The 55,476-nt window shown below is 71.7% G+C and carries 54 protein-coding genes (1 of these 54 only partly in view); 26 read left to right on the top strand and 28 right to left on the bottom strand.

Translation table 11 applies throughout. The features are described from left to right. Positions 1-281 carry the final stretch of a phosphotransferase family protein gene (locus KUF83_RS04765; protein ID WP_217453262.1) on the top strand. It extends 721 nt beyond the left edge of the window, so only the last 281 of its 1,002 coding nucleotides appear in the window; its start codon lies off the left edge, out of view; its stop codon occupies positions 279-281. Between the two features lie 2 nt (positions 282-283). On the opposite strand, the gene KUF83_RS04760 is transcribed toward KUF83_RS04765, so the two are convergent. From KUF83_RS04760 to KUF83_RS04745, 4 genes are read right to left on the bottom strand one after another with little or no spacing between them, the layout of a single operon-like run. After that, entirely contained in the window at positions 284-1,642 is a 1,359-nt protein-coding gene (locus KUF83_RS04760; protein ID WP_217453261.1) for a GH1 family beta-glucosidase, read from the bottom strand. Between the two features lie 47 nt (positions 1,643-1,689). Beyond that, entirely contained in the window at positions 1,690-2,550 is an 861-nt protein-coding gene (locus tag KUF83_RS04755; protein ID WP_217453327.1) for a carbohydrate ABC transporter permease, read from the bottom strand. Between the two features lie 7 nt (positions 2,551-2,557). Beyond that, positions 2,558-3,547 (bottom strand): carbohydrate ABC transporter permease, encoded by a 990-nt coding sequence (locus tag KUF83_RS04750; RefSeq protein WP_217453260.1) that lies wholly within the window; start codon positions 3,545-3,547, stop codon positions 2,558-2,560. 7 nt (positions 3,548-3,554) lie between these two features. After that, on the bottom strand, positions 3,555-4,871 hold the full coding sequence (locus KUF83_RS04745) for a sugar ABC transporter substrate-binding protein (RefSeq protein WP_217453259.1): 1,317 nt from the start codon (positions 4,869-4,871) through the stop codon (positions 3,555-3,557). A gap of 167 nt (positions 4,872-5,038) precedes the next feature. On the opposite strand from KUF83_RS04745, the gene KUF83_RS04740 reads away from it, so the two are divergent. After that, on the top strand, positions 5,039-6,331 hold the full coding sequence (locus tag KUF83_RS04740; RefSeq protein ID WP_217453258.1) for an ROK family transcriptional regulator: 1,293 nt from the start codon (positions 5,039-5,041) through the stop codon (positions 6,329-6,331). An 84-nt stretch (positions 6,332-6,415) separates the two neighbouring features. After that, complete coding sequence (locus KUF83_RS04735; RefSeq protein ID WP_217453257.1) at positions 6,416-6,679, top strand: hypothetical protein; 264 nt, start codon at positions 6,416-6,418, stop codon at positions 6,677-6,679. Positions 6,680-6,758: 79 nt separating this feature from the next. Here KUF83_RS04735 and KUF83_RS04730 read toward each other — a convergent pair whose 3' ends face one another. The 3 genes from KUF83_RS04730 to KUF83_RS04720 form a co-directional block, all read right to left on the bottom strand. Continuing rightward, positions 6,759-7,718 (bottom strand): SDR family NAD(P)-dependent oxidoreductase, encoded by a 960-nt coding sequence (locus KUF83_RS04730; RefSeq protein ID WP_217453256.1) that lies wholly within the window; start codon positions 7,716-7,718, stop codon positions 6,759-6,761. Positions 7,719-8,105: 387 nt separating this feature from the next. Beyond that, a complete protein-coding gene (locus KUF83_RS04725) occupies positions 8,106-8,771 on the bottom strand; it encodes an HAD family hydrolase (protein ID WP_217453255.1) in 666 nt (221 codons plus the stop codon). A gap of 52 nt (positions 8,772-8,823) precedes the next feature. Continuing rightward, entirely contained in the window at positions 8,824-9,861 is a 1,038-nt protein-coding gene (locus KUF83_RS04720) for a PHP domain-containing protein (RefSeq protein ID WP_217453326.1), read from the bottom strand. Positions 9,862-10,040: 179 nt separating this feature from the next. On the opposite strand from KUF83_RS04720, the gene KUF83_RS04715 reads away from it, so the two are divergent. The 4 genes from KUF83_RS04715 to KUF83_RS04700 all read left to right on the top strand — a co-directional run bounded on the left by KUF83_RS04715 (position 10,041) and on the right by KUF83_RS04700 (position 12,393). Continuing rightward, positions 10,041-10,277, top strand: a complete 237-nt coding sequence (locus tag KUF83_RS04715) for a hypothetical protein (RefSeq protein ID WP_217453254.1) — start codon at positions 10,041-10,043, stop codon at positions 10,275-10,277. A 641-nt stretch (positions 10,278-10,918) separates the two neighbouring features. Beyond that, a complete protein-coding gene (locus KUF83_RS04710; RefSeq protein WP_217453253.1) occupies positions 10,919-11,272 on the top strand; it encodes a hypothetical protein in 354 nt (117 codons plus the stop codon). Between the two features lie 3 nt (positions 11,273-11,275). Beyond that, positions 11,276-12,019 (top strand): hypothetical protein, encoded by a 744-nt coding sequence (locus tag KUF83_RS04705; protein WP_217453252.1) that lies wholly within the window; start codon positions 11,276-11,278, stop codon positions 12,017-12,019. Positions 12,020-12,021: 2 nt separating this feature from the next. Then, entirely contained in the window at positions 12,022-12,393 is a 372-nt protein-coding gene (locus KUF83_RS04700) for a peptidase inhibitor family I36 protein (protein ID WP_217453325.1), read from the top strand. A gap of 237 nt (positions 12,394-12,630) precedes the next feature. On the opposite strand, the gene KUF83_RS04695 is transcribed toward KUF83_RS04700, so the two are convergent. From KUF83_RS04695 to KUF83_RS04670, 6 genes are all read right to left on the bottom strand, one after another. After that, positions 12,631-13,902, bottom strand: a complete 1,272-nt coding sequence (locus tag KUF83_RS04695; RefSeq protein ID WP_217453251.1) for a ricin-type beta-trefoil lectin domain protein — start codon at positions 13,900-13,902, stop codon at positions 12,631-12,633. A 247-nt stretch (positions 13,903-14,149) separates the two neighbouring features. Continuing rightward, positions 14,150-14,764 (bottom strand): VanZ family protein, encoded by a 615-nt coding sequence (locus KUF83_RS04690; RefSeq protein ID WP_217453250.1) that lies wholly within the window; start codon positions 14,762-14,764, stop codon positions 14,150-14,152. Between the two features lie 316 nt (positions 14,765-15,080). Continuing rightward, positions 15,081-15,731 (bottom strand): DUF4230 domain-containing protein, encoded by a 651-nt coding sequence (locus tag KUF83_RS04685; protein WP_217453249.1) that lies wholly within the window; start codon positions 15,729-15,731, stop codon positions 15,081-15,083. A 172-nt stretch (positions 15,732-15,903) separates the two neighbouring features. Next, complete coding sequence (gene otr(A) / locus KUF83_RS04680) at positions 15,904-17,871, bottom strand: tetracycline resistance ribosomal protection protein Otr(A) (protein ID WP_217453248.1); 1,968 nt, start codon at positions 17,869-17,871, stop codon at positions 15,904-15,906. 189 nt (positions 17,872-18,060) lie between these two features. Then, on the bottom strand, positions 18,061-18,441 hold the full coding sequence (locus KUF83_RS04675) for an anti-sigma factor antagonist (RefSeq protein WP_308402915.1): 381 nt from the start codon (positions 18,439-18,441) through the stop codon (positions 18,061-18,063). Between the two features lie 211 nt (positions 18,442-18,652). Further along, positions 18,653-19,081, bottom strand: a complete 429-nt coding sequence (locus KUF83_RS04670) for a MarR family winged helix-turn-helix transcriptional regulator (RefSeq protein WP_217453246.1) — start codon at positions 19,079-19,081, stop codon at positions 18,653-18,655. A 105-nt stretch (positions 19,082-19,186) separates the two neighbouring features. Between KUF83_RS04670 and KUF83_RS04665 the strand changes: the two genes are divergently transcribed. After that, complete coding sequence (locus KUF83_RS04665) at positions 19,187-20,644, top strand: aldehyde dehydrogenase (RefSeq protein ID WP_217453245.1); 1,458 nt, start codon at positions 19,187-19,189, stop codon at positions 20,642-20,644. A gap of 41 nt (positions 20,645-20,685) precedes the next feature. Beyond that, positions 20,686-21,795: an NAD(P)-dependent alcohol dehydrogenase gene (locus KUF83_RS04660; protein WP_217453244.1), complete on the top strand. Its 1,110-nt coding sequence runs from the start codon at positions 20,686-20,688 to the stop codon at positions 21,793-21,795. 139 nt (positions 21,796-21,934) lie between these two features. Here the strand turns inward: KUF83_RS04660 and KUF83_RS04655 are convergent, their stop codons facing one another. Beyond that, positions 21,935-22,885, bottom strand: coding sequence for an NADP-dependent oxidoreductase (locus KUF83_RS04655; RefSeq protein WP_217453243.1), 951 nt, complete (start codon positions 22,883-22,885; stop codon positions 21,935-21,937). A gap of 70 nt (positions 22,886-22,955) precedes the next feature. Here KUF83_RS04655 and KUF83_RS04650 point away from each other — a divergent pair, with 70 nt between their 5' ends. After that, positions 22,956-23,987 carry a GlxA family transcriptional regulator gene (locus tag KUF83_RS04650; RefSeq protein WP_217453242.1) on the top strand — a complete coding sequence of 344 codons (1,032 nt, stop codon included), beginning with the start codon at positions 22,956-22,958 and terminating at the stop codon, positions 23,985-23,987. A gap of 45 nt (positions 23,988-24,032) precedes the next feature. Here the strand turns inward: KUF83_RS04650 and KUF83_RS04645 are convergent, their stop codons facing one another. Then, on the bottom strand, positions 24,033-24,599 hold the full coding sequence (locus KUF83_RS04645; protein WP_217453241.1) for a TetR/AcrR family transcriptional regulator: 567 nt from the start codon (positions 24,597-24,599) through the stop codon (positions 24,033-24,035). Further along, positions 24,596-24,958, bottom strand: a complete 363-nt coding sequence (locus KUF83_RS04640) for a DUF1304 domain-containing protein (RefSeq protein ID WP_217453240.1) — start codon at positions 24,956-24,958, stop codon at positions 24,596-24,598. Before KUF83_RS04640 ends, KUF83_RS04645 begins: the two co-directional genes overlap by 4 nt. A 110-nt stretch (positions 24,959-25,068) precedes the next feature. Between KUF83_RS04640 and KUF83_RS04635 the strand changes: the two genes are divergently transcribed. Beyond that, a complete protein-coding gene (locus KUF83_RS04635) occupies positions 25,069-25,563 on the top strand; it encodes a GNAT family N-acetyltransferase (protein WP_217453239.1) in 495 nt (164 codons plus the stop codon). Positions 25,564-25,566: 3 nt separating this feature from the next. Here KUF83_RS04635 and KUF83_RS04630 read toward each other — a convergent pair whose 3' ends face one another. Both KUF83_RS04630 and KUF83_RS04625 read right to left on the bottom strand, forming a co-directional pair. Next, positions 25,567-26,817, bottom strand: coding sequence for a helix-turn-helix domain-containing protein (locus KUF83_RS04630; protein ID WP_308402914.1), 1,251 nt, complete (start codon positions 26,815-26,817; stop codon positions 25,567-25,569). A 102-nt stretch (positions 26,818-26,919) separates the two neighbouring features. Beyond that, positions 26,920-28,344 carry an MFS transporter gene (locus KUF83_RS04625; RefSeq protein WP_217453238.1) on the bottom strand — a complete coding sequence of 475 codons (1,425 nt, stop codon included), beginning with the start codon at positions 28,342-28,344 and terminating at the stop codon, positions 26,920-26,922. A gap of 273 nt (positions 28,345-28,617) precedes the next feature. Here KUF83_RS04625 and KUF83_RS04620 point away from each other — a divergent pair, with 273 nt between their 5' ends. The 4 genes from KUF83_RS04620 to ccrA are packed head-to-tail and all read left to right on the top strand — an operon-like array spanning position 28,618 to position 36,839. Then, complete coding sequence (locus tag KUF83_RS04620; RefSeq protein ID WP_217453237.1) at positions 28,618-30,363, top strand: fatty acyl-AMP ligase; 1,746 nt, start codon at positions 28,618-28,620, stop codon at positions 30,361-30,363. Further along, a complete protein-coding gene (locus KUF83_RS04615) occupies positions 30,360-34,508 on the top strand; it encodes a type I polyketide synthase (RefSeq protein ID WP_217453236.1) in 4,149 nt (1,382 codons plus the stop codon). Before KUF83_RS04620 ends, KUF83_RS04615 begins: the two co-directional genes overlap by 4 nt. 13 nt (positions 34,509-34,521) lie before the next feature. After that, complete coding sequence (locus KUF83_RS04610) at positions 34,522-35,499, top strand: alpha/beta hydrolase family protein (RefSeq protein ID WP_217453235.1); 978 nt, start codon at positions 34,522-34,524, stop codon at positions 35,497-35,499. A gap of 35 nt (positions 35,500-35,534) precedes the next feature. Then, a complete protein-coding gene (ccrA, locus tag KUF83_RS04605) occupies positions 35,535-36,839 on the top strand; it encodes a crotonyl-CoA carboxylase/reductase (RefSeq protein WP_217453234.1) in 1,305 nt (434 codons plus the stop codon). A 69-nt stretch (positions 36,840-36,908) separates the two neighbouring features. On the opposite strand, the gene KUF83_RS04600 is transcribed toward ccrA, so the two are convergent. Then, positions 36,909-38,366: a cytochrome P450 gene (locus KUF83_RS04600; RefSeq protein WP_217453233.1), complete on the bottom strand. Its 1,458-nt coding sequence runs from the start codon at positions 38,364-38,366 to the stop codon at positions 36,909-36,911. 362 nt (positions 38,367-38,728) lie between these two features. On the opposite strand from KUF83_RS04600, the gene KUF83_RS04595 reads away from it, so the two are divergent. From KUF83_RS04595 to KUF83_RS04575, 5 genes are read left to right on the top strand one after another with little or no spacing between them, the layout of a single operon-like run. Beyond that, a complete protein-coding gene (locus KUF83_RS04595; protein WP_217453232.1) occupies positions 38,729-40,345 on the top strand; it encodes an ATP-binding protein in 1,617 nt (538 codons plus the stop codon). 5 nt (positions 40,346-40,350) lie between these two features. Next, positions 40,351-40,761 (top strand): roadblock/LC7 domain-containing protein, encoded by a 411-nt coding sequence (locus tag KUF83_RS04590; protein ID WP_055611716.1) that lies wholly within the window; start codon positions 40,351-40,353, stop codon positions 40,759-40,761. Beyond that, on the top strand, positions 40,758-41,129 hold the full coding sequence (locus tag KUF83_RS04585) for a DUF742 domain-containing protein (RefSeq protein ID WP_217453231.1): 372 nt from the start codon (positions 40,758-40,760) through the stop codon (positions 41,127-41,129). Before KUF83_RS04590 ends, KUF83_RS04585 begins: the two co-directional genes overlap by 4 nt. Next, on the top strand, positions 41,110-41,730 hold the full coding sequence (locus KUF83_RS04580) for an ATP/GTP-binding protein (protein WP_217453230.1): 621 nt from the start codon (positions 41,110-41,112) through the stop codon (positions 41,728-41,730). The genes KUF83_RS04585 and KUF83_RS04580 overlap by 20 nt, the downstream gene beginning before the upstream one ends. Beyond that, on the top strand, positions 41,727-42,980 hold the full coding sequence (locus KUF83_RS04575) for a cytochrome P450 (RefSeq protein ID WP_217453229.1): 1,254 nt from the start codon (positions 41,727-41,729) through the stop codon (positions 42,978-42,980). Before KUF83_RS04580 ends, KUF83_RS04575 begins: the two co-directional genes overlap by 4 nt. A gap of 332 nt (positions 42,981-43,312) precedes the next feature. Here the strand turns inward: KUF83_RS04575 and KUF83_RS04570 are convergent, their stop codons facing one another. Continuing rightward, positions 43,313-44,344, bottom strand: a complete 1,032-nt coding sequence (locus KUF83_RS04570) for a 7-epi-alpha-eudesmol synthase (protein ID WP_217453228.1) — start codon at positions 44,342-44,344, stop codon at positions 43,313-43,315. Positions 44,345-44,690: 346 nt separating this feature from the next. Here KUF83_RS04570 and KUF83_RS04565 point away from each other — a divergent pair, with 346 nt between their 5' ends. Together KUF83_RS04565 and KUF83_RS04560 are read left to right on the top strand one after the other, a co-directional pair. Continuing rightward, positions 44,691-45,146, top strand: a complete 456-nt coding sequence (locus KUF83_RS04565) for a pyridoxamine 5'-phosphate oxidase family protein (RefSeq protein ID WP_217453227.1) — start codon at positions 44,691-44,693, stop codon at positions 45,144-45,146. A 77-nt stretch (positions 45,147-45,223) separates the two neighbouring features. Next, a complete protein-coding gene (locus tag KUF83_RS04560; protein ID WP_217453226.1) occupies positions 45,224-45,616 on the top strand; it encodes a VOC family protein in 393 nt (130 codons plus the stop codon). Positions 45,617-45,658: 42 nt separating this feature from the next. Here the strand turns inward: KUF83_RS04560 and KUF83_RS04555 are convergent, their stop codons facing one another. The 3 genes from KUF83_RS04555 to KUF83_RS04545 form a co-directional block, all read right to left on the bottom strand. Further along, complete coding sequence (locus tag KUF83_RS04555) at positions 45,659-46,126, bottom strand: peroxiredoxin (RefSeq protein WP_308402913.1); 468 nt, start codon at positions 46,124-46,126, stop codon at positions 45,659-45,661. 63 nt (positions 46,127-46,189) lie between these two features. Then, the gene (locus tag KUF83_RS04550; protein ID WP_308402912.1) at positions 46,190-46,516 is read right to left on the bottom strand and encodes a DUF4235 domain-containing protein; all 327 of its coding nucleotides are present in this window, start codon (positions 46,514-46,516) and stop codon (positions 46,190-46,192) included. A gap of 192 nt (positions 46,517-46,708) precedes the next feature. After that, positions 46,709-47,725: a glutathione S-transferase family protein gene (locus KUF83_RS04545; RefSeq protein WP_217453225.1), complete on the bottom strand. Its 1,017-nt coding sequence runs from the start codon at positions 47,723-47,725 to the stop codon at positions 46,709-46,711. Between the two features lie 73 nt (positions 47,726-47,798). Between KUF83_RS04545 and KUF83_RS04540 the strand changes: the two genes are divergently transcribed. Next, entirely contained in the window at positions 47,799-48,797 is a 999-nt protein-coding gene (locus tag KUF83_RS04540; RefSeq protein ID WP_308402911.1) for a cation diffusion facilitator family transporter, read from the top strand. A gap of 162 nt (positions 48,798-48,959) precedes the next feature. Here the strand turns inward: KUF83_RS04540 and KUF83_RS04535 are convergent, their stop codons facing one another. Next, positions 48,960-49,409: a nitroreductase family deazaflavin-dependent oxidoreductase gene (locus KUF83_RS04535; protein ID WP_217453321.1), complete on the bottom strand. Its 450-nt coding sequence runs from the start codon at positions 49,407-49,409 to the stop codon at positions 48,960-48,962. 275 nt (positions 49,410-49,684) lie between these two features. Between KUF83_RS04535 and KUF83_RS04530 the strand changes: the two genes are divergently transcribed. Beyond that, complete coding sequence (locus tag KUF83_RS04530; protein WP_217453223.1) at positions 49,685-50,110, top strand: nuclear transport factor 2 family protein; 426 nt, start codon at positions 49,685-49,687, stop codon at positions 50,108-50,110. Between the two features lie 65 nt (positions 50,111-50,175). On the opposite strand, the gene KUF83_RS04525 is transcribed toward KUF83_RS04530, so the two are convergent. The 3 genes from KUF83_RS04525 to KUF83_RS04515 all read right to left on the bottom strand — a co-directional run bounded on the left by KUF83_RS04525 (position 50,176) and on the right by KUF83_RS04515 (position 53,253). Further along, positions 50,176-50,808 carry a LysE/ArgO family amino acid transporter gene (locus KUF83_RS04525; protein ID WP_217453222.1) on the bottom strand — a complete coding sequence of 211 codons (633 nt, stop codon included), beginning with the start codon at positions 50,806-50,808 and terminating at the stop codon, positions 50,176-50,178. A 280-nt stretch (positions 50,809-51,088) separates the two neighbouring features. After that, entirely contained in the window at positions 51,089-52,549 is a 1,461-nt protein-coding gene (locus KUF83_RS04520) for an aldehyde dehydrogenase family protein (protein WP_217453221.1), read from the bottom strand. A gap of 134 nt (positions 52,550-52,683) precedes the next feature. Next, a complete protein-coding gene (locus tag KUF83_RS04515; RefSeq protein ID WP_217453220.1) occupies positions 52,684-53,253 on the bottom strand; it encodes a TetR/AcrR family transcriptional regulator in 570 nt (189 codons plus the stop codon). 117 nt (positions 53,254-53,370) lie between these two features. On the opposite strand from KUF83_RS04515, the gene KUF83_RS04510 reads away from it, so the two are divergent. Together KUF83_RS04510 and KUF83_RS04505 are read left to right on the top strand one after the other, a co-directional pair. Then, positions 53,371-53,829 carry a nuclear transport factor 2 family protein gene (locus KUF83_RS04510; protein WP_217453219.1) on the top strand — a complete coding sequence of 153 codons (459 nt, stop codon included), beginning with the start codon at positions 53,371-53,373 and terminating at the stop codon, positions 53,827-53,829. Positions 53,830-53,838: 9 nt separating this feature from the next. Then, positions 53,839-54,366: a flavoprotein gene (locus tag KUF83_RS04505; protein ID WP_217453218.1), complete on the top strand. Its 528-nt coding sequence runs from the start codon at positions 53,839-53,841 to the stop codon at positions 54,364-54,366. Positions 54,367-54,379: 13 nt separating this feature from the next. On the opposite strand, the gene KUF83_RS04500 is transcribed toward KUF83_RS04505, so the two are convergent. Further along, positions 54,380-55,225: an endo alpha-1,4 polygalactosaminidase gene (locus KUF83_RS04500; protein ID WP_217453217.1), complete on the bottom strand. Its 846-nt coding sequence runs from the start codon at positions 55,223-55,225 to the stop codon at positions 54,380-54,382. Positions 55,226-55,476: the final 251 nt, after the last annotated feature.

Raw genomic sequence — 55,476 nt, 5'->3', positions numbered from 1 at the left:
AGCGCATGTTCTGGGGCGACCCCCTGGCGGACTTCGTGTCACTGGCACTGCTCGACGACATCGAGAAGGACCGGGACTTCCTGACGGAGTACCAGGAGGAGGGCGGACGGGCCGAGTTCACCGGCTCGGCCCGTCGTCGGCTGGCCCTCTACCGCAGCTACCTCTACCTGATCATGCTTGTGGAGACGGTCCCCCGTGCCATGGGGGAGCAGCATGACGCCTGGCTCCGGGACGCGGTGGCCCCGGAGCTCGTCGCCGCCCTGGACGAGGTCGCCCGCTGAGCTCAGGCGGCCCTGCGCTGCCTCCCGCGGTGCTCCCGGACGATCTCCGCGTACCGGCGCCCGCTTCCCTTCACCGTGCGGCGCTGCGTCCGGTAGTCGACATGGACGAGCCCGAACCGCTTGTCGTAGCCGTAGGCCCACTCGAAGTTGTCCAGCAGCGACCACGCGAAGTAGCCCGCCAGGGGAGCCCCCTTGCGGACGGCCGAGGCGCAGGCCGCCAGGTGCTGTTCCAGGTAGCGGGTGCGCTCGGGATCGTCGACCGTGCCGTCCGGGCGTACGACGTCGGGATAGGCGGAGCCGTTCTCGGTGACGTACAGCTTTCGGGCGCCGTAGTCGTGTGTGAGGCGCAGCAGCAGATCCTCGATGCCGGAGGCGTCGATCTCCCAGTCCATGCCTGTGCGAGGTACGCCGTCGCGGTGGACGGCCCGGGCGTACGGGGCCGGGCCCGCCGGGTCGTCGGCGACGGCGGACGGGAAGTAGTAGTTGAGCCCGAGCCAGTCCAGGGGCTGGGCCATGGTCGCCAGGTCACCCGCCCGCTCGGGCAGTTCGACGCCGTACACCTCACGCATGTCGGCCGGAAAGCCGCGGCCGTGGACCGGGTCGAGCCACCAGCGGTTGGTGTGGCCGTCCATGCGCCGGGCCGCCGCGATGTCCTCGGGGCGCTCGGTGGCGGACTCGACGCTGGAGAGGTTGTTGACGATGCCCACCTGGGCGCCGGGGGCCGCGGCGCGGATCGCCTGGACGGCGAGGCCGTGGCCGAGGAGCAGGTGGTACGAGGCGCGGACCGCCGCCGTGAGGTCCGTCAGGCCCGGGGCCATCCGCCCCTCCAGGTGACCGATCCAGGCCGAGCACAGCGGCTCGTTGAGCGTCGTCCAGTGCTGGACGCGGTCGCCGAGGCGCTCGGCCACGACGGCCGCGTACGCGGCGAGGTGGTACGCGGTGTCGCGCTCGGGCCAGCCGCCCCGGTCCTGGAGCACCTGCGGAAGGTCCCAGTGGTAGAGCGTCACCGACGGCGTGATGCCGGCCTCCAGGAGGCCGTCGACCAGCGCGTCGTAGAAGTCGAGCCCTTTGGCGTTGGCCGGACCGTCGCCGCCGGGCACGACCCGCGGCCAGGCGACCGACAGCCGGTAGGCGTCGGTCCCCAGCTCCTTCATGAGGGCGATGTCCTCGCGCCACCGGTGGTAGTGGTCGCAGGCGACATCGCCGTGGTCGTCGCCGTCCACCTTCCCCGGCGTGTGGGAGAAGGTGTCCCAGATGGAGGGCGAACGGCCGTCCTCGGCCACGGCACCCTCGATCTGGTACGCCGAGGTGGCCGTGCCCCACACGAAGTCCTGGGGGAGTGCGGCGAGGTCGATGGTCACAGAGGTCCTCTCGGCGGAAGGCGGATAGGTGGGGCGGAGCGAGTCGGTCACTTGACGGCCCCGGCGGTGAGTCCGGCGACCAGATAGCGCTGGAGCAGCAGGAACCCGGCGACCACGGGGACGCTCACCACGAGCGAGGCGGCCATGACCTGATTCCAGTACACGTCGTTCTGCGTGGCGTATCCCTGGAGGCCGACGGCGAGCGTGCGGGTGGTGTCGTTGGTCATCACCGACGCGAACAGCACCTCGCCCCACGCGGTCATGAACGCGTACACGGCGACCGCGACGATCCCGGGAACGGCGGCGGGCACCACGACCCGGAAGAGCGCGCCGAGCGGCCCGCAGCCGTCCACCATCGCGGCCTCGTCGAGATCGCGCGGCACCGACTCGAAGTAGCCGATCAGCATCCAGATCGAGAACGGCAGCGAGAACGTCAGATACGTGAGGATCAGGCCGGCCCGCGAGCCGAAGAGCGCGATGCCGGTGGCGTTGCCGATGTTCACGTAGATCAGGAAGAGCGGGAGCAGGAAGAGGATCCCGGGAAACATCTGGGTGGACAGCACGGTCACGGTGAAGAGGCGCTTCCCGCGGAACCGGTAGCGGCTCACCCCGTACGCGGCGAAGATCGCGATCACCACCGAGCAGACCGTCGCCGCGCCCGCCACGATCAGCGAGTTGACGAAGTACTTCGCGAGCGGAACGGTCGACCAGATGTCGATGTAGGGGCGGACCGTCAGGCCGCTCGGCAGCCAGCGGAACTCGCCCGACACGTCCTGCAGCGGCTTCAGCGAGCTGGACACCATCACGTACACCGGCAGCAGGACGAAACCGGTGAGCAGGGTGAGGAAGATCCGGCGCGACCACAGGAAGGAGCGTGGCGCGGCCATCGGCGAGCGGGGCGCGCTCATGGACGTTCTAGGCATCGGAGGCGCTCCGTCCGCGCGAGGTCAGGGCCAGATAGACACCCGTCACGACCAGCAGGAACAGCAGGAGCAGTACGGACATCGCCGACCCCGTCCCGAAGTTCCACGTCACGAACGACGACTGGTAGATGTGGATCGAGATCAGGTCGGCGGCCTCCGGAGCCGCCTTGCCGAACAGCACATAGGGCGTGTTGAAGTCGTTGAACGTCCACAGGAAGAGCACCAGGACCAGCACCTGGTTGACCGGACGCAGCGACGGCAGGGTGACGCGGCGCAGCTGCTGGAGCATTCCGGCCCCGTCGATCGAGGCCGCCTCGTACAGCTCCCTGGGGATGTTCTGCAGGCCCGCCATCACGATGAGGAAGGCGAACGGCCAGCCCTTCCACACGGACACGACGAGCAGCGCGACGAAACTGTTGTCGCCGATCAGCCAGAAGGACGGACTGTCGGTGAGGCCCAGCTGGTCGTGCAGCACGTGGTTCACCAGGCCGTTGTCGCGCTGGAACATGAACGCCCAGGTGATGACGGCCGCGTAGACGGGCAGCGCGTAGGGGACGAGGAAGACCGCGCGCAGGAAGCCGCGGCCGCGGAACGACTCCTGCATGTACACCGCGGCCGTCGTGCCGAGCAGCCAGCACAGGCCGACGGAGAGCACGGTGAAGGCGCAGGTCACGAAGAAGGAGTGGAGCAGCGCCTCGCCGACGGGCGCGTCGAAGTCCACGGAGAGGCGGTAGTTGTCGAAGCCCGCCCAGGGCGCGGCGCCCCAGTCGCGGATGTAGAACTGCGTGAGCTCCTTGAAGCTCATGACGATGCCGATCACCATCGGCACCAGATGGACGAGGAGTTCGAGGAGCAGGGCGGGCAGCAGGAACAGATACGGCAGGGCCACACGGCGTACCCGCCCGGTGCGGCGGCGCGGGGTGGGCCCCGCCGCACCGGGCAACGCCCGCTTCCCGACCGCGGGTTCAGCGGTCACGGTCATGGAGCGCTCACTTCTTCGGCATCTGCTGCTGGGCCTCGGAGAGCTTCTCCTTCACCGAGGCGGTCGTCACCGGCCGCCCGGCCGCCGCTTCCGCGAAGAGCTCCTTCACGGCCGTGCCGACCGCCGTCTCGAACTGGGACTCGTTCGGAACCTGGGGCAGGGGGGCGGCGCTCCGGGCGAGGGTGTCCCGGATCACCTTCAGGGCGGGGGTGTTGAACGCGGGGTCCTCCTGGGCCGCCTTGACCGGAGGGATGGACCCGTACGTCCTGTTGAGCGTCTTCTGCTCGGCGTCGCTCGTCATGAACTTCACGAACTTCAGTGCGCCGTCGGTGTTGTCGGTGTTCTTGAAGACGGCCATGTTGATGCCCGCCACCATCGAGTTGACGGCCGTGCCGTCGCCCGGAGCGCCGGACCGGACCGGCACCGGTGCGACCCCCCACTCGTCGTCGCTCATCCCGTGGGCCTTGAGCGTGGCCGCGGCCGTCTGCCACATCACCATCGCCGTCTTGTCCTTGGCGAAGTCCTTGAGGGACTGGTTCTGCGCGTACTCGGCGTTGCCGGGTGCGACGACCTTGTCCCGGCCCATCAGGTCGACGTACTGCTTGACCGCCGCCACGGCACCGTCGGAGGTGAAGTCGGGCTTGCCGTCGGCGTCGAAGAAGTCGGCGCCGTGCTGCTTGCCGAGGACGAAGACGTGGTGGATGTTCTCCGACGGGTTCGCCCCCTCGGCGCCCAGCGCCCACTTGCCGTCCTTGGAGATCTTCTTCCCGTCGGCGACCAGTTCGTCCCAGGTCGCGGGCGGCCCGGAAATCCCGGCGTCCTCGAACATCTTCTTGTTGTAGTAGAGGGCGTACGCCATCGAGTAGAGCGGAACGGCCGCCGGGTCCGAGCCGGTCGCCCCCGCGGAACCGAGCGCCGACTCGACGAACCGGTCGCGGCCGCCGATCCGGTCGAAGTTCTTGTCGTCCCACGGCAGCAGGGCCCCCGTCGCCTGGAGGGAGGCGGACCAGGTGTTGCCGATGTTGAGGACGTCGGGGCCCTGGCCCGACGTGGTCGCGGCGAGAATGCGGTTGAGGAGATCGGACCAGGGGATGACCTCCAACTTCACCTTGATGCCGGTCTGTTGCTCGAACTTCTTGAGCTCGGGCGTGAGGATCTTCTTGTCGGCCTCGATGCTCGGGCCCTGGTTGGAGGCCCAGTAGGTGAGCGTCTTCGGCGAGTCGTTGGACCCGCCGTCCGTCGACGAGCCACCGCCGCAGGCGGTCACGGCGGCCAGCAGTGAGACGGTGACCGCGCTCGCGGCGGCGGCTCGGGTTCTGCGCATGACGTCGGACGTCCCTTCCGGAGGGAGAGCAGGAGGGCGCCGAACGTTCACTTCCCGAACGCCCTCACGGCTTAATTTAGGACGTGAGTTAAGACCCGGAAGGAAGTCGCGTCAAGGGATCGCGCAGCTGTATCTTGCAGGTCGGGGGTCCGGCGGGAAGGAACCACATGGCGGGGCGGAACGGGCGCACGGTACGTGACCTGCGAAGGGGCAATCGCACGGCCGTGCTGAGACGGCTCTACTTCGACGGACCGATGAGCCGCTTCGAGCTGGGACCGGCCACCGGGCTGAGTTCCGGCTCGATCAGCAACGTCGTCGCCGAGCTCGTCGCCGACGGTCTGGTGGAGGAGGCGGGCAGTGTCGACTCCGACGGCGGCCGGCCCCGCACCCTGCTCCGGGTCGCCCCGGCCAGCGGCCACATGATCGGCGTCGACGTCGGCGAGACGCGTGTGCGGGTCGAGCTCTTCGACCTCACCCTGACCGAACTCGCCCGCACGGAAAGGCCGTTGGAGCACCAGGGTTACGACGTCGACGTCATCGTCGGCCACATCCGGGACGGCGTCGCGGAGGTCCTCGCCGCCGCCGACGTCGCGCCCGAGCGCCTGCTGGGTGTCGGCATCGGCGTACCCGGCATCGTGGAGCGCACCGCGGCCGAGGGTGCCGTGGTGCACGGCCAGACCATCGGCTGGCCGTCCGTGCCGCTGGAGTCCCGCCTCCGTGCCGCGTGCGGGCTGCCGGACTCCGTCCCGTACTTCACCGACAACGGCGCCAAGACCCTCGGCCAGGCCGAGATGTGGTTCGGCGCCGGACGCGGCGCGCACAACGCCGTCGTGGTCCTCTTCGGCTCCGGCGTCGGTGCCAGCCTCGTCTCGGACGACGTGGAACTGGGCCGGGCCGTGGAATGGGGACACCTCACGGTACGGGTCAGGGGGCGCCGCTGCCGCTGCGGGGCGCTCGGCTGTCTGGAGGCGTACGCCGGGGCGGAGGCCCTGCTGGAGCGCTGGGAGGAGGCGGGAGGACGCCCGCCGCGAGGTGTCGACGAGGAGACCGCGCTGACCGCCATGCTCGCCGCCGCCTACCCGGCCGAGGGCACACCGGCCGACCCGGTGGCGCTGGCCGTGCTGGAGGAGACGGCCGAGTACCTGGGCGCGGGTCTCTCCGACCTGATCAACCTCTTCCAGCCGGAACGCATCCTCATCGGCGGCTGGGCCGGCCTCCAGCTGGGCTCCCGCTTCCTGCCCGCGGTACGGGCCCACGCCGTCTCGTACGCACTGCGCCACCCGGCCGAGAAGGTGACCATCGAGCTCGGTGCCCTCGGCCCGGACGCGGTCACGGTCGGCGCGGCGATCCTTCCGCTGGCCGACTTCTTCGCGCACGGCGGACGACGGGCGGGCACGGGGCCGGGGGACGCACCCCCTCCAGCGTGGCGTACGGCCATCGAGGAACGCGCTCCCCACTGACGCCCGGGGGTTTGGCGGGGCCTGACGGCAGGTACCCGCACCCTGGCCGACAAGCGGTTTTCGCCGCACGACGAGGGGAGCGCCATGAGTGAATACGGGACCAGGACGCCCGAGGAGGACGGCCCCGTACCCCGGGACCTGCCGGACCAGCAGGCCCAGGAGGGCGGGGACCGCTGGGACATCACCCCCGCCGACCCGGGACAGGACAAGGACTCCGACGACGGGCCGAAGGCGAAGACGGACACCGGAGTCCCCGAGACCGACGAGGCGGGTACGGGCCGGCAGCCCGACGCGGACTCGAGCACCGTTCACCCCGAGGACCCCGAGCCGCAGGAGTCTCCCGCCTGAGCCGTCAGACAGGCCCGAGCCGGCCCGAGCCTGCCCGTGGCCGGTCACGCCGTGGTGCGCGCCCTCTCGCGGAGGCGGCTCAGGCGAAGGCGTCGACGCCGGTGAGTTCCGCCGACAGGGCCCACAGACGGGCCGCGGACGCCGGGTCGATCGCGTAGTCGCGGACACCGCCGCGCTCGCCGTCGGCATGGGCGGCTTCGGCGATGTCGCAGTCCTCGCAGTAGACGCCGCCCATGCCGGTCAGCTGCGGAGAGGTCGCCGCCCACACCTGGGTGGCCGCCCCCTCCTCGGGGCTCTTGAAGGCCTCGGGGACGAGCACGACGCCGTTCTCGTCGATCCAGCCGCGCTCGACCATCTCCTCCTTGGCGAGGTGCCGCTGGAGCGGGGTGAGGATGCCACCCGGGTGCAACGAGAAGGCCCGTACCCCGGAGTCCTGGCCGAGAGCGTCGAGCTGCACGGCGAACAGGACGTTGGCCGTCTTCGCCTGCCCGTACGCCTCCCACTTGTCGTAGCCCCGGCGCCAGTGCGGGTCGTCCCAGCGGATGTCGGACAGGTGGTGGCCCCCCGAGGAGACGGACACGACCCGGGCGCCGCCGGGGGCGATCGCCGGCCAGAGCCGGTTGACCAGCGCGAAGTGACCCAGGTGGTTGGTCGCGAACTGGGCCTCCCAGCCGGGCCCGACACGGGTCTCGGGGCAGGCCATGATCCCGGCGTTGCCGATGAGGACGTCGATGGTGCGGCCCGAGGCGAGGAACCGGTCCGCGAACGCCCGGACGCTCTCCAGGTCGCCGAGGTCGAGCTCGTCCACCTCGACGCCTTCGAGGCCCGCGACCGCCTCCTCGGCGACCGCGCGGCGCCGCGCTGGAACGACAACCCGCGCGCCGGCCCTGCTGAGGGCGCGTGTCGTCTCCAGGCCGAGCCCTGAGTAGCCGCCGGTGACGACCGCCAGCTGTCCCGTGAGGTCCAGGCCCGAAAGGACGTCGTCCGCGGTGCTCCGGTGGCCGAAGCCCGAACCGATCTTGTGCTGTGCAGTGTTCATGCCGCCGACGCTACGAACTGGAGTGCGCTCGAAGTCAAGCGGACGGGAGCCGAACGGCCCGACCGCCGCACGTGGCGTGCGGGGCCGGCGGTCCGCCGCTCCACGGGGGCATGGAAAAGGCCCCGACCGGACGGGGGAATCACGGTCGGGGCCGTCTGTGGGTGGCCACGGATGGCGGTCGCCTCTCGGCGGGGTGCTCCACAGGGCTTCAGCCGAACGATCGTCCCTGTGGGCGGAGAATGAGGCTCGGGGACACTGTCCCATCCGCACCCACAGCTGATTTAACGGGAAACTACTGGCGGGTGTTCCCAGCTCGGACCGGTGTCACTCGTGATCTGTGTCACGGTCCGTCGCGTCAGGCCGTGCGGGACACCGGCCCCGCGGCGGTCAGCCGCCCGGTGCCAGAGGGCTTCCCGACAGCGAGGCGAGGAGATGGGCCGGGTCCCGGTACACGGCGCTCGCCCCGGCCTTCTCCAGGTCGGCGCGCGGAATGCCGCCGCACAGCACACCCACGCAGAGGACACCCGCCCGCGTGCCCGCACGCATGTCCCAGACCGTGTCGCCGACGAAGACCGAGCGCTCGGCCGAGGCCCCGACGAGCTCCAGGGCGTGCTCCACCGGATCGGGCGCGGGCTTCCCGTCGTCCACGTCGTCCGCGCTCGCCGTCGCCCTGATGACGTCGTCCGCGCCGATGGCCCGCCGGAGCGCGCCGAGCTCCGCCCCGCCGGCGGACGTGGCCAGCACGACCGCCCAGCCGTCGCGGTCGAGACGCCGCAGCAGATCCGCGGCTCCCGGCAACGCGGGCAGCCGCTCGAAGTACGTGCCGTACAGGGTCTTGTGCGCGGCACTGATCGTGTCGTCCTCCCCGGTGTCCCGCCCGTCGCCCAGCAGATGCGCGACCAGATCGTCGGAGCCGAGGCCCACCGCCCGGTGGACGGCATGCATCGGCACGTCGTGCCCGGCCTGCCGGAACGCCTCCCACCAGGCCGTCACATGGAGGTGGTTGGTGTCGACGAGAGTGCCGTCCACATCGAACACGGCCGCCCGCTTCATACGTCGTCCCTTCGCCGCGGTACCGCATGGTCCAAGATCTCCGGGTACCTCGTCAGGGCGCCCGCACGCCCGACGGAGTCACCCGATCCCGCGCCCAGGCCAGCAACTCCGGCGCCGACCAGGTGGTGACCACGCGCTCCGGCGGCACCCCGCACTCCTCGGCCCGCGCACATCCGTACACCTGCCATCCGAGCTGTCCGGGCGCGTGCGCGTCGGTGTCCACGGAGAACAGCGTGCCCGCCGCGACCGCCCGGCGGAGCAGGCGCCGCGGTGGATCCAGCCGCTCGGGCCGGCTGTTGATCTCGACCGCCGTGCCCGTTTCGGCACAGGCGGCGAACACCTCGTCCGCGTCGAACTCCGACTCCGGCCGCCCACGCCCCGTGACCAGCCGTCCCGTGCAGTGCCCCAGCACGTCCGACCGCGGATCCCGGACGGCGGCGACCATCCGGCGTGTCATCGCGGGCGCGCTCATCCGCAGTTTGGAGTGCACCGACACCACGACGACGTCCAGCCGGTCCAGCAGTTCCGGCTCCTGGTCCAGGGAGCCGTCGTCGAGGATGTCGCACTCGATGCCGGTGAGCAGCCGGAAGGGTGCCCAGCGCTCGTTCAGTCCGGCGACCACGTCCAGCTGCTCGCGCAGCCGCTCGGGCGAAAGACCGCGGGCCACCGTGAGACGTGGCGAGTGGTCCGTGAGGACCGCCCACTCGTGCCCGAGCCGTGCCGCGGTACGGCCCATCTCCTCGATGGGGCTGCCGCCGTCCGACCAGTCCGAATGCAGATGGCAGTCGCCCCGCAACCGCCCCGCCAGCTCCTCGCCGCCCCGGACGAGAGGCTCCTCGGCCTCCCCTTCCAGCTTCTCCAGATAGCCCGGGACCTGCCCGGCCAGCACCTCGCGCACCACCTGCGCGGTCTTCGGCCCGATGCCCTTCAGCGACTCCAGCGACCCCTCGGCCGCCCTTCGGGCCACCTCGTCGGCGGACAGCCCCGAGACGACGCCCGCCGCCGTGCGGAACGCCCGTACGCGATAGGTGGGAGCGAGGGACCGTTCCAGCAGGAAGGCGATACGGTCCAGCGCCTCGGCCGGGTCCATGGCTCCAGCGTGGCGCAGCCCGCCCGGGTCCGCACGGCGGCCGACGGAGGCGCCGTGTGCCACCATGAACTGCGAACCTCGTACGGACGCCGCCACGCCGGCGCCGCCGAATGCCACTACTACCGACAGCGCCGCCCGGGCAGGCTTATCGGCGGCACGCGTGTGGAACCGGTGGGATCATGACTGAAATCTCAAGCCCTCACATCTCGCACCCGCGGATCACGGTGCTGGGCGTCCAGCCCGGCGATCCGCCCTTCCGCATCGTGGAGATCGACGGTGCCGTCATCGGTGAGGCCAAGAGCTTCACGGACGTCCTGATGGCCGCCGCGGCGTACGGCATCCCGGTGCACGACGCCGACGACCCGGAAGTGGTGCGCTGGGTCGGCGGCGACAAGCTCACCTGGCACCTGCGCTAGCACCTGCGCCGGCCCTTCCGGGCGACGGGAGAGGGGCATCGCACGCCGCCCCGGCCCGGCTCTCCCGACCGGCTCGGGGCCCTCCCGACGGGAACACGCCCAACACGCCCTCCGCGGCACGTGCGACCCTGCCCTGCTGCCCTGCTGCCCTGCGGACGTCTGCCCCTGGCGCCCTGCCGCCCTGCTGAGCGGACGTCTGCCCCTTGCGTCGGTCACCGTGCCCGGCAGCCGAGGGCGATTGCAGAGCCCGGCCAACTGCCTGCCCTGGCCGCCTGCCCTGGCCGCCTGCCCCGGCCACCGGTCCCGGCCATCGGTCCCGACCGTCAGTCGTCGGCGGCCGGCGTGGGCGAGCCCGCCGTCGCCCGTGCCCCGACCGCGCGCAGCCGTCCCGGAGGGGAGAGTTCCGCCCTGCGGCGGCGCGTCCGGGTGAACCGCAGGGGGAGCGCGTTGACCTGCACTTTTCGCGCCGTGGTGAGCCGTCGCAGGTGGCGCGGCTGCGCGCATCGGCAGACCCCGGAAGCCGACCTCGGCGGCGCATGGGGCGACTCCCACGAGGGCATTTTGATCTTGCCGGTCGCCGGTGATCACGGCCCGGCCCGGATCTCCACGGCTTGTCCCTCCCTCGTACGACAGGAGTCGTCTTGTTCCGTCGCCTCGCCCTGCCCGCCGCCGCGCTCGCCGCCGTCGCTCTCCTCGGCGCCGCACCCGCAACGGCCGCGCCCGCCGCGGGCTCCGTGTGCTTCTGGACCGGCGCCGGCCAGCACGGCACGTCCTGGTGCTACACACCACCGGGCTATACGGACGTACCGGAATCCCTGCGGGACAAGGCGGCCTCCTTCCGGTCGGACGCCGACACCGCCGTGTACGCCATCGACTGGGCCCGCGGCACCTGTTACCACCGCTTGATCCGCGCCCACGACCTCGCCGACAACTGGGCCTGGGGAGCCAGACTCGACGGGGTGTCCGACACCACGATGGGCTGCGAGGTCGGCTGAGCCGTGCGACTTCCCCGCGCCCTGTGCGCCGCTGTGCTCGTCGTGGCGGTGCTGAGCGGATGCGCCACCACGACGGACGCAGGAGACGACCGGCCCGCCCTGCCGAGGACCGAGCGGGAGCGGGACGACCTCATCAAGGCAGCCCAGCAGTTCCTCGTCGAACGGTGCCTGGCCGATCGGGGACTGTCCCCGGAGCGTGCTTTCGGCAGAGGGCCGGACGAGGGCACGGACGACGGCACGGGCGACGGGGACCGACGCCTGCAGGGAGCCCTCTTCGGCAGAGGCCGTCCTGAGCTGGCCGTCACCCTCCCCACCGGTTACACCGTCAGGGCGCACACCGATGGCTGCCTGGCCGCCGCCCACCGTGAGCTGTACGGGGACGAGCGGCGCTGGTTCCGTGCCCAGGTCGTCGTGAACAACCTCCGTACCGAGGCCCGCCGGCTCATGAAGGACGACCCCGACTACCGCGTGGCGCACGCCCGTTGGGTCCGCTGCGCCACACCCGCCGAAGGACCGAGACCCGATCGGCCCGATCCGGACGCAGCCGATCGTTGCGCCCGGGAGAGCGGCCTCGACGAGGTGCGTGCCCGGCTCGAACCCGGCCTGATGGCCCGGGTCCGTACCCACCGGCACGACCAGTTGACCACCTACCGGCAGCTGCGCACCCGCGCGCTGCACCGTGCGGCGGATCTGTACGCCGCACGGACCGTTCCGGAAAACCGACAGAAAGGCAGTACCCCTTCGTGATCATCAAGCGCTTCGCCCTCTCCGCCGCCGCGGCCGTCCTCGCCCTGAGCGGCGGTCTGGCCCTGGCCGCGCCCGCCGGTGCCGCCAGCTGCCCCAGTGGCGACTTCTGTGTCTGGGAGAACGCGAACTTCGCCGGGCAGCGGGCCAACTGGTCCGGCGACGACGGCTGGTGGGAGAGCTGGATCGCCGACACCGACTCCTCCTGGGCCAACCACGGCATCTCCGGCCCCGGCGTCAAGGACCACGTCCGGGTGTACGAGAACGCCTGGCAGGGCGGCGCCATGACGATCTGTCTCACCCCGGGACAGGAGGTCGGGTACAACGGCGTGGCCAACGACCGCGGAGACTCCCACACGTGGGCCATGCGGTGCTGACACCACCGGGAGTCGCGTCCGGCACGTGACCCGAGGAGGGGAGTGGCACGCCCGGGACGATCGGGCGTGCCACATGACACACGGGTCAGGTGACGCGCGTGCGGTGCTCGCCGCGGGACGGGAAGCGCCGGGGCCGAAGCAGCCGAGCCCGGCCGGGTGACCCCGGCCGGGCCCTTCCGCGGCCGGCTTCCCGCATGAGCCGGCCGTCCCCCGGCGGTGGCCGGATGTCCCGCCTCCTCAGCCGGTGGTCCACTTCTGGTTGGCCGCGCCCGTGCAGGTCCACAGCTGTAGCCGGGTGCCGTTCGCCGAGCTGTTGCCCGTCACGTCCAGGCACTTGTCGGCCTGTGGATTCACGATGTCGCGTGCCGCGGTGACCGTCCAGCGCTGGTTGGGCCCGCCCGAGCAGTCCCACAGCTGGACCGTCGAGCCGTCGGCGGTGCCGTTGCCCGTGACGTCCAGACACTTGCCCAGTGCCCGGATCGACCCGTCGGCGGCCACGGTCCACTGCTGGGCCGCGGTGCCGTTGCAGTCGTAGAGCTGCACGGGGGTGCCGTTGGCTGCGCTCGCCCCTGCCACGTCGACGCACTTTCCCGCGAGCCCCCGGACGGGTGTGCCGCCACCCGCGCCGTCCCCCGTGGTCACCTTCACCTCGTCCACGACGAGCTGGTTGGGGAACACGGTCGAACCGTCCGGATCGCCCGGCCAGTAGCCGCCCACCGCGAGGTTGAGGATCAGGAAGAACGGCTTGTCGAACACCCATTGCCGGCCGCCCAGGTCGGCGGGCGTGCGCCGCTGGTAGACCGTGCCGTCCACGGACCAGGTGATCGCGCCGGGCGACCAGTCGACGGCGAAGGTGTGGAAGGCGTCGGCGAAGGCCTGGCCGCCGGGCAGCGAGTAGGCGGCGCCGATGCCGCCGGAGCCGGAGTACCCGGGGCCGTGCAGGGTGCCGTGCACGGTCGAGGGTTCGAAGCCGACGTTCTCCATGACGTCGATCTCGCCCGAGTTGGGCCAGCCGACCTGCCCGATGTCGTTGCCCAGCATCCAGAAGGCGGGCCACATCCCCTGCCCGCGCGGCACCTTCAGCCGGGCCTCGACCCGACCGTGCGTGGTGGTGAACCTGCCCGCGGTGTTGAGGCGGGCCGAGGTGTACTCGCAACGGCCGTACCAGCACTGGTAGTTGTTCGGGTTCTCGCGGCGGGCCGTGATCACCAGGTGGCCCTGGCCGTCCAGGGCCGCGTTGCGCGTGCCGGACGTGTAGTACTGCCGTTCGTGGTTGTTGACGTTGTCGCCGGTCTCGAGCTGCCATTTCGAGGAGTCGACGGCGGCGCCGGCGGGACCGTCGAAGGTGTCCGAGAACGTCACCGCGGCAGCGGCCCTCGGTGTGGGGGGCACCTGAGAGTGAGCCGTCCGTACGGGATCCGCCTGGGCGGGACCGACCGCGGCGGAGGCGAGGAGTACGGCGGACAGGGTGGCGAGGAGGCATCTGCGGAGCAGACGTGGTGAACCCACGACTCTCCCTTCCGTACGGCCGCCTTGTGGGGGGACGGGCCGACTGAGGTGGGGGGTACGCGCTTCGCCTCTTGATTTAAGGAGTGAAGGAAGAAGGCGTCAAGACCTTGGTCCGGACCATCTGTTCACGGCGTGACGCCGTCCTTCAGGCCTTGCAGTTCATCGGGCTTCGGGCCGCGGGCCGCGGGCCACTTCGGTCCCGGCCCTCGGTCCCGGCCCCCCACCTCACGTCGACGCCGCCGTGCTGTCACGCCTTTCGGTCGAGCCGCCGCGGATGAACCGCCCGGCTCAGCCGCCGGCCGAGGAGCAGATAGCCGACCAGCGCGCCGGTGGTGTTGAGGATGACGTCGTCGATGTCGAAGGCGCGTCCGGTGATGAGCGCGCCCTGCACCAACTCGACCAGCAGCATCACCGTCGCGGTCAGCAGGATCACCCGCAGGATGCCGCGCGTCCCGGGAACGAGGATGGGCAGCAGCACACCGAAGGGGACGCCGAGGAGGAGATTGCCGCCGATCTGCTTGAACGCGTCCCGCAGTTCGGGCTGGTCCAGATAGGCGCTGAGTGAACGGCCCGGGCGGAGATTGCTGTGGATCAGCGCCTCGGAGGCCGGTGAGGGCTGGAGTGTGATCTTGGCCAGTGCGGCGGCGAAAGCCACCATGGCCGCGAAGGCGACCAGCATGACCAGGAGGCGCACCACGAGGGGCGGCCGCTTTCGCTCGCGTGGGACCTGCGAGGACCGGCGGCCGGACTTCCCGTCGCCGGAGCGGGACTTCGGGGTCCGAGGGTCCGACTTCTTGGTTCCGGAGCCTGACGTGGAGCGGAACCGAAAGGCGGTACGTGGGCGTAGCGCTGCGCGAGCCATGCAACCCTCCATTTTTCAACTGTGGTCCGGTGAAGCCTGTTACCCCCGAAGTGGCCGGGGATGCGGGCGGTGAAAGCGTCCGGGAACCCGCCCTCCGAGCGCTTCGCGACGCCACCGGTCACCCGCGGGGCGGACCGCTTGGCGAAGCTCGCTCGGGGGCCGCCGTGACGCGCTGCGTTCCGCGCAACGGCGACCGGGGGGCAGGGCCGTTCGCGGGAGCGGCCCTGCCCGGAGCGGCGGTTCTGCCCGGCGTCACCGCCAGGTCGTGGTCACCGGTCCGGGAGGGCCGCCGTGCGGAGGGCGCCCTGCCGAGGGCTCATGTCCCGTACGTCACGCGCACCTCCTTGAAGCCCAGAGAGCCCAGCAGCCCCTTGAGCATGCTGGTGGTGTTCTCCTCGGCGCGGGCGGTCAGTTCGCTGTCCTTCGCGGCGTCACCGATGTGCCGGGCGGCGAGCCGCTGGACGGCCCGCTCGTCGTTCGGGTTGTCGGAGAAGACGTCGCCGAGCCGGTCGAGGAGACCGCGCTGCTTGGAGACGGCATACGACTGGTCGGGGTCGAGAGCGGGCTTGCCGAGGGCCGCGTGGGGGAGATTGAGGGTGGCCGACGTGCGGTCCTTGTTGACCTTCACGTCCTTCTCGCGGAGCTTTCCGAGGTCGACGTACGCGTCGACGGTGCCCGCGCCCACGTACAGGGTGCGGGTGCCGCGGACCGCGTCCGGCAGGTACTTGGTGTCCTTCTCCAGATCCACCACCACCTGGAAGTTGCCGGAGGCGGCGTCGTAACGGCTGATGTCCTGGATGGACTTGAGGAGCGTGGGGCCCGTCCGGTCGTGGGTGTCCTCGCGGAACACGTCGCCCAGCCCGGGCAGTACGCTCAGCCGCAGACCTGCGAAGAGCACCACCAGAACCAGTACGACGGAGCTCACGATCTTCGCCCATCCGGGCATGCGCTTCAGGGACGTCGTCATGTGGACCGTCCTCCTTCCCCCTTTGCTTGTGCCCCTCAAATGCCGCGGCAGACCGTTCCGTTGGCCGGATGGTTGACCCTGGGACGATGTGGGCGGCGGACGGGGGCGCGGCCCGGCGTCCAGGGCGTGTCAGGAGTGTCCGGCCGGCGCCGGGCCACCTCCTGGCCCTCTGTCACCGTCCATCGCGTGAACACGCCCGTGGCCGGTCAGCCCCGTCCTGCTCCCGCCGGTGGACCGGACGGTCCCCGGAGGGCCGTGACCACCAGACGCCTTCGCCCTGGGTGAGTCCGGGCAGCCGCAGCTCGATGTCGCGCACGTGCCGGGCGGGAACCTGCCCCGTGACCAGCCACGAAGCGCCGCCGCCCGTGATCTCCTCCACCTCCGCCGCGCAGGAGGCGAGCCGGGCCGTGACGGGGGCGAGCGCGTCGAGGGGCAGTTCGGTCTCGAAGGAGTGGTACGGCTCGTACACCTGGGTTCCCGCGTGCTCCAAGGCGCGGCGCAGTACCACCGGCGTGAGCCCGCGGAAGTCGCCCGCCGTGCTGATCGGCCCGACGAAGCCGGAGCGGACGAGTGTGACCAGGCAGTCCGTCACGGGCCGCCCGTGCGGGCCGCCGGCGAGGAGAGTGGCGTGCACGGTCTCCTCGATGGCCTGGTGGAAGGCGCGGGGTAGGGCGCCGAGTTCGGTCTCGTACGTGAAGACGGTCCCGCTGCCGAGGGGTCCCGGCTCGACGCGAAGGCCGATCGTCGCCCAGAAACCGGTGTGACCGTGCCGCTGGATCTCCTCGCAGGCCTCACCGGTGCCCACCGGACGCTCCAGGAACCGGATCCGGCTCGGCTCGAACTCGGCCTCGATGCCGAAGTCCGCCAGGAGTGTCGCGGCGAGGACCTCCTTCTGCACCTCGCCGTACAGGAGCAGCGCGGTGCTGCCCGACGGCCCCGGCCGCGCGTGGATCAACGGGTCCTGGTCGGCGAGGGCGAGCAGGGCCGAGCGCAGCGGCGCCGCGCGCTCGGGCCGGCGGGCGCGGACCACGGTCTCCAGGGTGGGGGCGGCGAACTGCGGGGCGCGGTCCGGGCCCCGTCCGAGGCGGTCGCCGACGCGGATGCCGGGCAGGCCGGTCACCGCGGCGATGTTGCCGGCGGTGAGCGGGCCCGGACGCCCCACCACGTCGAGGCCGAGGGCCCGGCCGGGTACCTCCGTCTCCCCGCCGCCCGCCTCCCGCCGCAGGAACGTGAGGTGCTGCCGCCGTGTCACCTCGCCCTCGAACAGGCGGAGGTAGGCGGTTCGCCCACCGTCGGCACGGGTGCGTACCGCGAAGACCGTGCCGCGCGGCTCCACCGTGTCCGGCGCGGCGGGCGCCGGTTGCGCCGGTTGCGCCGGGACCAACCGGATCAGGGCCTCGACGAGTTGGGGGATGCCCTGGCCGCCGAGCGCCGATCCGAAGAGGACCGGATGCAGTGAGCCGTCGGCGGTTCGCGCGGTGAGTGCCGCTCGCAGTTCGTCGGCGGTCGGCGGCGGGCCGTCCACGACCGCCGCGAGGACGGCGGGGTCGGCCTCGGCGAGCACCTCCGTCGTACGCGGTCCGTCGACAGGGCGTGGTACGACCTCGGCGTGTGCGGTGCCGATGTCGCGCACGCCCGTGAGCGGGACGATGTGCGGGGTCAGCCTGCGCCGGATGTCGTCGAGCAGGCCCTCCTCGCGAGCGCCGGGGCGGTCGATCTTGTTCACGAGGACGAGTGTGGGCAGCCGGAGCCGCCGCAGGGTCTTCATGAGCACGCGGGTCTGGGCCTGCACGCCCTCCACGGCGGACAGCAGCAGCACCGCTCCGTCGAGGACCTGCAGGGCTCGTTCGACCTCCGCGATGAAGTCGGAGTGCCCGGGGGTGTCGATCAGGTTGATCTGTACGTCCCCGGCCGTGAACGCGGCGACCGCCGAACGGATGGTGATGCCGCGCTGCCGCTCGATCGCGCCGTCGTCCGTACGGGTGTCGCCCGCGTCGACGCTGCCGAGCCGGTCGATGGCACCGGCGTCGAAGAGCAGCCGCTCGGTGAGGCTGGTCTTACCGGCGTCGACGTGCGCCAGGATGCCGATGTTCAGGGTGCGTGAAGTCCCCGCTGCGTACGGGGTGTGCAAGGAATGCATGGGTGGTCGAGTCCTCGAGAACTGTCGTCCGGCGGGGGCGAGGGGTTCCGAGGAAACGGCGCATTCGTGCTCCTGGGGCAGGCAAGGGGTGAAGGGCCATCATGGCCCGTCCGTGCGGCCCGGGCGCAACCGGTTTTCCGTCCGGGACGGCCGGAGCCGCAGGGGCTCAGGTCGCCGGGACGGGGGAGGTCATAAGGACTCCGAGGCGGCCTCGGGGCGGTCGAGGGCCTCGTCCAGGCTCGACAGCGGCGGCATGACCTCGACGAGCCCCGTGACGTGCAGGATGCGCAGGGTCAGCGGATGGGTGCACACCAGGTGCAGCCGGCCGCCGTGGGCGAGGACCCGGCGCCTGGCCCGGTACAGCAGACGCAGGCCCGAGCAGTCGAAGAACTCGATGTGCCGCAGGTCGAGGACGACCTGGGCGGCCGGGCGTCCCGTCGCCGCGTCCAGGGCCGGGATGATGTCCAGCGCCGCGATGATGTCGATCTCGCCGTGGAACTCCAGCACGGTGTGTCCGCGGTCCTCGTGCACGCGCAGATGCGGAGAGAGCGGCGCAAAGTCGTGGCGCACGACGACATCACCTCCTACCGGGTCACCGGGGCCAGGGTGACGTCGTTCCGTGAGCGTGGAAGCGGCATGGCACGGCGGCGGGCCGCTCCACCGACCCTCACTCAGCAAGTTACCCTCGTTGGAGCGAATTTCAGCATGTTCGATTGACATATGTCTGTCATTTAAGAGACGTGTCGCGATCCGGATGCGCCCCGTGGTGCGCCCCCGGCTCCTAGGACAGCGCCTGCCATGCCTTCGAGAGCGCCTGCCGGAACTGGTCCGTCTGGTGCGCGGTGAGATCGCCGACCATCCGCTCCTCCAGCCGCCGTACGGGCTCGGCGTGCCGTGCGAGCAGATCGCGGCCAGACTCGGTGAGAAGGATCAGCAGCTCGCGGCGGTTGCGCGGATTGCGCTCGCGCCGTACGAGACCGCGGGTCTCCAAGGCGCGGACCACGTCGGCCACGGACTGCGCCGTCACGAACGAGTCCCGGGCGAGCTGCGCCGCGGACAGGCCGTCGTGCCGCTCCAGGACGGTGAGCGAGGTGTACTGCAGCGCTGTGATCCCCGCCGGCTTCAGCAACTCGTCAAGGTGGGAACGCACGACGAGTTCGACCTGCTTGACCATGTAGAGGAGCGACGGGGGTGCCTTGGTGACGACCATGGGTTCAGCCTAAGGCATTGACAGGAAACCTGTCTGTAATGAGACTGCGGACCAACAGGAATCCTGTTTGTTGAAATCTTGGCGATCAAAGCTGAGGAGTGGGCAATGACGACCACCTTCGAGAGTGGCCCCGGGCAGCTGTTCATCGGCGGACAGTGGCGCGAGGCGGCCGACGGGGCGCGTACCGACGTGATCGACCCGTCCACGGGGCAGGTGGTCACGACCGTCGCCGAGGCGGGCGCGGTCGACGTCGACGCCGCGGTACGGGCCGCACGCGACGCCTTCACCAACGGCCCCTGGGCCGGCCTGAGCGGCCGCGAGCGCGGACGGGTGCTGCACCGGGTGGCGGAGCTGATCCGGGAGAACGCCGACGACATCGCGGCCCTGGAGAGCCGGGACGTCGGCAAGCCGATCACGCTGTGCCACGCCGTCGACGTGACGAACGCGGCCAACGACTACGAGTACTACGCCTCCCTCGCCTGGACCCTGGACGGCGCGACCCGCGACACCCCGCTCGACGGTCTCGCCTACACCCGGCGCGGCCCGATCGGCGTGGTCGCCGCGATCACGCCCTTCAACTTCCCGCTGATCCTCTCCGGCTCGAAGATCGCCCCGGCCCTGGCGGCGGGGAACACGGTCGTGCACAAGCCCGCCGAGGAGACCCCGCTCAGCGCCCTCTACATGGCCGGCCTGCTGAAGAAGGCAGGTGTGCCGGACGGTGTCTACAACGTCGTCACCGGCACGGGGCCGGTCGCGGGAGAGGCGCTGCTGCGCAATCCCGGCATCGACAAGATCGCCTTCACCGGGTCGACGGCGGTCGGCCGGCACGCGGCGAGCATCGCGGGCGAGGGCCTGAAGCCGGTCACCATGGAGCTCGGCGGCAACGCGGCGCACCTCGTCTTCGAGGACGCCGACGTGGAGAAGGCCATCGGCGCCGTCATCAAGGGATTCGTCTTCAACACCGGCCAGTTCTGCATGGGCGGACCACGTCTGCTCGTCGCGCGCCCGCTGTACGACACCGTGGTCGGCATCCTCGCCGACGCCGTCCCCGGCGTCCCGGTCGGCGACCCCCGCGATCCCGGGACCGTCGTCGGGCCGATGGCGGGCCTGCGGCACCTGGAGAAGGTCGAGGAGTACGTCGAACTGGCCCGCAAGGAGGGCGGTCGCATCGTGTGCGGCGGTGAGCGCCTCGACCTGAACGGCGGCTTCTACTACAAGCCCACCGTCATCGCCGGCCTGGCGAACGACTCGCGGGTCGTCCAGGAGGAGATCTTCGGTCCGGTCCTCACCGTGCAGCCCTTCGACTCCGAGGACGAGGCCGTCGAACTGGCCAACTCCACGCCGTACGGCCTGGCTTCGGGCCTGCAGACCACCGACCTCGCCCGAGCGCACCGCGTCGCCGACAGGCTCCAGGCGGGCATCGTGTGGATCAACGACTGGGCGATGCTCGACCCCGCGGTGCCCTTCGGCGGGGTCAAGGCCTCCGGCTTCGGCCGTGAGTACGGGCCCGAGGGCCTCGCCTCCTACACCAAGGTCAAGTCCGTCGTCGTCTCGCTCGGCTGAGCGGCCCCGCAGGTCCACCATCGACGCAGGGAGTTCGCAGCATGTCCACCACCACTCGCGCGGCCGTGGTCGAGTCCGGGGGAGCACCCTTCACCCTCGCCGACGTCGAACTCGACGAGCCCCGCGCGCATGAGGCACTGGTCCGCATCGTGGCCGCCGGTCTGTGTCACACCGACCTCGGGGTCGCCAGCGGCGGCCTGCCGTTCCCGCTGCCCGGCGTCCTCGGGCACGAGGGGGCGGGGATCGTCGAGGCCGTCGGACCGGACGTCACCGGCGTGGAGCCCGGTGACCACGTCGTCCTGTCCTTCACGTCCTGCGGCTCGTGCCGCAACTGCCGCGACGGCCACCCGGCGTACTGCGCCACCTGGCTGCCGCTCAACCTTCTCGGTGGCCGCCGCGCGGACGGCTCCGCCACCGTCAGCCGCGACGGGGTGCCACTGGGCGGCCACTTCTTCGGCCAGTCCTCCTTCGCCGAGCGGGCGTTGGTGGACGAGCGCAGTCTCGTCAAGGTCGACAGGGATCTGCCGCTGGAGTCCCTCGCGCCCCTGGGCTGCGGAGTGCAGACCGGGGTCGGCGCCGTGTGGAACGTCCTGGAACCCCGCACAGGGGACACGCTTTTGATCCTCGGCGCCGGAGCGGTCGGCCTGTCGGCGGTGATGGCCGCGGCGCTGACGCCCGCGACCACGGTGATCGCCGTCGACAAGGTGGCCGAACGGCTCGCGCTGGCCAAGGAGTTGGGCGCCACGCACACGGTGAACGCCAATGAGGCGGACATCGTCGAGGCGGTCGGACTGATCACGGGCGGGGCCGGGGCCGACGGCGTCGTCGAGACCACGGGCAGCGTCATGGTCCTCCGCAAGGGAGTGGACGCACTGGCCGCCCGCGGTACGGCCGTGATCGTCGGCGCCCCGCCCTTCGGATCCGAGGTCGCCCTGGACGTCAACGGAATGCTCGGCGGCAAACGGCTGGTGGGCCTGACGCTCGGCGACCAGGAGACCCAGGCGGCGATCCCGGCCCTGGTGAGGCTGGTCCGCGAAGGCCGGCTGCCGCTGGAGAGGCTGATCAGCACCTACGCGTTCGAGGACATCGGCCAGGCCGTCCAGGACATGGCCGCGGGCAAGGCCATCAAGCCCGTGCTGACGTTCTCCTGAGATGAGCCCGAGCGGGCTCGCGGCGGCGAGCCCCTGAGGGGCGCGGGGACGCGGCGTCACACGGCGCCGTGGGTGGACGGCGGCCGGCCACAACGGCCCGCCGGTCGCCCTCCACTGTCACCCCGCGCCCCGCGCGGCCCTACCGGACCTGAAGAACGAGCTTCCCGACGGTCCGGCCGGTGTCGCCCAGCGCGTGCGCCTTCGCGGCCTCGGCCAACGGGAACACCTCGGCGACCGTGGCGCGAAGCCTTCCCGCGGCGACGAGTTCGGCGATCGCGCTCATCCCGGCCTGGTCGGCCTCCACGAGCATCTCCACGGCCCGCACGCCGAGCCCCTTCGCCTCCTCGGCGAGCTCCGGGGACCCGGACGGCAGGATCGACACCAGCAGTCCACCCGCGCGGAGCGTCCGCAGCGAACGCGAGCGGTAGTCGCCCCCGACCGTGTCCAGGACGACATCGACGTCCCGTACGACCTCGGCGAAATCGGTCTCCCGGTAGTCGACGAGCTCGTCGGCGCCCAGCCCGCGCAGGTAGTCGTGCTTTCCGGAGCTGGCCGTTCCGATCACGTATGCGCCCCGCTCCTTGGCGATCTGTACGGCCAGATGCCCCACGCCGCCCGCCGCGGCGTGGATCAGAACCCGCTGGCCACGGCGGACGTCGGCCGTGTCGACCAGCGCCTGCCAGGCGGTCAGCGCGGCGAGCGGGACGGCACCCGCCTGTGTGTGGTCCACCTCGGCGGGCTTGCGGGCGAAGGCCCGTGCCGGCCCGGTGACGTACTCGACGTGCGCTCCGACGCCGTGCGGGTACGGCAGCATGCCGAAGACCTCGTCGCCCGGCTCATGGAGGGTGACACCGAGGCCGACGGCCTCGACGACGCCGGAGACGTCCCAGCCGAGGACGAACGGCGGCTGCCCGAGGAACAGGCCGCTCGCCCGGTGCTTCCAGTCCGTCGGGTTGAGGCCGGCCGCGTGGACCCGGATCAGCACCTCGCTCGGACCCGGCCTCGGGATCTCCAGCTCCACTTCCTTGAGGACCTCGGGACCGCCGAGGACGTCCTGACTGATCGCGCGCATCGTGTTCGCAGTACTCATGGGCTCCAGCCTGCCCGGCTCCACCGACCGAGAAAATGGCACGATTGCCATTGTTCGATAGGATCGTGCCATGCAGACGCAATGCGGAGAGCGCCTCGAACCCTCCGGACACCTTGAGGGCTCCGGACGGCCGGGGCCCGGGGAGTACGACGGGCGCGTGGAGAGGGTGGTCGTGCTGGCCCTGGACGGGGTCTACCCCTTCGAGCTCGGCATCCCGAACCGGGTCTTCGGCTCGGCCGAGGGGCGCTACGAGGTGCTGACCTGCACGGTCGACGGGCAGCCGGTGCGCAGCAGCTCGGACTTCTCGATCACCGTCGAGCACGGCCCCGACGTGCTGCGTACGGCCGACACCGTGGTGATCCCGCCCTTCGCGCTGGCGAACCTCAGCACCGACCTCCCCGACGCGGTGGCCGCCGCGCTCAGGGCCATCCGGCCGGACGCCCGCATCGTCTCGATCTGCACGGGCGCCTTCGTGCTGGCGGCGGCCGGGATGCTGGCCGGCCGCCGGGCCACGACGCACTGGCAGTTGGCCGGGCTCTTCCGGCAGATGTTCCCGGACGTCGACCTGGACGCGGACGTGCTGTTCGTCGACGAGGACTCCCTCCTCACCTCGGCCGGGGCCGCGTCCGGCGTCGACGTGTGCCTGCATCTCGTGCGCAAGGACCACGGCAGTGAACTGGCCAACCGGGTGGCGCGGTCCTGCGTGGTGCCGCCCTGGCGCGACGGCGGCCAGGCGCAGTACATCGAGCAGCCCGTGCCCGAGCCCACGGCGACGAGCACCGCGGCCACCCGCCACTGGGCGCTGCAACGCCTCGGTGAGCCGCTGACCCTGGCCGAGCTCGCCGGACACGCCCGGATGAGTCTGCGCACCTTCGCCCGTCGCTTCAACGACGAGGTCGGGATGAGCCCCGGCCGCTGGCTCATTCAGCAACGGGTCGTCCGGGCGCGGCAGTTGCTCGAATCCAGTGATCTGCCGGTGGATCAGATCGCCGGTGAGGTCGGGTTCGCCACCGGTGCCTCGCTGCGGCAGCACCTGCACGCGTCGATCGGGGTGGCACCGCAGGCGTACCGGCGTACGTTCCAGGCCGGACAGCAGGGCTGAACGGCCGGGGAGGGGCGGCCCCGGACGTCCGCGGCGCCCAGCCTGCTACCCGGTGACGTCCCATCGGACCGCGTGCAGGCCCACGAGCAGGCGCCACACCTTGTGGGCGATCTCCTCGGGCGTGCCCTCGACGAGCCCGTGCAGCCAGTCGGCGAGGACGCCCGCGAAGGTCGCCGCGACGGCGGAGGCGACGAGGGGGGCCTCCGGCGCCCCGACGAGTTCGCGTTCGGTGAGGCTGCGGGCCCGCAGGTCCTGGTGGAGGACCCGGCCGAGCGGGCCGCCGCCGCCCGGACTCAGCAGGGCGCGGTACAGCGGGGCGTGCGGGGCCAGGCCCGTGAAGAACACGAGCAGGGCGTCCGGTGCCGACCTGGGGTCGGGCCTGCCCCGCCACGCGTGCAGGGCGTCCACCGCGTCGCGTACGACATCGGCGCAGGCGTCGACGGCCAGCGCCTCCAGGTCGGCGTAGTGCAGATAGAACGTGGCTCGGCCGACCCCGGCGGCGCGCACCAGCGCCGCGACGCCGACCTCCGCGAACGGGCGCCGGGCGCACTCGTCGAGAAGGGCCCGGCGCAGCTTGGCCCGGGTGCGTTCGGCTCGGGGGTCGGAGGTCACCGGGCGACGAGGACGGCGGCGAGGGCGAGGGCGCCGGGCAGGGCCTGCGCGAACAGGATGCGGCGGTTCGCGGTGACCGTCCCGTACACACCCGCGACGATCACGCACACCAGGAAGAAGACCTGGGCGCGGAAGCCGGTCGGGTCGTCGGCGACCAGGCCCCAGACGAGGCCGGCCGCCAGAAAGCCGTTGTAGAGCCCCTGGTTGGCGGCGAGTGAGGCGGTGGCCCGCGCCATCTCGGGGTCGAAGCCGTGCAGCCCGCGCCCCGGCTTCTTCTCCCACAGGAACATCTCCAGGACCAGGATGTACGCGTGCAGGGCGGCCACGAGGCCGACCAGCACGTTCGCGAGTGTCTGCACGGGACGAGCTCCTTCGGAGGGGCAACTTGTTGGACAGCTGTCCACTATACATGGACAGCTGTCCAGGAAGTCACGGCCGTTGTCGGACCCGGCCGCTAGCGTCCTGTCCCATGAGTGATCTCCTGGGTGATCTCCACGGCCGGCCGGTGGTCCGCAGGGCCCGCGCCGACGACGTCCCGGCGCTCGTCGCCTCCAGCGCGGCCCTGTTCGCCGAGGACGCGGGCACCCGCGACGCCACGGTGGACATCGGCTGGCCGCTCGCGCACGGCGCGGAGCGCTTCGCCTCGGGGCTCGACGACCCGGCACGGCTGCTGCTCGTGGCCGAGCGCGACGGCGAGGTCGTGGCCCATCTCGCGGGCGCGGTCGCGGAGGGTTCGGCGGTGCGGCCCGTGAAGGTCGCCACCCTGCTCAGCCTGTACGTGCGCCCGGCGCACCGCGGCACCCGGACCGGAGCGCGGCTGGTGGCCGCCTTTCTCGACTGGGCACGGGAACAGGGCGCCGGGCAGGCGGAGGTGACGGCCTACGCGGCGAACGAGGACGCGATCCGGTTCTACGAGCGCCACGGCTTCGGCCCGCGCACGCTCACCCTCGGGCAGGCCCTGTGACCGTCACCGTGCGGGTGCCACGCCCCGCCGGAGGTTGAGCGCGCGCAGGGCCAGCTGCATCTCGAACTGCGCGGTGGGGTCGTGGAGCCGGTCCCCGAACAGTTCGTCGAGCTGACGCATGCGGTAGCGGACCGTCTGGGGGTGCACGGCGAGACGCGCGGCGACCTCGCTCGCGTTGTGGCCGCACTGGAGCCAGCTCAGCAGCGTCTCCGCGAGGCGTTCGCGCTGCGGCAGCCGGACGCCGTCCAGGGGGCGCAGATGCCGTTCGGCCATCGCCTCCACCAGGGCCTCGTCGCGGAACAGGAGCAGCGTGGCCAGGTGGTCGCGGCAGCGCACGATCTCCGTGTCGGGCAGCACCCCCCGACGGGCCAGGTCCAGTGCCTCGCCGGCCCACCGCAGCGACCTCGCCCCCTCCTGGAGTGCGACGCTCGGGCCCATGGCGGCCCGCAACCCCTGCAAGGCCCCCGCGACGGCACGGGTCCGCCCGGGGCCCTCCGGATCGGGCACCACCAGGACGGCGGGCTGCACGTCGAACCGTGCCAGGAACTCCGGCGGCACGATGGGCGGCGGCCCCGTGGCCCGCGCCCCGTGGTCGACGGCGACCACGGCCAGCGAGCGGGGCACCGGCCACTGCGCCGCGTGTGCGAGGTCGGTGATGGCCGCGACCGACGCGGGCGGATCCACGATCAGCAGATCGATCAGCCGCGTCCGCCGCTGCTGCAGTTCGCCGGCCGCGTGCAGCCTGGCCTCGGTGTACCCGGTCGTCGTCGCGGCCGCCATCTCGTCCAGGTGCAGGAACAGCGCCTCCCCGAAGGCGGCCAGCACGTGACGGGGCAGCAGGTCGGCGTCGACCAGGGCGTTGATCCGGCGCCAGGTCACCCGCGCGCCGAGTCGCAGGGCCGACTGGAACGCGTCGAGACTGCGCCCCTCGTCCGCCTCACCACGGCCGATGCGCTGGTACGTGGCCTTCACCGGCTCCCAGTCGGTGTCGGGCTTGGCCATCCGCTCCAGGAACCCCTGCAGCGCGTGCTCCACGCCCTGGTGGACGACCTGCATGTACGTGTCGTCCGTGGGCCGTGCGTACTCCGGGATCTCGGTTCTGATCGCGCCCACGACCTCCTCGGTGATGTCCGCGAAGAAGGGTCTGAGGTGGTCGTGCAGGCCCGACGGGAACGCCTTGAACGGGCCGTCCACCGCCTCGACGGCGACGGCCGTGTTGCCGGCCTCGCTCTCCAGCATGCGGAATCCGTTCACGCAGCGGCTCCTTCTGCGAACGGGATGTGGGGCAAAATGACGTTACCCGCACGGATTCTGCCCAGCTTCGGCGGCGGCTGACAGAGGTGCCCGGGGGCCTTGTCACTTCATGACAACCGGCGTCCTCGACCGCGCCACGACCCGCCGATGACGTCCACGGCGGCGCAGCGTCAGCAGCGTCACGAGCGCGCCCGCCAGCACGCAGCAGGCCGCGATCCGCAGACCCAGGTCGTACCCCTCCAGGAACGCGTCGCGCGGGTGGGCGCCGGACCGCAGCTCGGTGCTCTCGCGCCGGGTGAGGACCACGCCCACCAGGACCACCCCGAACACCCCGGAGACCTCCCGCGCCGCGCTCACCAGGCCCGTCGCCATTCCCATCCCGGCCTCCGGGACCCGCAGCAGGGAGCGCACCGTCAGGGGAGTGGTGAACGCGGAACCCCAGCCGATCAGCAGCAGCCCCGGCTGCAGATCCCAGAAACCGGCGCCCGCGCCCGTCCCCGAGACGTACAGGAGCCCGACCGCCACCATGCCGAGCCCCGCCGCGATCGACACATGGGCGCCCAGCGCGTGCGCCGCCCGCTCGGCCACCGGAGTCCCGAGAAGCAGCGCGCCCGCCAGCGGCAGGAAGGCGAGGCCGGCCCCGGTCGGCGAGAAGCCGAGCACCCGCTGGAGATAGAGGGCGGTGAAGAAGAACACCCCGTTGACGCCGATGCCCCACAGCATCTGCGCGACGATCCCGCCGGTGAGGAACCGGTCGCGCAGCAGCCCCAGTTCGACCAGGGGTCTCGCGGTCCGGGCCTCCACGACGACGAACGCGCAGGCGGCGACCGCCGAAACACCCAGGCACAGCGGTACGGGCGCGGTGCCGAAGCCGTGTTCCTGCCCGCGCACGAGGCCGTACGTGAGCAGGTACAGCGCGAGCACCGACAGCACCACGCCGGGCACGTCCAGTCCGCCGCGGCGGGCGGCCGACCGGGTCGGCACGGCCGGCATCAGCAGCAGGGCGAGCAGCCCGAAGGGGACGTTGAGGGCGAACACCCAGCCCCAGCCCCACCGTTGCGTGACGAAGCCGCCCACCACCGGGCCCAGCGCCAGCGCCACGGCCAGCGCCGCCGTCCACAGGCCCACGGCCGTCGAGCGCAGCCGGGCGGGCAGGTCGACCGCGATGACGGCGAGCGAGGCCGGGATGACCAGCGCCGCCCCGACCCCCTGCACCGTACGGGCCGCGATCAGCGTGCTCCCGCTGTCGGCGAGGGCACACGCCGCCGACGCGGCCGTGAAGACGACGATCCCGGCGGCCAGTACGGATCTGCGTCCGCACAGATCGGTCAGCCGTCCGCCGGGCAGCAGCAGCGCTCCGAAACTGAGCACGTAGCTGGCGGCCACCCACTCCAGGTCCGGGACGCTCAGACCCAGTTCGCGCTGCACGGTCGGCAGAGCCACGTTGATGACCGTGTTGTCGAGCGTCGTGATGAAGCCGGTCAGTGTGAGCAGGGAGAACAGCGCGAACAGCCGGGCACGTCCCACGGGAGGCTCCTTCCGCCGTGGCACGGATTGTGGGCGGCGCAGCGGCGTCCGGGCTCTAACCCGCGGCTCGCAATCAGCCGCGCGCCTTTGTCAGCGAACTGACAGAAGGCGGGAGACGAACTGTCAGCACGTCGTCTAACCCACCGGTCTCCCGGAGGCGGAACCTGGGTCACCGCTCCAAGCCGGTGCCCGCCCCACCGGGCACCGGCAGCCCCGCACACCCCGACGCGCTTCGCCCCCACTCGCTCCGCCGCCGACCCAGTTGGAGCCGCCATGACCTCCGCCAGGCCCGCCGCCGACGAAGCCTCCCTCACGGACCACCTTAGGCACTGGGCCGCCCACCGGCCGCAGCAACGCGCCTTCAGTCATGTCGACTTCCCCGACAGCTCCTCCACCGGACTGCACCGCACGCTCGGCTGGCGCGCCCTCGACGCCCGGGCCAGAGCCGTGGCGGCCCGCCTCGTCACGGTCGCGTCGCCCGGAGAACGAGCCGCGCTCGTCATGCCCCAGGGCCTCGACTACGTGGCCGCGTTCCTCGGCTGCCTGTACGCCCGCGTCATCGCCGTGCCCCTCTTCGGACCCGAAGTCCCGGGCCACGAAGGGAGATTGGCGGGGGTGCTCGCCGACTGCGAGCCGGTCTGCCTGCTCGGCGACTCCCACTCGGCCACCGCGATCCGCACCTTCGTACGAGACCACCGGCTTCCGGACGTCCCGGTGGTGGCCGTCGACCAGCTTCCCCTCCAACGCCACACGACCGGCCCGGACGACGACCGGGAGGGGACCGCGGCCGGGCCCGAACCGGACGACATCGCGTACCTCCAGTACACCTCGGGCTCCACCCGCAGCCCGGCCGGCGTGATGATCAGCCACGCCAACGTCGTGGCCAACGCGCGCCAGGCACTCGACGCGTTCGTCGCGGACCCGGAAACGTCGACGACGGTCGGCTGGCTGCCGCTCTTCCACGACATGGGCCTCGTCCTCAGCATCGCCGCCCCCGTCGTGGGCGGATTCCCCTCCGTCCTCATGAACCCGGTCTCCTTCCTCCAGGACCCCTCGCGCTGGCTGCGCCTCCTCGGCTCCTACGAGGGCACGATCAGCGCCGCCCCGAACTTCGCCTACGACTACTGCGTGGCCCGCACCGCGCCCGAGGTCGTCGACGAACTCCGCCTGGACCGCGTACGGGTGCTCATCAACGGCAGCGAGCCGGTACGGGCCGCGACGGTGGACCGCTTCCGCACGTTCTTCGCACCCGCCGGGCTCGACCCCGCGGCGCACTGCCCGGCGTACGGCCTGGCCGAGGCCACCGTCTTCGTGACCGCCGGCTCCCTGGACGAACCCCCCTCGGCCGTCGCCTGCCGTCCCGGCGCGCTCGCGGAGGGACGGATCGAGGAGATGCCACCGGACGACGAGGCGGCCGTCCTGGTCCCGTGCGGCACCCCGGTCGGCCAGGAACTGCGGATCGTCGGAGCGAACGGCGCCGTACTGCCGCAGGGGCGGGTCGGCGAGATCCAGCTGCGCGGGCCCAACATCGGGCTCGGCTACTGGAAGCGCGCCGGACTCACGGCCGAGACCTTCGGCTTCGGAGGGCCGCAGGACTGGCTGCGGACCGGGGACCTCGGTGCCCTGCACGAGGGGCAACTCCTCGTCACCGGCCGCCTCAAGGACGTACTCGTCGTGGACGGGCGCAACCACTACCCCCAGGACATCGAGGAGACCGTGCAGGCGGCCGTCCCCCTGATCCGCCCGGACCGGCTCGCCGCCTTCGGAGTGACCCGGCCGGACGCCGCCGGTGAGGAACTCGTCGTGGTCGCGGAGCACCGGCGGGACGCGGACCCGACGGCGGAGGACACCCACGCCGCCGTTCGCGCCGTACGCGCCGCCGTCTCGGCCCGCCACGGCCTGCGCCTCGGCTCGCTGCTGCTCGTACCGCCCGGCTCGGTTCCCCGCACGAGCAGCGGCAAGGTGTCCCGCTCGGCCGCGCGGGCACGGCTGCTCGACGGCGGATTCGGGGCACGATGAGCGCGACGCGCACGCAGGTCCGCGGGCTGGTCGCCGAACGGCTGCACGGCTGGTACGGCGTGGCGCCCGGCGAGTTGTCCGACGACCGTCCGCTGGCCGAGGCCGGACTGACCTCACGGGACGCACTCGCGCTGACGGCCGCCCTGAGCGAACTGGTCGGACGGCGGCTGCCGGACACACTGCTGTGGGACGCGCCGACCGTGGAGGCACTGGCGGAGCGCCTGGCCGAGGACGAGTCGACCACTGTGGCCGACGAGGACGCCATGTCCCGCTCACAGCGGGGGAGTTCGCCGTCCGCGGCGCCCGCCGGAGGAATCCCGCCGCACGAGGGCACCCACGGGACACCGGCTCCGGTCGCCGTCGTCGGAGTCGGCTGCCGCTTCCCCGGCGGGGTCACCTCCGCCGACACGTACTGGCAGCTCCTCACCCGGGGCCGGGACGCCGTCGGCACGCTCCCGGACGGCCGGTGGGACCCCTTCGTACCGGACCCGGAACGGCTTCCGGACGACGTGAGCCGGCACGGAGCCTTCCTCGGCGGCCTCGACACCATCGCCGGCTTCGACGCGGAGTTCTTCGGCATCCCCGCGCACGAGGCCACCGCCATGGACCCCCAGCACCGCATGCTGCTCGAAGTCAGCCGCGAGGCCCTCGACCACGCGGCCCTGTCCGCGTCCGCGCTCGCCGGCACCCGCACCGGAGTCTTCGTCGGCATCAGCGGCAACGAGTACGCGCACCTCACCACCGCCGACCCCCACGCCGTGGACGCCTGGACGGCCACCGGCGCGGCCCTCAGCATCGCCGCCGGCCGCCTGTCCTACGCGCTCGACCTGCGCGGCCCCAGCCTGTCCGTCGACACGGCCTGCTCGTCGTCGCTCGTCGCGGTCCACCACGCCGTACGCAGCCTGGCGACGGGCGAGAGCGACACGGCACTCGCCGCCGGCGTGAACCTGCTCCTGACCCCCGCCGTCACGCTCGGCTTCCAGCGCGCCGGCGCTCTCGCACCCGACGGCCGCTGCAAGGCCTTCGACGCCGCGGCGGACGGGATCGTACGCGGCGAGGGCTGCGGAGTGGTCGTACTGAAACGGCTCACGGACGCCGAACGCGACGGCGACCGCGTCCTCGCGGTGATCCGTGCGACGGCCGTCAACTCCGACGGCCGCTCCAACGGGCTCACGGCCCCCAACGCCGAGGCCCAGCGCGCCCTCCTCGCCGAGGTGCACGGCACTCCGGCGACCGTCGACTACGTGGAGGCCCACGGCACGGGCACCGCCCTCGGCGACCCGATCGAGGCGAGCGCACTCGGCGCCGTGCTCGGCCGAGACCGCGACCCTGAGCAGCCCCTCCTGATCGGCTCCGCCAAGACCAACCTCGGCCACCTGGAGGCCGCCGCCGGTATCGCGGGCCTCGTCAAGACCGTCCTCGCCCTGCACCACGGCGAGATCCCCGCCCAACTGCACTTCACCGGCCCCGGCCCGCACGCCGACCTCGACGCGCTCGGCCTGCGCGTGGTCACCTCGTCCGAGCCCTGGCCCCGCTACTCGGGAACGGCCACCGCGGGCGTCTCCGCCTTCGGCTTCGGCGGCACGAACGCCCATGCCGTCCTCACCGAACACCGCCCGGCCGCCCGGACGCACCGGCCCTCCGAGCGGCCCGCGCTGCTCCTGCTCGACGGGCCGACCGCGGAGCGCGTGCGCGCGTACGCCGGTGAACTGGCCGCCTGGCTGGACACCCCCGGCAGCCGGCGCGTACGCGACCACGACCTCGCCCGGACCCTCGCGGGCCGCGGCGGCCGCGGCCGCCATCGCGCGGCTCTCGTCACCCGGGACCGCGCGGAGACCGTCACCGCCCTCACCCGCCTCGCCGACGGTGCCCCCTCTCCCCACCTGGTCACCGGGCACGGCGCACCGGGCGGGCCCGGACCGATGGTGTGGGTCTTCTCGGGCTACGGGTCCCAGTGGCCCGGCATGGGAAGCCGGCTCCTCGCGACGGAGGACGTGTTCGCGGCCGCCGTCGACCGGCTGGAACCGCTCCTGCGCGAGCACGCGGGCCTCTCCCTGCGCGCCGGACTCCAGCCCGACGCCGACCTGTCGACCCCCACCACCGTCATGCCCGTCCTGTACGGCATGCAGGTCGCCCTCGCCGAACTGTGGCGGTCCTGCGGCCTCGAACCCGCCGCCGTCGTCGGCCACTCCCTCGGTGAGATCGCGGCGGCGGTCGTCTCCGGGGAACTGGACGAGGCCACCGGCGCACGTATCGTCGCCGTACGCTCCCGGCTGCTGGCCGGGCTCAACGGCGGAGCCATGGCGGTGGTCGGCCTCCCTGCCTCCGACATCGCCCTGTCGGCACGGGAGTTGAGGAGCCTGCGGGTCGCCGTGCACGCCTCGCCGGCCCAGAGCGTGGTGACGGGATCGGCCGAGGACGTCGCCGAACTGATCGCCCGGGTGACGGAGGCCGGTGGCTTCGCCCGCTCGCTGGGAGTCACCGCGGCCGGGCACTCGCCCGAAGTCGAGCCGCTGCTCCCGGAGTTCACGTGGGAACTCGGCGAGATCCGGCACTCCGCACCCCGCTGCCGCCGCTACTCCACGGCCCTCGCCGACCCCCGCGGGGCAGGCCCCTGCGACACGGAGTACTGGGCGGCCAACCTGCGCAACCCCGTCCGCTTCGCACAGGCGGTACGCGCGGCGGCCGAGGACGGGCACCGCGTCTTCGTGGAGGTCGCCCCGCACGCCACACAGTCGCACCCGCTGGCCGAGACGCTGCGCGACGCCGGGGCCGACGACGCGCTCATCGTGCCCACGCTGCGCCGCGGCACCGACGACGCCGTCGGCTTCCGGACCGCGCTGGCCACGCTGCTCGTCCACGGCGTACGGGTGGCCCGGCCGCGTGAGGATTTGCATGCCGGGGGACGCATCGTGGACGTCCCGTCGCCCCGCTGGCGGCACCGGAGGTTCTGGGCGGGGGAGGAGCCGGCCGAGGAACCGGCCCCGGCCGGCGGTCGGTCGGACCCGGCCGTACCACTCGACCCTGCCGCGGACCCGCTCGATCGGCTCCGGCTGTGCGTGGCCGGGGTGATGGGCTACGGCCCCGAACGCCTGGACCCCGACACCCCGTTGACCGACCTCGGGCTCGACTCCCTCACCGCCGTGAGGATACGGGCCGTCGTGCGGCGGGAGTTCGACATCGACATCGAGCCGGGCACCCTCCTGAGGCGAGGAACCCTGCGGGGAGTGGCCCAGTTGCTGGGGGCCGGGAAGGAACCGGCCGACCCCGAGGAGCCGGAACACCGGACACCCACCACGGGCTCCGCATCCGAAAGGCGCCCGCCTGAAAGGGCCGCCACGCCCGCGGCCGCCCCCCTGCGGACCTTCCCCGGCACCGGCCCCCACACCCCGCTCTTCCTCGCCCATGCCGCGGGCGGCTCCGCCGATGTCTACGCCCGGCTGGCCCACAGCCTCGACGGCGACCGCCCGCTGTACGGCTTCGACCGGCAGGCGGACCCGGACGACGTACCGGGCCGGGCCGCGGAGTTCGCCCGGCGCATCCGCGAGGTGGACACCAACGGGCCCTGGGTGCTCGGCGGTTGGTCGTACGGCGGTCTCATCGCCCAGGAGGCGGCCAGGCTCCTCGCCCCGCACGGCAGGGTCCTCGCCCTGGTCCTGCTCGACTCCGTGCTGCCCCTGCCCACCCGCCGCACCGCGACCGACCTGGCCCTCCAGCACTTCCGGGACTTCGCCGCGTACGTGGCACGGACCTACGGCACGGCGCTCGACCTGCCGTACGACGAACTCGCCGGGCTCGACGACGCGGGACGGATCGACCTCGTCGTCAAGGTGCTGAGGGACACCGTCGACCTGCCGGAAGCCGTCCTCGAACACCAGCGGACGTCCTATCTGGACCTGTGCGGCGGCGAGCGCCACCGGCCCGGCAGACATACGGGCCCCACCTTCCTGTACCGCGCGAGCGACCCCGCCCCGCACACCGTCCGGGACCCCCGCTACGAGCGCGGCGACGCGACGCTCGGCTGGGACGCGCACTGCACCGACCTGACCGTCGTCCCGCTGCCCGGCCACCACCTCTCGCTGCTCGACCCACCGGTCGTCGACCACCTGGCCCGGCTGCTGACACGCGATCTGCGGGACTTCTGAAGGGACTTGCCCCATGACTCGTAAGCGCAGATGTGCCGCTCTCGCGGTGACAACGGCACTGCTCGGCACGGGAGTCGCACTCACCGCGCCACCGGCGACGGCTGCTTCCGCCGTGCAGGCCGCCGCGGGCGCCACCGTCGTCGGCGAGAAGTGGCTCGACGCCCGGACCGTCGACCTCACGGTCGCCTCCCCGGCCGTCGGCGCCGACCTTCCCGTACGCGTGGTCCTGCCGACCGGCTACGCCGCGCACCCGGACCGGACCTGGCCCGTCCTCTACCTGCTCCAGGGCGCCCACGACGACTACACGTCCTGGACCAGGGAGACGGACGTCGTCGACTTCCTCGCCGGCCAGGACGTCATCACCGTGATGCCCTCGTCAGGGCCCACCGGCATCCCCACCGACTGGTGGAACTACGGACGCGCCGGCACGGACTACGAGACCTTCCAGGTCGACGAGCTGATGAGCCTGCTGAAACAGAAGTTCAGGGCGGGCACGAAGCGTGCCGTCGCCGGTGTGTCCACCGGCGGCTACGGCGCCCTGGCCTTCGCGGCGCGGCATCCCGGGACCTTCGGCGCGGCCGCCTCGTACAGCGGGATCCTCGACACCACGGCCTTCGGCATGCCGACCGTGCTCAACGCCATCGTCGCCCGGGAAGGCCTGCTGCCCCTCACGCTCTGGGGCAACCCACTGCTCAACCGGGACAACTGGAACCGGCACAACCCCTACGCGCAGGCCCGCGCCCTCAAGGGCACCGGCCTGTACGTCTCCCAGGGCAGCGGCGTGCAGGGCGGCGACTTCGGCAACCTCGAAGGCGCCCTGCTCGAAGGCGCGCTCTGGTCCCAGGCGCACCGGTTCACCGACCAGCTGGACGCCCTGGGCATACCGGCCCAGGTGCACTTCTACAACGGGGGAGCGCACGCCTGGCCGTACTGGCGGCAGGAGTTCAAGGCGTCCTGGCCGACGCTCGCGAAAGGCCTCGGCCTGAGCTGACCCGGCCCGAGCCGACCCCTCAAGGAGGAACCACCATGGATGCGCTGGCGCAGGCCGTCGTCGCGGGAGCCGACCGCACGGAACTGGAACACCTCCCGGTACCCGGCCACTACACCGCCGCCCACCTGCGCGCGGAGGACGTGGAGAGCTTCGCCGGAGTCGCCGACAAGGACGTCCGCAAGTCGATCCACCTCGGCGACGTACCGATGCCCGAACTCGCACCGAACGAGGTGCTGGTGGCCAACATGGCGAGCGGCATCAACTACAACACCGTCTGGTCGGCGATGTTCGAACCCATCCCGACCTTCTCCTTCCTGAAGCACTTCGGCCGCCAGGACCGCTGGGCGGCCCGGCACGACCAGCCGTTCCACGTGATCGGCTCGGACGCGTCCGGCGTCGTGGTCCGCACCGGTTCCGGGGTGCGCAGATGGCAGGTCGGCGACCAGGTCGTGGTGAGTCCCGTGTACGTCGACGAGGAGGACCCGGCGACCCACGCCGACGGCATGCTGGGCAACGGCATGCTCGCCTGGGGCTTCGAGACCAACTTCGGCGGGCTCGCCCACTACTCCGTGGCCCGGGCCAGTCAACTCCTGCCCAAACCGGCCCATCTGACGTGGGAGGAGGCCGCCTCGAACCCGCTGTGCGCGGGCACGGCGTACCGCATGCTCGTCAGCGACCGGGGCGCCCGGATGACGCAGGGCGACGTGGTGCTGATCTGGGGGGCGGCCGGCGGCCTCGGCGCGTACGCCGTCCAACTGGTCCGCAACGGCGGCGGGATCGCCGTGGGCGTCGTCAGCAGCGAGCGGAAGGCGGAGTACGCCCGCCGCCTGGGCTGTCACGTGGTCGTCAACCGTGAGGAGATCGGTCTCACCGGCAACGAGCCGCCGGCCGACCCCTCCGTCGCCGGAAAGCGGCTCGGCAAGCTGATCCGTGCCGCGACGGGAGAGGACCCGCACATCGTCTTCGAGCACGTGGGCCGGGCGACCTTCGGTGTCTCCGTGTTCGTCGTGCGGCGCGGCGGCGCGGTGGTGACCTGCGGTTCCAGCACGGGCTACCAGCACGAGTTCGACAACCGGTACCTGTGGATGCGCCTCAAGCGGGTCATCGGCAGTCACGGGTCCAACCTCCACGAGCAGGCCGCCGTGCACCGGCTCCTCAACCTCGGCCATCTCGCCCCCGCGCTGACCGAGACCTATCCGCTCACCGACACGGCCGAGGCGGCCAGGCTGGTCCAGAGCAACGCCCACATGGGCAAGATCGGCGTCCTGTCCCTCGCCCCGACTCCAGGTCTCGGGGTGTCCGACCCGGTGCGCAGGGAGCCGGCCGCCCGTCCGGCGTGACCTCCGGGCGGCACTACACCGGGCCCGCCCGGAACCGTCGTACGGGACGGCTCCGGGCGGGCCCGGCCTTCAGACGGGCTGCCCGGTCCTCGCCGAAGCCTTCCCGGGTGTCCGCGGCCGCGGCGTCATCGACAGCCTGTCCGGCTTGACGGTGACGATGGCCTGCGGGCGCGGGGGAGCGGACGCCAGTGTCAGGCGCCAGCGCTGGACGACGGTGGCCAGGACGATGAGGAGTTCGGTCCAGGCGAACTCCTCGCCGATGCACTTGCGCCGGCCGTCCCCGAAGGCGAGGAAGGAGGAGCGGTTGATGCCCTTCGCGCGTTCGGGATCCCAGCGGCCCGGGTCGAAGGACGAGGGATCGTCGTAGACCTCGGGGTCGTGCTGGTGGACGTACGGGCTGTAGACGACGTCCGCGCCCGCGGGTATCGGCACCCCGTCGAGCACGACGGGGCGGGTGGTGGTCCGCGTGACGAGCCAGGCCGGCCCGTACATGCGCATGGCCTCCTTCAGGACGCTGCGCATGTACGGCAGGGAGCCCAGGTCCTCCTGGCGCAGGGGCCGTCCGCCGCAGACGGCGTCGAGTTCGGCGTGCAGCCGCCGCTCGACGGCGGGGTCGCGGCTGATCTCGTACAGGGTCCAGGCCAGTGTCGTCCCGGTGGTCTCGATCGCGCCGGTCAGGAGGGTGATCGCCTCGTCCTGGAGCTGTTGCCGGGACAGGGGGCCGGTCTGCGGGTCGTCGGCGGTGAGGAGGGTGGAGAAGAGGCCGCTCTGTGCCGCGCCGTCCCCGGGCGGTGCCTCGTCCTGGTGGGCGGGGCAGCCGGCCGGCGGCGCGGTCGGCCCGGCGGACGCGAGGTGGGCGCGGTGGTGGTCGATCGCCTGGTCGACGAGTGCCCTCAGGCGGGCGACCCGCCGCTTGTGGGCGCGGTTCGCGGGCAGCGGCAGCTTCGTGACCCAGGCGGGCAGGATGGTCTGCCGGATCGTGCCGCGCATGATCGCGGGCATGAGGCTCTGGAACTCGCTCTCGACCTGCCCCGGCAGACCCGAACCGAACAGCGCGACGAGGAAGGTCGACAGCGTCAGGTCGTTCATGTCCTCGTACGTGTCCCGGGGGACTCCCTGTGCCCATGCCTCGGTCGCGGCGCGTACGTGGCTGATCATGACGTCGCCCCGGGTGGCGATGTGCGCCTTGTTGAACATGGGCTGCATCAGCCGGCGGTGCTTCATGTGCAGGTCGCCGTCGGCGATCGTGGCGAGCCCGTCCCCGAAGAACACCCGCAGCGCGTCGATGATCTTCCCGCCCTTGGCGAACGCGTCGACCTCCGTCACCAGCACGCGCCGGGTGACGGCCGGGTCGGTGACCACGTAGGCGGCGGTGGGTCCGATGAGGATCTTGACGACGCTGCCCTGCTCGCGCAGAGCGTTCATGAACTCCAGCGGTCGTCTGGCCAGCTGGTGCCCGTGCCCGATCAAGGGCAGGCGGCCCGGCGCGGTGGGGGCCACGGCGGGAGGACCTGTGATGCCACTCATCGCTGACTCTCCTCAAGATCAACTCAGGTGGTGTGATCATGACATGTATGCCCGGGCGGTCACGGGCGTACCCGCCGCCTTCGTCACACCGGCGTGCGGTTGTGGGGATGAGTTAAGGGATTTGTCGACTCATATGGCCTGGTCGGAGCGTGACGAAAGCTTCACGGAAGTGAGCCGGACGGGTTGATTCCCGGGAGATCAAACCCGATAAGGTTCCCTGAGGTGCGGCGAGTTGACGCGATTGCCATCGGTTGTCGCTCGTTGTCCACGCATGCCCGTCGCGGGGTCGAACACCGCGTGACGCGTGCTGCCCCCCGAGATTCTCCCCCCTCTGTTCGATCGTGTTGCTTCGAAGGATGCAGATGGAACTTGCCACTCCGCCACCGGCGGCGCGGGCACCGGTCGCCTGGTACAGCTGGTGGCTGCTGCCACTGGCCTTAGGTGCTGGGACCGTCGTCGCTGCGGTCGTGGGCTCCGGCCAGGCCCGCATACCCGCGATCCTCTCCGGAGTCGTGGTGACGGCGGCGAGCGCCGTCTCGGTACGACTCCTGATCCGCTCACAGCGTCAGATGCGCAGCAGCGCCGGTGAGTTCAGGAACGCGCAGGCCGAGCACTCCCAGCAGTGGCAGCAGCACGTGGCCGGCCTGGAGCGCAAGCACGCCGCCGAGCGCTCGGCCTACGACGCGCAGCTCGCCGAACAGGCCAAGGCGTACGAGACCCGGATCGCCGAGCAGACCCAGGCCTGGCAGGAACAGCTGGACCGGCAGCTCGCCGCGGTCGCCCTGCTCGCCGACCGGCAGCTGCCCGACGCGCTGGAGCGGCTGCGGGCCGGTGACTCCATCGACGACGTCCTGCCCTCCCTCAACCAGTGCGCCGAGGTCAGCGCCGACCTGCAGGCCGTCCTGCGCAAGGTGCTCAGGACCGCCCTCATCGGTGTGGAGCAGGAGTTCGACCGCTCCACCTCCGCCGAGCAGGCCGTCATCAGCATCGGCAGCCGTATCCACGTACTGACCAGCAAGCTGCGCGGCCGGCTGCACGAGATGCAGGGTGAGCACGGCAGGCTGCCCTCCGTCGCCCAGGGCCTGATGGAGCTGGACCAGGAGCTCGGCCCCGCCGACTCCCTGGCCGCGAGCATCGGCGTACTCGGCGGATCCGACCGGCCCGGCCGGCAGTGGCAGGAACCGCAGCGGCTGCTCAGCGTGGTGCGCGGCGGCATCGGCCGGATCAGGGACTTCGACCGCGTCCAGGTGCGGCACCTGCCCGAACTCGGCGTCGACGGCGGTCTGGTGGACCACCTCACGCTGATCTTCGCCCACCTGCTCGACAACGCGGCGCGCTACTCGCCGCCCACCGAGCCCGTGGTCGTCTCCGGCAAGGAGGTGCCCAACGGCGTCGGGATCGAGATCCAGGACTCCGGCAAGGGCCTCAACGAGGAGAAGAAGCAGGAGGCCCTCCAGTCGCTCGAGGGCGTGTCCCCCGGCCCCGGCATCGGCGGCGTGTCCGAGGACGCCCACCTCGGTCTGCGCGTGGTGGGGGCCCTGGCCCGCCGGTACGGCATCCGGGTCACGTTCGCGGACTCGCCGTGGCTCGGCACGTCGGTGGTCGTCGTGGTACCTCACAAATACTTCAGCCAGCTGCCCGCCGTCGTCACGGCCCCGTCGTCGCCCGCCCAGGTCCCGGCCGCGTCCGGAACCGAAGAGGCCGTGGTCGAAGGAGCGGCCGTGGCCGATCCCGAGGAGACCGGGGACACCACGCCCGGCGGTCTGCCCAGGCGCCGCAGGCGCGCCGCCGAGTCCGAGCCGCCCAGGCCGTCCGTACGCGAGGACGAGTCCGTGAACACCGCCTCGCACGCGGTACCACCGGACGAGTCCTTCACCGGTCTGGCCGCCTTCGCCACGGCCGGACGCGAGCCGACCGCCGACCGTGAGCCGACCGCCGGACGTGAGTCCACAGAGCACCGCACTGAAGAGAGCGACTAGTCCTCATGACGCAACAGGGAACCGACGTGAGCTGGGCGCTCCGCGATCTGGTCGAGAGCATCCAGGAGATCCGCTTCGCCCTCGTCGCCTCCAGCGACGGCAAGGCCATCACCTCCTACGGTGCCGACGATCCCGACGACGTGGACCGCTTCGCCGCCGTGGTGGCGGGCCTGCAGGCGCTGGCCCAGCCCGTGGCCGAGCAGTTCCCCAAGTACGCCGGGCAGCTGCGCCTCGCGATGATCGAGGTCGACGGCGGTCACCTCTTCGTGGTGCGCGCGGGTGTGGAGACGTACCTCGGCGTCCTGGCCAGGGAAGGGCTCGACCAAGGACTCCTGGGCCATCAGATGAGGGACCTGGCCCGCAGGATGGGTGAGCTCCTCGGCACCACGCCGCGTCTGGAGGAGCACTCTGGATGAGTGGTCCCCACAGGCCCACGGACCCGTCCGGTCTCGAGCGCTACTACGTCCTCACGGGCGGACGCAGCGGACCGGGCGGTTCGGCGTCGAGCCTTGACGTGGCGACCCTCATCACCTCCCGTGCCGCGCCCGGCCCAGGCATGCAGCACGAGCACGAGGAGATCCTCCGGCGCTGCCGTGATCCGCTGTCGGTGGCCGAACTCGGCGCCCACCTCGGACTGCCCTTCAACATTCTCGCGGTGCTCTTGGCCGATCTGCTGGACGCAGGCCGCGTTGAAGCCCGTGACCCCATCCCGGCGTCAGGCGCCGGTCGCGGGCCCGACCTCGCGCTCCTTGAGGAGGTACTCAGTGGACTTCAAAGGCTTTGACCATCCCGACCGCCACCCGGCGGACGGCAGCCTGCCCGACGGCGCCCGCTCGGTGAAGGTGATGATCGCCGGCGGATTCGGTACCGGAAAGACCACCATGGTCCGCTCGGTCAGCGACATCAAGCCGCTCACCACCGAGGAGACGCTGACCCAGGCCAGCGCCGACGTCGACAACCTGATCGGGGTGGCGGACAAGCAGGAGACCACCGTCAGCCTGGACTTCGGCAAGATCGGCATCAACGACCAGCTGGTGCTCTACCTGTTCGGCACACCGGGCCAGGAGCGGTTCTGGTTCCTGTGGAACGGCCTGTTCAAGGGCGCGCTCGGGGCCGTGGTCCTGGTCGACACCCGCCGGCTTGCCTCCAGTTTCCGGGCCATCGAGGAGATGGAGCGGCAGAACGTCCCGTTCGTCATCGCCCTGAACGTGTTCCCGGACTCCAAGGACCACCCGGTCGACGAGATCCGGGACGCCCTGGACATCTCCCCGCACACCCCGGTCGTGGCCTGCGACGCCCGCGACCGGGCCTCCAGTCGTGATGTGCTCATCGCACTGATACGTCACCTCAAGGAACGCTCCGCAGTCGCTCTGGAGTCCCGATGACCGACCAGCCCTTAAACGGTCCCGACACCCCCCGCGGCTGCCCGGTCGCACACGGCGGGGGAGACGACCTCACCCGTCTCTACGGGCCCGACGCGGCCGTCGACCCGATCGGCATCTACGCGCGGCTGCGCAAGGAGCACGGGCCCGTCGCGCCGGTGCTGCTGGAGGGCGACATCCCCGCCTGGCTGGTGCTCGGATACCGGGAGAACCGGCGGGTGCTGGACAACCCGCGTCAGTTCAGCCGGGATTCACGGATCTGGCGGGACTGGAAGGAGGGGCGGGTCGAGAGCACCTCGCCGCTGATTCCGATGCTGGGCTGGCGGCCGGACTGCGTCTCCCAGGACGGCGAGCCGCACCGCCGGCTGCGCGGCGCGGTCACCGACAACCTCCAGGCCGTCTCCAGCCGCGGCATCCGCCGCCATGTCACGCACTTCGCGAACAAGCAGATCGACGCGTTCGCGGGAGCGGGCAGCGCCGACCTGGTGGCCGAGTACTCCGAACACCTGCCGATGCTCGTGCTCACCAGGGTGTTCGGGCTCGCCGAGGGAGCGGGGCGACGGCTGGCCGAGTCCTGCGCACTGGTGATGAAGGGCGGCGCGGACGCTCTCGTCCACAACGACCGCATCATGCAGATCCTCGGTGAGCTCGCCGAGCGCAAGCGGGTGGAGCCGGGCTCCGACTTCACCACCGGGCTGCTCGAACACCACGCCGACCTCGACGACGACGAGATACTCAACCATCTGCGGCTGGTGCTGATCACCGCGCACGCCACCACCAGCAACCTGCTCGCCCGGGTCCTGCAACTGATCCTCACCGACGCCAACCGGCTCTCCGGCCTCGTCAGCGGGCAGCTGAACATCTCCGCCGTCGTGGAGGAGGTCATGTGGAACACACCTCCGCTGGCCGTCCTGCCGGGCCGGTTCGCCACCGCCGACCTCGAACTCGGCGGGCACCACCTCCAGGAGGGCGATCTGCTGGTGCTCGGCCTGACCGCGGGCAACGTCGATCCGGAGATCCGGCCGGACGTCGGCATCTCCGTGCATGGCAACCAGTCGCATCTCGCGTTCAGCGGGGGGCCGCACGAGTGCCCCGGGCAGAACATCGGCCAGGCCATCATCGAGACGGCCGTCGACGCGCTGCTGCACCGGCTGTCCGGGCTCCGGCTCGCGGTGGATCCCGAGGACCTCACCTCTACGGCCTCCACGTGGGAGGCGCGGCTGGACCGGCTGCCGGTGTCGTTCACTGCGTGAGCGCTCCGCTCGGGGCGGGGGTGGGGTGGGGTGTGGGTTGGTGGGGTGTCTGCGCAGTTCCCCGCGCCCCTGGGTGGATGGGGTGCGCGGGGGTGTGGTGTCGGCTGCGGGTCCGTGGGGGTTGGGCGCGCAGTTCCCCGCGCCCCTGAAAAGACTGCGCCGTTCCCCGCGCCCCTAAGAGACCGCGCCGTTCCCCGCGCCCCTAAGAGACCGCGCCGTTCCCCGCACACATGAAGGACTGCGCCGTTCCCCGCGCCCCTGGTGAGTCGGGGCGGGGGATTGCCGCGCAGTTTGCCGCGCCCCTGGGTGGCCCGGGGGCGCGGGCTGTGGGGTCAGACTGCCAGTAGGTCGTCCAGTGAGCCCTTGCCTGCCAACTCGGCCCGGGCCGCGGGGGTTTCCTTGTCCGCCGCGTAGCGGCCCGAGGTCAGGGCCCATTCGTAGTTGCCGTTGATCCAGTGCTGGATGGCCTCGACGCCCATCCGGACCCTGACCCGTTCGTCCTCGTCCAGACCGAGCTCGTCGCACATCTGCGGCACCTGCGACTCGAGTTCGAGGTACTCGGCGAGGCAGTCCGTGGTCATGCGGAACGCCTCGTCGGCGGCCTCCTGCCAGCTGCAGTGCCGCTCGCGGTGCAGGACGGCTATCAGGTTGTGGCCGTCCCCCCTGCGTTTCTCGCGCTCGAAGGAGTGGATGTCGTTCATGAACCCGATGGTGTCGGCGGCGCGGTCCCGCATTCTCTCCATCAGCGGATGTGCCTCCACCTCGGCGGGCACCTCGAAGCCGCGGCTGCGCTCCCCGGCGTCGATGCTGTGGTGGATGCCCACCGTACGGCGACGGAACGCGGCGTACTCCTGGAGGTCGAGCGTGCCCGCCAGGCCGCGGGCGGCCAGGTCGACCTCCTCCGTGTGCGCCACGAGGAAGCGCCCCCACGAGGCCGCGAACCGCGTCCGCCATGTCAGGGACATGCCATCCGAGAGGTGGGCCCAGACCTCCGCCCAGGCCATCGTGATCGGGCAGACCACCCTGGGGGTGATGCCAGCGGGTCGCAGGGGGGTGACGATGAGCTCCCGCGCAACCTCCGCTATCCGGTCGGCGCGGTCGGGCCTGCCGGAGTCGAACTGGTCGTCGAAGAGGAAGGCCAGCGAGAACCAGTTCATCAGGACGACCATGTCGTCGGCGGAGGCGTGGGGGTAGGTGCGGGCGGCCGCCTGGGGCAGATCCCAGGACCGGTACTCCTCGAACCCGGCCTGACTGCGCACCAGACCCTTGTCCCACACCCAGCGCAGATGGCGGGCCTCGGCGAACTCGAGATGTTCACTGACGGGGGTGGCGAAGGGAAGGTCGAACCTGACGTCCTGCGGCATTCGCGTCCTCTCCTGAGGCGATTGGCAGGGCCCCCCTCCCTGCGCGCGGGCGTTCGAAATGGCGCCCGTTGACTCGAACTGCACTTCCCGAGGCGAAAGTTGACTCGATTTCCGCTACGAGGCTGCCCTGATCGTAAATGATCTATGCCGCGACCTCGGTGACTTCACCGTGACCTGCGTTACACCACTCCGTGACCTCGGGTATTCGTCGGCCTCCGTGGCCGGATGGGCACGGTCCTCCTCCTCAGAGGTGAACTCCCGTCACACTGGAGGATCACCGGACGCCCTGACGGCTGCCGGACATCTTGACGACGCAGTGTCGACCGCCCCAGGAGGCCGATCCACGATGACTTCACCCCTCCGAACTCCCAAGCAGCGCAAGCAGGACACACTGGACCGGCTGGAGAACGACGTGGACGCCTGGGTCGCCACGGCCGAGGGAGACATGCCGTACCTGGTGCCCCTGTCCTTCCTGTGGGACGGCGAGTCCCTGCTCCTCGCCACCCCTGCCGCGAGCCCGACCGGCCGCAATCTCCGAGCGACCGGCCGGACCCGGCTGGGCATCGGGCCCACCCGTGACGTCGTCCTCGTCGAGGGGACGGTGGAGACACTGGCCCCCGCCGAACTGCCGGAAGGCGTCGGCGACGCCTTCGCGGACAGGACCGGCTTCGACCCGCGTCGACTGACCACCGCCTACCTCTACTTCCGCGTCCGCCCGCAGCGGGTGCAGGCCTGGCGCGAGGCCGACGAGCTCGAAGGGCGCGAACTCATGCGCGACGGACAGTGGTTGGTGTCCGACTGATTTCACGTGACGGGGTACCCGGTCTCCGGAGCAGTGGGCGGAAGGCCGTTCGCGCCCGGTCGGTCTACGGAGGAGATATGGCACTGGTACTGGCAGGCGTCGTGGTGTTGGACTGTTCCGAGCCGGAGAAACTCGCCGCGTTCTACAAGGAGTTCCTCGACGGCGAGGAGGTCGACGCGACGGCGAACCGGGTGGAGATCAGGGGAGCCGACGGAATCAGGATGGCGTTCCGGCGGGACGTGAACGCCACCCCGCCCAGCTGGCCGCGCCCCGAGAACTCCCTGCAGGCCCATCTGGACTTCCACGTCGAGGAGTTGGACGAGGCCGAGCGCAGGGTCATCGGGCTCGGCGGCCGCCCGCTGGAGACCAAGGACGCGGGCGGCCCGTACGAGGAGCGGGGGTACTCAGACCCGGCGGGCCACTCGTTCACACTGCGCTGCACCCGGGCCACCGCGCCCAAGCAGGGCTGAGACCGAGCGGGGCCGGACCCCGGTGAAGAGCAGGCGGCGCGCTCAGCCGCGGTGCGCGCGCAGGGCCGCCAGGGCGCGGTCCGCGTGCACGCTCGCCCGGATCTCGCTGCGCACCACCTCGAGCACCTTCCGCTCCTCGGAGAGGACGAAGGTGACCCGCTTGGTGGGCGCCAGCGAGAATCCGCGCTTCACTCCGAAACGCTCGCGGATCTCGCCTGCCGGGTCCGAGAGCAGCGGAAACCCGAGGCTGTTCTTTCCCGCGAACTCCTGCTGGCGCTCGACCGTGTCACCGCTGATGCCCACCGGCCGGGCTCCGACAGCCGCGAACTCGGCTGCCAGGTCGCGGAAGTGGCACGCCTCGGCGGTGCAGACCGCGGTGTTCGCCGCCGGATAGAAGAACAGTACGACGGGGCCCTCGTCCAGCAGCTCCGAGAGCTTCCGGGTCGTACCGGTCTCGTCGGGGAGCGTGAAGTCCTCCACGGTGTCGCCCACCGCTATCTGGTTCGTCACGACTTGCTCCCCTGACTGCCGGCCACCGATGTGGAGGCCCACCGTACTGGACGGTAGGTGCAGTCAGTCGCGGCCCCCCTTCTGGTCGGAGGGCCACACTCCGGTGGACCGTTCGATGGCTGTCGCACCCGTGCGGTCCACCGCGCTGCGGACGACCGCGAAGATCGCGCCCTGGATGGCCGCGGCGAGCAGCACCTCTCCCCAGCCGCGGTCCTTGTCCAGCGCGTCGGGTGCGTCGTCCTCGTGACGGATCGCCTTCCAGGTCGCCTTGAACGCCATGCCGGCGAGGGTTCCGCTCGTCCAGCCGAGTACGAACCCGATGGGCTTGTAGACGATGGGCAGCTTCTTCTTCTGCACCTGGCTCTCCTTCGGCTCGTTTTTCCCGGACACCTGGCGAGTGTCCAGTTCAGCGGCGAATACGCGGACGTCCGCGAGACGGAATGGATGGCACCACGGGACGGCGCGGACGGCGCCGACAGGGACACAATCTCCGCCGGGCCCAGTGCCCAGGCCCAGCCCAGGCCCGGGCCCACCGCCCCGGCTGCCGGCGCCGGAGAGCCGGAGCGGGGCGAGCCCGGCAGGTCAGGGGCGGCCGGTCGCCGCCACCTCCTCGCCCTCGCGCACGGGCCCGGGCGGGCTCCCGGCTCCGAACGGGCGCCCGCCCAGTTCCTCGCGACCGTGAGAGGTCAGCCACCCCGACAGGTCGGGCCCGAGCGGCACGATGCCGGTCGGGTTGATGCCCTCGTGGACCTGGTAGTAGTGCCGCTTGATGTGGTCGAAGTCGACGGTGTCCCCGAACCCGGGTGTCTGGTAGAGGTCACGGGCGTACGCCCACAGGACCTGATCCTCCGTCAACTTCCATTGGTTGCACTTGAAATGGCCGTGATACACGGCGTCGAAGCGGACCAGTGTCGTGAACAGCCGGATGTCAGCCTCCGTGATCGTGTCCCCGACCAGGTACCGGCGCTCCGCGAGCCGTTCCGACAGCAGTCCCAGCCGCCGGAACACGCCCTCGCAGGCCGCCGCGTACTCGTCCTGAGCGGTCGCGAATCCGGCCCGGTACACACCGTTGTTGACGTCCTCGTACACCTCTCCCATCACGTCGTCGATCTCGTCGCGAAGCTTCTCCGGGTAGAGGTCGGGCGCCCCCTCCCGGTGCAGGCTCCGCCATTCGGTGGCGAGGTCCAGGGTCAGCTGCTGGTAGTCGTTGGTCACCAGCCGTCCGCTGGGCACGTCCACCAGCGCGGGCACGCTGACACCGCCCGGATGGCCCGGCTCCCGCGCCTCGTACGCCTCGGCGAGGTACCGGATGCCGAGTACCGGATCACGGCCGCCGGGATCCAGGGTGAACCGCCAGCTGCGGTCGTCCTGGACCGGGTCGGTGACCGCCATCGGCAGGGCGTCCTCGAGCCCCAGCAGCCGCCGCGAGATCACCGCGCGGCTCGCCCAGGGGCAGGCCCGGCTGACGACCAGCCGGTAGCGCCCGCTCTCGACGGGCCAGCCGTCCCGGCCGTCGGCCGTCACCCGGTCCGAGAAGTGGCTCTTCGACCTCTTGAAGGACTTCTTCCCGTACGCGCTGTTGCCCTCGGTGTCGCTCATGACGTCTCCTTCCGCACGTGTGCCTGATGAGGGTTCCCCGAAAACCGCCGTCGCCCCGTGTGAGGCAGGGGGCGTGGGGCATCCGGCGGAGGTGAACCGTGAGCCTTCTTCCCCTTCGGACCGCCGGACCCGCGTCACCGTGCTGGTGGCGCTGGCCGCCAACCTCGTCATCGCCGTGGCCAAGGCCGTGGGCGGCCTGCTCGCCGGATCGCCCGCCCTGCTCTCGGAGGCGGCGCACTCGGTGGCCGACAGCCTGAACGAGGTCTTCCTCCTCGCCGCCCTGCGCCGCAGCCGGCGTCCCGCCGACAGCCGTCACCCCTTCGGCTACGGAAAGGAACGCTTCTTCTGGTCCCTGCTGGCCGCCGTGGGCATCTTCCTGATGGGCGGCTGCTTCTCCTTCTTCCAGGGCTTCGAGGCCCTCGGCTCAGAGGGCTCGGAGTCCCACAGCGGATACGTGGCGGGTCTCGCAGTCCTCGTCGTCGCGCTCCTCGCGGAGGGCGGCTCCCTGCTGCGCGCGCTGCACCAGGTACGCAAACAGGGTGGCCTCTCCACCGAGGTCCGCGACCCGGCCCTGCGCACCGTCATCGCCGAGGACGGCACCGCCGTACTGGGCGTGCTGTTCGCGATCACGGGCATGGCCCTGCACATGGCCACCGGCCAGGTCGTGTACGAGGCCTCGGCGTCGCTGGCCATCGGAGCGCTCCTCGTCTACGTGGCGTACCGGCTGGGCCGTGATGCGCGCGACCAGCTGATCGGCCAGGCGACGGACGAGGAGTCGAGCCGCCGCATCCGTGCCCTGCTGGACGCGCAGCCCGAGATCGACTCCGTGGAGTCCCTGCTGACCATGCAGCTCGGCCCGGACTCGACCCTGGTGGCCGCCCGCATCGACCTGATGCCGGGTCTCGACAGCGAGGAGGTGGAGCTGGTCGCCGAGCGCATCAAGCGGTCGGTCGCCCACACGGTCCCGGAGGCGGACCAGATCTTCCTCGACGTGACGGACGCCCCCACGGCGCGGCGTACCGCGGCATACGAAAGTGGCCCCGCCGCGACGGGGGAGCGCGGCGGGACCTGAGAATCGGGTGCCCGGCCCCCACCGAATCATGCGCACCTTTTCCGAGCGCTTCCGCACGGCCGCCGCGCGACGCGGCGTACAGACTGACGTGGCCCGTACCAGGGAAAGGCCTGGTACGGGCCACGTCATGTCCGTGGGACCGCCGGTGTCCCCGGACCGCTGCTATTCGCCGGTGCCCGGCTCCAGGACGAAGAGCGGGATCTCCCGGTCGGTCTTCGTCTGGTAGTCGGCGTACGCCGGATACGCGGCGACCGCCCGCTCCCACCACAGGGCCTTCTCCTCGCCGGTCACCTCCCGCGCGGTCATGTCCTGGCGCGTCGGGCCGTCCTGCAGCTCCACACGGGGGTCGCTGACGACGTTGTGGTACCAGACGGGGTGCTTGGGCGCGCCACCCAGTGAGGCGACGGCGGCGTAGCGGCCCTCGTGCTCGACCCGCATCAGCGGCGTCTTACGGATCTTCCCGCTCCTGGCTCCGCGGGTGGTCAGCACGATCACGGGCAGCCCCGTGTCCAGCAGTGTCGTTCCCTCGGTACCACCGGAGCGTTCGAACAGCTCCACCTGATCGCGTACCCACTGGGTGGGGCTGGGCTCGTATTCGCCCTCAAGAGGCATGACATCCATCCCATCGATCGTCGTTCGCGCGTAGGACTCGTCCCGGCCCAGGTGCAACACGCGCGCCTCGGTGATTTCATCCCACGCGTCCTCGGTCCTCGTTCCTCTCGCCTGCCCGAGCGGGGACGGATGACGCAACCGGCATGACCTGGCAGGTAATTGCCGGCGTGCCCGAGGGTCGGCAGGGTGGTGACCACCGCGGCGCACGACGCGGTGACCAGGACGGACGTACGCGGTTCGAGCGAGATCGAACCGCTGCCGAAAGAGGGAGTCCCATGACCGCCACCACCCGCAGCGTCGTCGAGGAGCTCCTGCGCCGGATCGGCCAGGGCGATCCCGGGCGGATCGCCGAGCTGTACGCCGAGGGGGCCGACTGGAAGCTCGACTGGCCGCAGGAGGAGCACGGGCGAGCGGACACCCCCTGGATCCGGCAGCGGTCCACCCGTGCCGACGCCGCCGACCACTACCGCCTGCTGGCCGAGTTCCACGTGCCCGGGCAGGCGGCCACCGACATCGAACGCATCCTCGTCGACGGTGACGAGGCGGTCGTGACGGGCGAGATCCGTCAGACCGCCAAGCCGACCGGGCGCGCCTACCGGGCACGGTTCGCCCTGCACCTCACCGTCGAGAACGGCCTGGTCGTGCGCCACCACGTCTACGAGGACAGCCTCGCCGTGGCCCGGGCCTTCCAGGCCGGATAGGCCGTCCTGGACGGACTGGGCGCCACCTCCTGGGGACGGCCCTTGCCCTCGGCCCGCGCAGTGCCTCACGCCGGCGCCGCGATCATGTGCGCGGCCAGCGCCAGGATCACGGCACTGGACACCAGGGCCGTCGCCAGCCGCCCCCGCCGGCCCGTCAGCGCCCGGCCGAGCAGGGCGCCACCGCCCGCGAGGAGCAGCTGCCAGCCTGCCGAAGCGGCGAACGCGGCGAGGACGAACACACCCTGTTCCAGCGGATCCGCGGCTGTGCCGGCACCTCTGCCGAGCACCAGGGCCACGAAGTAGACGACGGTGGTGGGGTTCAGCAGCGTGATGCCCAGCAGTGCGAGGAAGGCGCGGCCCGGACCGGCCGGAGCGCGGTCGGAGCGGGTCGCGAGCCGCTGTTGCCGGTACTGGCGCAGTGCTGTGAGTCCGCCCCGGACGGCCAGGGCGACGAGCACGAGCCCCGAGATCCAGCGGAGCGGCTCCAGTACGGGCTGCAGGGCGGTGGCGAGCGCGGAGCCGCCGAGCACGGCGACCAGGGCGTACAGCCCGTCGGCCGTCGCCACGCCGAGCGCTGCGCCCATGCCGGTCCGCAGGGTCGTACGGGCGGTGAGGGAGACGAGATAGGTCGCGACCGCTCCGACAGGGACGGCGATGCCGAAGCCCGCGAGCAGTCCCGCGACGAGCGCGGCGGTCATGACCGCGGGAGCGAGAGCCTCCGCGGTCGGCCGGACTGCTGCTGGACCCGCACCGGACGAACGGCGGCGGAGGTCGGCGGCAGCAGAGCTTCGATCGTGGTCATGGGCCGATGCTGACGGCGGAGGGAATTGCGCGGCAACTCATTTACGGCACACCGAGGTGCGAGGGCCGACGGGGGAGGCGTACCGCGGCCGAGAGGGCGGCGGCGCCCGCGCCCGCCCCGGACGTCCGGAGACCGGGCCCGCTCCCCAGGGGAGGCGGGCCCGGCACTCCCCGGAACTAGAAGGGGAAGTGCGCCTGCTGCGTGGCGAGCGTCACCCAGCGGGTGTTGCTGAACGCCTCGATGCCCCAGCGTCCGCCGAAGCGCCCGTATCCGCTGCCCTTGAACCCGCCGAAGGGGGCGTTCGGCTCATCGGCGACGGACTGGTCGTTGACGTGCACGATGCCGGTACGGATCCGGCGGGCGACCCTGAGCCCGTGGGTGCCGTTCTCGGTGATGATCCCGCAGGTCAGACCATGCTCCGTGGCATTGGCGAAGGAGACCGCCTCGTCGTCCGTGGTGAAGGTGCTGATCACGGCGACCGGGCCGAAGGCCTCGCCCCGGAACAGCTCGGCCTCCTCCGGCAGGTCGGTGAGGACGGTCGCCGGGTGCACCGCGCCCTCGGGGGCGCTGCCGCCGGTGAGGACGGTCGCGCCCTTGGTCACGGCGTCCTCCACGAGCGCCGCGACCCGGCGGGCGGCGTCCCGCGTGACGAGCGGTCCGACCACGGTGTGCGGATCACCGGGGTCACCGGACGCGAGCGACTCGGTCTTGGCGGTGAACTTGGCGGTGAACTCCTCGGCCAGGCTCTCGTGCACGAGGATGCGGTCGGCGGACATGCAGATCTGGCCGGCGTTCATGAAGACGGAGAAGACGGCGGCGTCGACCGCGTAGTCGACGTCGGCGTCGTCCAGCACGATCACCGAGTTCTTGCCGCCGAGTTCGAGGACCGCGGGCTTCAGGTGCCGGGCCGCGTGCACGCCGATGATCCGGCCGACACCCGTGGAGCCGGTGAAGTTGACGGCCCGTACGCGCTCGTCGGCCACCAGGGCTTCGGCGACGGCGGCCGCGTCCTCGGGGGCGTTGGTGATCACGTTCAGGACGCCGTCGGGCAGGCCCGCGTCGCGCAGGACGTCCGCGACGAACAGACCGCATGCGATCGGCGCGTCCTCGCTCGGCTTCATCACCACGGTGTTGCCCGCGGCGAGCGGCGCGGCGACCGCCCGGACGCCCAGGATGACCGGGGCGTTCCAGGGGGAGAAGGCGGCCACGACACCGACGGGCTCGCGGACCGCGAGTCCGAGCGCGCCCTCCTTCTGCGCGCTCAGCACCTCTCCGCGCGGCGCGGTCACGGCGGCGGCCACCTCGCGAAGCATGTTCGCGGCGAGACCGACGTTGAACATGGCCCACGGCCGGGTGCCACCGACCTCGCCCGCCATGATCCGTACGGCGTCCTCGACACGGGCCTCCAGGAGGTCGGCCGCGGTGAGGAAGATCTTGCGCCGCTGCGCCGGGCCGAGCGCGGCCCACCCCTCGAACGCGGCGTCGGCGGCGTCCACGGCCCGGGTGACGTCCTCGACGCCGGCCGCGGCGACCGTGGCGTACACCTGCGAGCTGTAGGGATTGACGTCCTCGGCGGTGCGGCCGGAGGCCGCGGGCAGGTCCTTGCCGCCGATCAGCAGGTCACGATGGAGGGTCATGCGCGGCTCTTCCCGTCGTGCGACGCTGCGCGTTCCGCGACGGAACCGCGCGCGTTCGCCAGGTGAACAATCGTCCGTTGAATCTTCAATTGAAGTCTGCAACCCGACGGGGCATCAGTCAATGGCGGCATCGGTCAATGGCCGACCGGCCCGTCGCAGGCCTCGACCAGCGTCCGGGCCGCCCGCCCCGCCCGGGCGGCGGGCTCCGCGCTCCGCTCGATGGCGGCGGCGACCATGGCGCCCTCGGCCAGCAGGTGCAGTTGCCCGGCCAGGTCCGCGGGCAGTCCCGCCTCGCCCACCAGGTCCGCCAGGTAGTCCTTGAACGCCCGCTTGTGGGCGCGGACCTGGGCGGCGACCGGCTCCGACGTGGCGCCGAGCTCGCCGTACGAGTTGATCCAGGCGCAGCCGCGGAAGTCGGCCTGGCGGAACCAGTCGCCCAGCCAGTCGAAGACCGCGAGGATCCGCCGCCGCGCGTCCTCGTGCCCGTCCACGTGCTCGGCGAGCGCCTGCCGCCAGCGGATGTCGCGCCGCTCCAGGTATGCCACCACCAGGTGCTCCTTGGCGGGAAACAGCTGGTAGAGGCGCTTGAGCGAGACCCCCGAGGTGCCACGGACGTCGTCCATGCCGACGGACTGTATGCCCCGCCCGTAGAACAGGGTCTCCGCCGCGTCCAGGGCCCGTTCCCTGGCGACCACGCTGTCCATGTACCGGCTCACTCCCTGACGTCTTGACGCGAGAACCATCGTTCTCTACGTTAACAGCCAGCCGGGAGAACGTACGTTCTCCCGGGTGGTCCGCACCGCTGCCGAGAGGAACGTTTCATGACCGACCGCCCGCCCCTGCCGCCCTTCACCCGGGAGACCGCCGCCCAGAAGGTCCAGGCGGCCGAGGACGCCTGGAACACCCGCGATCCGCTGAAGGTCTCGCTCGTCTACTCGCAGGACTCGGTGTGGCGCAACCGCGACACCTTCGTCACCGGCCGCGCCGAGATCGTGGAACTGCTCGGTGCGAAGTGGCGGCGCGAGGAGGAGTACGCCCTGCGCAAGGACCTCTGGGCGTTCGACGGCAACCGCATAGCCGTGCGCTTCCAGTACGAGTGCCGTGACGCCGACGGCCAGTGGTGGCGCTCGTACGGGAACGAGCTCTGGGAGTTCGACGAGCACGGCCTCATGACCCGGCGTGAGGCCAGCATCAACGATGTGGCGATCGAGGAGAGCGAGCGCCGCATCCACGGCCCGCGGCCGGACGCCGAGCGAGGGGAGTCGTTCCCGGTTCAGTAGGGTTCCCGGGTGACCGAACAGGCCCGCAAACCCTTTCTCTACGTCGTCGTCTGCGCCGCCGGAGTCGCCGAAGGCGTCGGCGGGCTGATCACCCTGGCGCAGCAGCGGAACTGGGACGTCGGCGTCATCGCGACCCCGCTCGCCACGGGCTTCTTCGACACCGCGGCGGTCGAGGCGCAGACCGGCCGGCCGGTCAGGTCCGCCTGGCGTTCGCCCGGCGACCCGCGTCCGTTCCCGGACCCGGACGCCGTCGCCGTGGCGCCCGCGACCTTCAACACCGTCAACAAATGGGCGGCCGGGATCTCCGACACCCTTGCCCTCGGCACCCTCTGCGAGGCGTACGGGATGGGCGTGCCGATCTCCGTACTGCCGTGCGTGAGCGAGGCGTTGACCGCCCACCCCGCCTACCGCGACAGCCTGAAACGGCTGCGCGGGATGGGGGTCCGCTTCGGTGAACACGCCTTCGGCGGCCCGGCGCAGCGCGGTTTCCACTGGGTGCAGGCCCTGGACCTGCTCGGCAGCCGAGCCGGGACCTGACCGGCGGGTCCCGTCAGCGGGTCCTGCGGACGTAGTCGGCGCTGTCCGGCGTCGACACCATCACATCCCGGCGCACGATGCTCAGCCGGTCGCCGAACCCCGAACGGGCCTTGCGCAGCCCGCTGTCGGTGTACTCCACGACCACGACCCGGTCGTCGAACGCCTCGGCGTACGCGCCGCATTCGTCGTACGCGCCGCACTCCTCCGCCACCGCGAAGTCCAGCCCGGCCCGGGTCCGCCTGTCCGCCAGTTCCACGGTGTTCTTCTGGGCGATGGCCAGGCCCCGGGCATGCGCGTGCGCCGAGAGCAGCCTGACGAAGGACGTGGCGTCGTCCGCGCTCAGCAGCCCGCGCGAGCGCGTGTAACTGTCGTAGTTGTCCGGCTCGACGGCGTCGTAGCCCTTGTCCGCGCAGCCGTCGATCCATGCGTTCACCCGGGCCGCGACACGCTTGCGCCTGTCCAGTGTGCCGATGTCCAGCAACGGCTCGTCCCAGTCGCGGTCGATGACGACCTCACCGTCCTCGTCCCGCAGCAGCAGGTCGTCCGGCCAGGCGTCCTGTTCGTCGGGCTGGGCCTGGAAGGCGTTGACGTAACAGATGTTGTAGAGGCCGCGCGCGGGTTCGGCGCCGCGGTCGCGGGCCACGACGCGGACACCGGACGGCGGCGGGTAGGCGCCGCCGATCTGGTAGTCGAAACCGGCGTGCACCGGCGGCAGCCGTACCGCCCCGGGACTCGGCGTCCTGGCCTCGTCGGGAGCCCTGTCGTCGCCGTCCGACGTACAGGAGGCCAGGGCCGCGAGGGCGATCAGGGCGGCGGCCGCCCTGACGAGTCCCGCGCGGGCGCCACGCATGGCGGGCATGTCCGCTCCAACGGTCGCGAGCACGTCCCCGCCTCGGACCCGGTGACGGTCCTGGCGACTTCGGCCGGGCTGGGAACCTTGTCCGCCACCGGCTGGGCGTACCTCTGCGTACCGGGCTGCGCGCCTCGGCACGTCTGGATCAAAGCGCGCGGGAAGTCGCACGTCAAGTCCGCGTGGACGGCGCCCGTATGCCCGCCCCGCCCCGGCGACGGACGGCCCGCCACCCCCGGCGGCGGCGCGAGGGCGCGCTC

The sequence above is a fragment of the Streptomyces sp. BV286 genome (assembly GCF_019090165.1).
Taxonomy (GTDB): Bacteria; Actinomycetota; Actinomycetes; order Streptomycetales; family Streptomycetaceae; genus Streptomyces.
Note: the sequence above shows the minus strand (reverse complement) of the source record. Positions and strands in the feature narration are given on the sequence as shown.

Excerpts from the sequence above, each read along its gene's own strand:
- KUF83_RS04635 (WP_217453239.1), top strand. The coding sequence starts at position 25,069 with ATGAGTGATCTCCTGGGTGATCTCCACGGCCGGCCGGTGGTCCGCAGG.
- KUF83_RS04755 (WP_217453327.1), bottom strand. The coding sequence starts at position 2,550 with ATGAGCGCGCCCCGCTCGCCGATGGCCGCGCCACGCTCCTTCCTGTGG.
- KUF83_RS04515 (WP_217453220.1), bottom strand. The coding sequence starts at position 53,253 with ATGGACAGCGTGGTCGCCAGGGAACGGGCCCTGGACGCGGCGGAGACC.
- KUF83_RS04750 (WP_217453260.1), bottom strand. The coding sequence starts at position 3,547 with ATGACCGTGACCGCTGAACCCGCGGTCGGGAAGCGGGCGTTGCCCGGT.
- KUF83_RS04665 (WP_217453245.1), top strand. The coding sequence starts at position 19,187 with ATGACGACCACCTTCGAGAGTGGCCCCGGGCAGCTGTTCATCGGCGGA.
- KUF83_RS04510 (WP_217453219.1), top strand. The coding sequence starts at position 53,371 with ATGACCGACCGCCCGCCCCTGCCGCCCTTCACCCGGGAGACCGCCGCC.
- KUF83_RS04655 (WP_217453243.1), bottom strand. The coding sequence starts at position 22,885 with ATGAGTACTGCGAACACGATGCGCGCGATCAGTCAGGACGTCCTCGGC.
- KUF83_RS04530 (WP_217453223.1), top strand. The coding sequence starts at position 49,685 with ATGACCGCCACCACCCGCAGCGTCGTCGAGGAGCTCCTGCGCCGGATC.
- KUF83_RS04670 (WP_217453246.1), bottom strand. The coding sequence starts at position 19,081 with ATGGTCGTCACCAAGGCACCCCCGTCGCTCCTCTACATGGTCAAGCAG.
- KUF83_RS04565 (WP_217453227.1), top strand. The coding sequence starts at position 44,691 with ATGACTTCACCCCTCCGAACTCCCAAGCAGCGCAAGCAGGACACACTG.
- KUF83_RS04600 (WP_217453233.1), bottom strand. The coding sequence starts at position 38,366 with ATGAGTGGCATCACAGGTCCTCCCGCCGTGGCCCCCACCGCGCCGGGC.
- KUF83_RS04725 (WP_217453255.1), bottom strand. The coding sequence starts at position 8,771 with ATGAAGCGGGCGGCCGTGTTCGATGTGGACGGCACTCTCGTCGACACC.
- KUF83_RS04520 (WP_217453221.1), bottom strand. The coding sequence starts at position 52,549 with ATGACCCTCCATCGTGACCTGCTGATCGGCGGCAAGGACCTGCCCGCG.
- KUF83_RS04735 (WP_217453257.1), top strand. The coding sequence starts at position 6,416 with ATGAGTGAATACGGGACCAGGACGCCCGAGGAGGACGGCCCCGTACCC.
- KUF83_RS04560 (WP_217453226.1), top strand. The coding sequence starts at position 45,224 with ATGGCACTGGTACTGGCAGGCGTCGTGGTGTTGGACTGTTCCGAGCCG.
- KUF83_RS04690 (WP_217453250.1), bottom strand. The coding sequence starts at position 14,764 with ATGGCTCGCGCAGCGCTACGCCCACGTACCGCCTTTCGGTTCCGCTCC.
- KUF83_RS04575 (WP_217453229.1), top strand. The coding sequence starts at position 41,727 with ATGACCGACCAGCCCTTAAACGGTCCCGACACCCCCCGCGGCTGCCCG.
- KUF83_RS04745 (WP_217453259.1), bottom strand. The coding sequence starts at position 4,871 with ATGCGCAGAACCCGAGCCGCCGCCGCGAGCGCGGTCACCGTCTCACTG.
- KUF83_RS04720 (WP_217453326.1), bottom strand. The coding sequence starts at position 9,861 with ATGGACCCGGCCGAGGCGCTGGACCGTATCGCCTTCCTGCTGGAACGG.
- KUF83_RS04525 (WP_217453222.1), bottom strand. The coding sequence starts at position 50,808 with ATGACCGCCGCGCTCGTCGCGGGACTGCTCGCGGGCTTCGGCATCGCC.
- ccrA (WP_217453234.1), top strand. The coding sequence starts at position 35,535 with ATGGATGCGCTGGCGCAGGCCGTCGTCGCGGGAGCCGACCGCACGGAA.
- KUF83_RS04500 (WP_217453217.1), bottom strand. The coding sequence starts at position 55,225 with ATGCCCGCCATGCGTGGCGCCCGCGCGGGACTCGTCAGGGCGGCCGCC.
- KUF83_RS04660 (WP_217453244.1), top strand. The coding sequence starts at position 20,686 with ATGTCCACCACCACTCGCGCGGCCGTGGTCGAGTCCGGGGGAGCACCC.
- KUF83_RS04685 (WP_217453249.1), bottom strand. The coding sequence starts at position 15,731 with ATGACGACGTCCCTGAAGCGCATGCCCGGATGGGCGAAGATCGTGAGC.
- KUF83_RS04620 (WP_217453237.1), top strand. The coding sequence starts at position 28,618 with ATGACCTCCGCCAGGCCCGCCGCCGACGAAGCCTCCCTCACGGACCAC.
- KUF83_RS04730 (WP_217453256.1), bottom strand. The coding sequence starts at position 7,718 with ATGAACACTGCACAGCACAAGATCGGTTCGGGCTTCGGCCACCGGAGC.
- KUF83_RS04610 (WP_217453235.1), top strand. The coding sequence starts at position 34,522 with ATGACTCGTAAGCGCAGATGTGCCGCTCTCGCGGTGACAACGGCACTG.
- KUF83_RS04740 (WP_217453258.1), top strand. The coding sequence starts at position 5,039 with ATGGCGGGGCGGAACGGGCGCACGGTACGTGACCTGCGAAGGGGCAAT.
- KUF83_RS04615 (WP_217453236.1), top strand. The coding sequence starts at position 30,360 with ATGAGCGCGACGCGCACGCAGGTCCGCGGGCTGGTCGCCGAACGGCTG.
- KUF83_RS04535 (WP_217453321.1), bottom strand. The coding sequence starts at position 49,409 with ATGCCTCTTGAGGGCGAATACGAGCCCAGCCCCACCCAGTGGGTACGC.
- KUF83_RS04545 (WP_217453225.1), bottom strand. The coding sequence starts at position 47,725 with ATGAGCGACACCGAGGGCAACAGCGCGTACGGGAAGAAGTCCTTCAAG.
- KUF83_RS04590 (WP_055611716.1), top strand. The coding sequence starts at position 40,351 with ATGACGCAACAGGGAACCGACGTGAGCTGGGCGCTCCGCGATCTGGTC.
- KUF83_RS04715 (WP_217453254.1), top strand. The coding sequence starts at position 10,041 with ATGACTGAAATCTCAAGCCCTCACATCTCGCACCCGCGGATCACGGTG.
- KUF83_RS04585 (WP_217453231.1), top strand. The coding sequence starts at position 40,758 with ATGAGTGGTCCCCACAGGCCCACGGACCCGTCCGGTCTCGAGCGCTAC.
- KUF83_RS04650 (WP_217453242.1), top strand. The coding sequence starts at position 22,956 with ATGCAGACGCAATGCGGAGAGCGCCTCGAACCCTCCGGACACCTTGAG.
- KUF83_RS04570 (WP_217453228.1), bottom strand. The coding sequence starts at position 44,344 with ATGCCGCAGGACGTCAGGTTCGACCTTCCCTTCGCCACCCCCGTCAGT.
- KUF83_RS04595 (WP_217453232.1), top strand. The coding sequence starts at position 38,729 with ATGGAACTTGCCACTCCGCCACCGGCGGCGCGGGCACCGGTCGCCTGG.